The sequence below is a fragment of the Enterococcus sulfureus ATCC 49903 genome (genome assembly GCF_000407605.1).
GTDB lineage: Bacteria > Bacillota > Bacilli > Lactobacillales > Enterococcaceae > Enterococcus_G > Enterococcus_G sulfureus.
The window spans coordinates 403701-461371 of sequence record NZ_ASWO01000001.1; the positions used below are offsets into that span (position 1 = coordinate 403701).

Sequence of the window (57671 nt, forward strand, 5' to 3'; positions counted from 1 at the left end):
TGTTAGTGAAAATGCTGAAAATTATATGGTAATTGTAAAAAACTCAAGAAGAGTTAAAAAGTCCTTTGAAGATCAGAAAAAAAAAACTAGAGAAGATAATTATTTGGTCAATTTAGCTGATATAAATACGGATATCTTGAAAAATACTAATAAAAATTATATTACACAACCAGAACAAATTCAGCTTGAATTAAGTGATCCAGAAGAAGTGAAAGCTGTTTTAGAAGGAACTCAACTTAATGTTTCTCAAGCATACTCTCGCTTTTATATTGTCACTTATGAAATTGATGATGAAACAAAATTTGTTGAATCAATTAAACTAACTATGCCAAATCGTCAAACGATGAATTTAGAATTAATTGAAGATTTAAGTTACCTTATTCAAGAAAGTGAATATGAGGTTACAACTGAGGATGTTGAACCGATTATGAGTGAAAAAATCTCAGACCAAACCATCTTCTCAACTGATAAAAATGCCTTTGGTTACTCGGTTCCAGAAGAAGAAGAAAAAAAAGAATCAGGTAATTAATTTTTACAAATAATCAAGGATGTGATAAATATGTTTTTCGGAGAGAAATTGCAAAGTGTCAGAGAATTAAACAGTCTCTCCAGAAAAGAACTTGCTGACAAATTAAATGTGAGTGAACAAGCAATCTGGCAGTATGAAAATCAGTATACTGTGCCTAAATTTGAAATCGCTAATGAGTTAAAAAAGATTTTTAATGTAAAGGCTCAGTTTTTCTATTCAGAACCATTTATAACTAACATTTCTAAAGTTGAAAGCATTGCTTATCGTACTGAGGATCGGGACGCTAGAAAAAAGACTAAGATGGAAACTTCTTTTATTGACTTTACAAGTTATTTTCTAAATAAATTTGAAAGTAAATTGAATTTACCAAACACAAATATTGCTCAATTAAGAGATGAATCAATTAAACTCTATAACCAAAGGGCTGATTCAGATAATCAAGTTCTACATCTAGAAATGATTGCTGAAAATGCCAGAAAAAAATTGGATGTAGTGACCAATTCAGATCTTTTATATCGGCTTGAGCTATCTGGAATCTATATTCTAGAAAAAAATATGGGTTCTAGTATAGATGCTTATAGTACTTGGACGAATCAAGAGAAACCTTTCATTATCTTAGGAAATAAAAAGAAGTCTGCAGTTCGTAGAAATTTTGATTTGGCACATGAATTAGGTCATTTGCTTCTCCATTATAAAATGGATATGGACAGCTTAACTAAAGATGAACATAAAAAAATTGAAAAAGAAGCGAACGATTTTGCTTCATTTTTTCTACTTCCAAAAGAACAATTTTTAGAGGATTTTTCAACCATTTTAAAAAAATCTAATCCTGATTCCTATATAGATTTAAAAATGAAATATATGGTTTCAATTGGTGCACTTGAATACCGAGCATATAAACTAGGATTACTAACATTTGAAGAAAACAGATACTTCTATGCAAAATTAAATCAAAAAAACTATAAAAAAAACGAGCCATTTGATGAAGATATCGCAGTAATTCGTCCCGGAAAAATTCGTTCTCTCTTAGATTTAATTTTTAGAAACAATTTATTTTCTCTGAATAGTATCTTAAATGATTACTATCTTAACCGTTCATTTTTAGAATCTCTTTTAGGTCTGGAAAATGGATTTTTAGAAAAATATTTAGAAGAATCTACAATAGAATATTTTAATACCTCAAATGTTATACCTTTATTTACTAAAGGTAGTTAATTTTAATACCGAAGACGTTTCTTATACAGGGACGTCTTTTTTATTTTACAATGAATACTAATCTAAAAAGAGCTGAACAAAAAAACTTGTCCCCATCAATCTGAAGTCCAACTCTTACCTCTAAAAATTAAGATAGCTCAAGGAGGAAAGGAATGACTGTTTATACACCAAAAGAATTAGCTATTTTCTTGGAGTCTTGTAAAAAACATGACAATATGAAAATCGAAACTTATTTTCGTGTTTTAGCCTATACTGGTGCAAGAAAATCTGAAATACTTGCCTTAGAATGGAATGATATTAATTTTGATAGTAACAAATTAACTATCAGTAAAACATTGGCAGAAGTTGAGTATGATCCAAAATCTAAAAAAACTGAAATAACCAGTCAAAGCGCCAAAACAAATGCCGGTAAAAGAAATAGGAAGTAAAACAACAATTCGGGTTTAATATTTTAATTTTTAAAACAACCAATAAACATCAACTTGTCTTCACCAATAGAGAAAATAAATTTTGTCGCCCATGTCAAGCTAATGACTAGTACGACATGATTGCAACTAAATACAAATTAAAACGAATTACACTTAATGAATTTAGAAAGACACATGCCTCTCTTTTTAAAATGACGGGTATGAATTTAGAGGATATTATGTATAGAGTTGGTCATAAAGATTCTAAGATAACTCGTCAAGTTTATAACTACTTCTATCCTGAACGTGAGGAACGCAGTACAGATCAATTCGTACAATTCATTGAAAAAGATAGGTATTTGTTTTAATCGCCGTTGTAGTTAGTTTGCTTTTCAAAAAAAGAAGCACTAGAAACATTGATAAATCAACGTTTCTAGTGCTGAAGTCGGCGTTATCCCACACTACCTTCCATTTCATAGCTGATCAAACGGTTTAGTTCGACTGCGTATTCCATTGGAAGTTCTTTAGTAAATGGTTCCACAAATCCCATAACGATCATTTCGGTCGCTTCTAATTCAGATAGACCACGACTCATCAAGTAGTACAATTGTTCTTCTGAGATCTTCGATACTTTCGCTTCATGTTCTAAGGACACTTGGCTGTTGTGGATTTCATTGAACGGGATGGTATCTGATTTGGATAGATCATCCATGATGATCGTATCGCATTCGATATGTGAGATCGAGCCGGCACTTTTCTTGCCAAACGTTACTTGACCACGATAGTTCACTTCACCGCCGTCTTTGGCGATCGATTTTGATACGATCGAACTTGACGTATTTGGTGCGTTATGGATCATTTTGGCTCCGGTATCTTGGATCTGTTTTGCGCCAGCAAACGCGATCGATAACATCGTACCACGTGCGCCTTCACCTTCAAGATAGACACTTGGGTATTTCATCGTCGTTTTCGCACCTAAGTTGCCATCGATCCATTCAACCGTTGCGCCTTGTTCAGCACGCGCACGTTTGGTTACCAAGTTGTAGACATTATCTGACCAGTTTTGGATGGTCGTGTAACGACAATACGCATCTTTTAACGTAAAGATCTCGACGATCGCCGCATGTAGACTGTTCGTTGAATATGTTGGTGCCGTACATCCTTCGACATAATGCACACTTGCACCTTCATCGACGACGATCAAGGTCCGTTCAAATTGTCCCGTATTTTCAGCATTGATCCTGAAATACGTTTGTAACGGTACATCGACACGCACGCCTTTTGGTACGTAGATGAACGTTCCACCTGACCATACAGCTGAGTTTAGAGCGGCTAATTTATTGTCAGTTGGTGGGACTAGTTTAGAAAAATATTGTTTGAAGATCTCTGGGTATTCTTTTAAAGCCGAATCCGTATCGGTAAAGATGATCCCTAATTTTTCAAACTCTTCTTTCATATTGTGGTAGACCACTTCTGATTCATATTGCGCTGAAGCTCCAGCTAAGTACGCGCGTTCTGCTTCGGGGATCCCGATACGTTCAAAGGTCTCTTTGATTTTTTCTGGTACATCGTCCCAATCACGAGCCGGTTTATCGCTAGCTTTTTGGTAGTATTTGATGGCATTAAAATCAATATCCGATAGATCTGGTCCCCAGTTTTGCATTGGCATTTTGTGGAATGCTTCTAGTGAACGTAAACGAAAATCTAACATCCATTCTGGTTCTTCTTTTACACGTGAGATCTCACGGACGATCTCTTCTGTCAGACCTTCTCCGGTCGTAAAGACAGGTTTGACATCATCGTGGAATCCGTATTTATATTCTTCTAATTCAGGTACGCCCATTTGATTCACTCCTCTGTAATGTTATGGATATAGCCACTTTCACCGATCCCAGTTTCTGGATCTTGAAGGGCTTTTTCAAGTGCTTTCCAAGCCAACGTCGCGCATTTGATCCGAGCAGGGAATTTTGCGACCCCACCGAGCATCGCCGCATCGCCTAATCCATCTAGGTCCTCCACGTCTTTTCCTTGGACAAGTTTTGAAAAATCGGTTGCCAAGTGTTGCACTTCATCTAAGTCTTTGCCTAAAACAGCATCGGTCATCATCGACGCACTGGCCGTACTGATCGAACAGCCATTACCTGAAAAGGCAATATTCTTGATGCGGTCGTCTTCTAATTCTAACTCTAGATGGATGACATCGCCACACGTCGGATTATTCATCTCGATCTGATGGTCTTTAGTATCGAGTGTGCCATGATGATGGGGATGACTAGAATGGTCTAAAATCACTTGACGGTATAAATTATCTAATTTAGAAAGCGCCATGTTGGAAAAACTCCTTTGTTGCCTGGATGGCTGTTAAGAAGACATCGCATTCTTCTTTGGTATTGTAAAAATAAAAACTAGCACGAGCAGTCGATGAGACCGCTAAACGTTTCATCAACGGTTGCGCACAGTGGTGTCCAGCGCGTACCGCAACGCCTTCCATATCAAGAGCAGTCGCGATATCGTGTGGATGGATCCCATCGATCGTAAAGCTGATCACACCCGTGTGTTTAGACACGTCATGTGGGCCATAGATCGTCACGCCGTCGATCGCCGCAAGTTTGGGTAAGACATACTCGACTAGACTTGCTTCATAGTTATGGATCGTATCGAGTCCGATCGCTTGTAAGTACTCGATCGCTGCCGCTAGTCCAATGGCTCCTGCCATATTTGGCGTACCGGCTTCGAATTTCCAAGGCAGTTCTTTCCAAGTACTGTCTTGTAATTCAACAAAATCGATCATCTCGCCACCAAATTCGACTGGTTCCATTTGTTCGAGTAAAGCCCGTTTGCCATATAAGACACCGATTCCCGTTGGACCACATAGTTTATGGCTACTAAAGGCAAAGAAATCGACATCGAGTGCTTGGACATCGACGGTCATATGAGGTGTCGATTGTGCGCCATCGACTACGATCACCGCTTGATGTTCGTGTGCCCATTTTGCCAACTGGTTGATTGGATTGATTACACCCAGTACATTTGAGGCATGAGTGATCGAAACGATCGCCGTTTTAGCATTGATCTTTTCTTTAGCATCTGCTAGATCGAGTTCGCCGTTTTCTGTGATCTCGATATAGCGTAGTATCGCCTTTTTACGTTTGGCCAATTGTTGCCAAGGGATGATATTGGAATGATGTTCCATATAAGAGATCAAGATCTCATCGCCTTCATTCACAAATGCCCCGTAGCTTTGCGCGACCCAGTTTAAACTTGTTGTCGTTCCTCTGGTAAATAAGATCTCCGCTGTGTCTTTGGCATTGATAAAGCCACGTAATGTCTCGCGCGCCTCTTCATACGCTTTTGTTGCCCGTTCGGCTAAGGTATGCACGCCACGATGGACATTGGCATTATCATAATGATAATACCGATCCATCGCATCGAGTACCGCTTGAGGTTTTTGAGTCGTCGCCGCATTGTCCAAATATACCAATGCTTCATCATTGACGGTTTGATCTAGGATCTTAAAGTCCTTACGAATCTCATTGGCATCGAACATACTATAACTTCCCTTCGATAACGTCCACTAATTCTTTTTGGACTGCTTTGATTGGGATCGCCGTTAAGACTGAACCTAAGAAACCACGGATCACTAAACGTTCTGCTTCAGCTTTGGGAATCCCACGACTTAATAAATAATACATTTCATCAGGATCCACGCGACCAACACTGGCTGCATGTCCTGCAGTGACTTCATTCTCATCGATCAATAAGATCGGATTTGCATCGCCACGGGCTTGGTCAGAAAGCATCAAGACACGACTTTCTTGTTGCGCATCAGCACCTTTTGCCCCTTTTAAGATATGACCGATCCCATTGAATGTTAATGTACCTTTTTCACGGATCACGCCATGTTGTAAAATGTGTCCGATCGAATGTTTCGCTTTATTCGTCACGCGCGTATCGATCGCTTGGACTTGGCGTCCAGCACTGATCGCGACTGCTTTGACTTCCGCGTGTGAACCTTCACCGACTAGATCAGAATCAAAGTCTGCGATCACATTGCCATCGTTTAAGACCCCGATCGCCCAATCGATCGACGCATCACGCATCAAATAACCACGACGGTTCATATAGGTCGACACTTGTTCGCCTAATTGATCGATAGCCGAGAATTTGATTTTTGCGCCTGCTTTTGCGATGACTTCAACAATGATATTCGCTGATGCTTTGACCGCGTCTTCTCCAGTCGTCATAAAGCGTTCTAGGTAGCTAAACTCACTATTTTCTTCTCCAACGATCAACACATGTTTAAAGAAATGCGCTGGATTGTTGGCTTGTTGATAAAATAAAGCTTCTAGTGGTTGTTCGATGACGACATTTTTTGGGACATAAACAAATAGTCCACTTGTTAAAAAGGCGATATGCGCTGCGGTTAATTTATCTTCATCTAGTTTTACGGCTTTGGTCATCAAGTACTCTTTGACAAGTTCTGGATGCTCACTTGCTGCTGTAAAGAGATCGGTAAAGATCACGCCTTGATCGATCAAGTCTTGTGGCAATTGTTCAAAAACTGTCACTTCATCTTGTTGGACAAGTAAAGGATGATCAGCTAACGCATCAAATGAAGGGACGTTGGCTTCGACTTGGCTTTCACCTTGTAAAGTCGCTTCATTGATCTCAAATAACGGCCAACGTTCAAAACGAACGCGCTCGATTTTTGGTAAAGCTAGCGTGTCGACAATCGCTAGCGCTTGTTTACGTAAGTCAGTTAAACATGCAGGTTCTTCACGTAATGCAGCATAAGTCATGACGGCATCAAGATGTGCTTGTAAGTCTTTTTTCATCTGCAATCTCCTCCTTACGCTTCTTCTTCTTTATAGTCGATTCCTAATTCTTTACTGATTCCCGCATACCCTTCAGCTTCTAAGCGACGGGCAAGATCCGCGTCTCCAGTCATGACGACACGACCTTCCATCATGATATGCACAACGTCTGGTGTGATGTAGTTTAATAAGCGTTGGTAATGGGTAATGATCAATGAACCAAAGTTTTCCCCACGCATTTCATTGATTCCACGCGCGACAACTTTTAAGGCATCGATATCTAGTCCTGAATCGATCTCATCTAAAATAGCAAATGTTGGTTCTAACATCAACAATTGTAAGATCTCATTACGTTTCTTCTCTCCACCTGAGAAGCCTTCATTCAAATAGCGTTCTGCCATTTCTTCAGGCATATTCAATAGATCCATTTTTTGATCTAATTTTTTAATAAATTGCATCACAGAGATCTTATCGTCTTCATCACGTTTGGCATTGATCGCTGCACGCATAAATTCAGCATTCGTGATCCCTGGAATCTCACTTGGGTATTGCATCGCTAAGAATAAACCTAAGCGTGCACGTTCATCTACTTCAAGCTCTAATATATTTTCGCCATCGAATAAAATTTCACCTTGTGTCACTTCATAGTTTGGATTACCCATGATCGCAGCTGACAAAGTCGATTTACCGGTCCCGTTTGGTCCCATGATGGCATGGATCTCTCCTGTATTGATAGTTAAATTGACCCCTTTTAGGATCTCTTTATCTTCGATTGAAACATGTAGATCTTTGATTTCTAAAACTGACATGTAATTCCCTCCAATGGCTTTTATATTCTCTCTCATTGTAGACTAATTGAGAATGAACTTCAATCGCAACTCTCTAAAAGTTCTGAAAATTTTCTGATTTGTAGCTAAAAAAAACGTTAAATGGCTTTTTTATACCATTTAACGAATCATACTCATTTAATAATCATTCTTAAGAAATCAAACTGTTTTGATAAAAACCTGCTTACACGTCGAACAAGTCACTTTGATTTTGCCTTTGCCTTTTGGTGCCCGTAATTTTTGATGGCAATGAGGACATTCAAAATACAGTTGTGTGACTGCTGTTTTTGTTTGTTTCCGCTTGAATAATTTAGCATCTAACTGTTGGAATTTTAGATGGACCTTTTTATTTTCATTTAAACGCAAATGGATCCGTTTTGAAAAAAATCGATAGAATACATAAACAAAAAGCACGATAACGATCCACCGTAAAAAACTCAACGCAGGAAAAGCACTCACTAGCCATAAGACAAAGGCTATGACGACCACTACTCGATTCAAAAAATCAAAGCGACCATAACGACCACGCATCAAGTTTTGATAAGCTTGAATAAATTTCATTGATTGGCTCCTTTTTCATTCGATTCTGTTTATTTTAGCATAGTTTTCTGCTTGGAAAAATAAAAATCTAGTTTTTTAACTTGACAAGACAAGGAGAAAACGATTAAATTGAACACGTTGTTGAAAAAAGAATAAAGCGAGGAATTACATGAAAGCAAAATGGGGATTAGCATTACTTGCACTAACGACTTTGGGTGTCTTGAGCGCATGTTCAAGCCAAAACGATTCATCTTCTTCATCAGATAAGAATTGGGATGCGATCGAAAAAAACAAAACACTGACCGTCGCCACTTCAGGAACTCTTTATCCAGCATCCTACCACAACGACAACAACGAATTAGTAGGATATGATATCGATGTGATCAAAGAAGTAGCCAAACGGATGGATCTAAAGCCAGAATTTAAGGAATACAATGTCGACGGAACACTTGCCGCGGTTCAAAACGGATCAGCAGATCTAATCGCAAACGATATGGGTGTCAACAAAGAACGTGAAAAGCAATTCACCTTGAGCACACCAATCAAATATTCATTCGGTAGCATGATCGTAAGAAAAAGCGATGATTCCGGTATTAAAGATTTTGACGATCTAAAAGGAAAAAAAGCTGCTGGTGAAGCCACCACAAATTATATGAAAATCGCAGAACAAATGGGCGCCACACTTGTCAACTATGACAACGCCACAAACGATCAATATTTAACAGATGTAGCAAATGGTAGAACCGACGTGATCTTAAATGATTACTATCTACAAAAAATGGCCATCGCCGCGATGCCAGACGTACCAGTAAAAATCTTACCTGGTGTATACTTCAACTTAGACTCTTCGGGGTTCCTCATGAAAAAAGAAAGTACAACATTGATCCAACATATCAATGATACTTTAGCCGAAATGAAAAAAGACGGCACACTCCAAAAAATCTCAAACAACTATTACAATGCAGATATTACTGAAAAACCAACTGAAACGATCACAAAAACCTTTGAAGTGAACGACTAATGCGGGCGACTCTTTATGTACCCACGATCGACTTTAAACTAATTTTTGAGACATTACCTTATGTATTAAAAGGAATTCCCTACACTTTAGGAATTGCTCTCGTTAGTTTTTTGATCGGAAATCTCATCGCGATCATCTTGACGATCTTACTTGAACGGGCAATTGCACCGATTCGCTATCTGATCCGTTTTTATGTATCGTTTCTACGCGGGATCCCGATGATCGTATTGTTGTTTTTATTTTATTTTGGTTTACCGATTCAGTTGAGCGCGATCGAAGCGAGCTGTTTGAGTTTTTCTCTTTCAAGTAGTGCCTTTTTAACTGAGATCTATCGTGGCGCTTTAGCAGGCGTGGACGTTGGCCAACGAGATGCTGGATATTCTTTAGGATTTACGTATAGTCAGCTCATGCGAAAAGTTGTTTTTCCACAAGCCTTTGTCACTGCCGTTCCAGCACTTGGGAACGTGGCGATGGATGTGTTAAAAGGAACGTCTTTGACCGCAATGATTTCTGTGCCGGATATTTTCCAACTAGCCAAAATCGTTGGTGGTCGTAAATTTGATTTCTTTAGCATGTACATTCTAGTCGGTGTTTTATACTGGTTGATGTGTTTATTGATCGGTGCGATCCAAAAACGTGCAGAAGCACGCTTATTAAAAAATATGGGGATCTCAGCAGAAGATCAACGATAAAAAAAAGCCTTTCAGTTTTGAGACTGAAAGGCTTTTTCATACTTATTTTTTATCGTCTGCTTGAGGTGCAGCTTCTTCTTTTTTCTCTTCAGGTTTTTCTAATAACACTTTGCGTGATAAGTTGACCCGACCTTGACGATCGATCTCAGTTACTTTTACTTCAACTTCATCACCAAGTTTTAAGACATCTTCAACATTGTTCACACGTTCATGCGCAATTTGTGAGATGTGAAGTAACCCATCTTTTCCTTTGATCAAGTTTACGAACGCACCGAATTTTTCAACACGAACGACTTTACCCATGTAGATTTCACCGACTTTAACTTCTTTCGTTAATTCTTCGATGATTTCGATTGCACGTTTGATCATTGCCGCATCTGCTGAAGCGATTGATACATTACCATCTTGATCGATATCGATCTTCACGCCAGTTTCTTCGATGATCTTATTGATCGTATCGCCACCTTTACCGATGACATCTTTGATTTTAGATGGTTCGATTTGGATCATTTCGATCTTCGGTGCGTACTCACTTAGTTCTTCACGAGGTTCTGCAAGCGTTGATGTTAATTCTTCTAAAATTTCCATACGTGCTTGCTTGGCTTGATCTAAAGCTTCACGTAAGATTTGTTCTGTGATCCCTTGGATTTTAATATCCATTTGTAGTGCTGTAATTCCATCTTTGGTTCCAGCAACTTTAAAGTCCATATCGCCTAAGTGATCTTCTAGACCTTGGATATCAGTTAAAATCGTATAGTTTTCACCATCTGATACAAGACCCATGGCAATACCCGCTACAGGGGCTTTGATCGGCACACCCGCATCCATAAGTGCTAATGTTCCAGCACAGATACTTGCTTGTGAAGAAGAACCATTTGATTCTAATACTTCGGCAACTAAACGGATCGTGTAAGGAAATTGTGCTTCATCAGGGATCACTTGTGCTAAGGCACGTTCACCTAATGCACCATGTCCGATTTCACGACGACCTGGTGAACCGGCACGACCAGTAGAACCTACAGAAAATTGAGGGAAGTTATAATGGTGGATAAATCGTTTAGACTCTTCCACTCCTAGACCATCAATGATTTGGTGTTCTCCTAAAGGCGCTAATGTACATGTAGACAACGCTTGAGTTTGTCCACGAGTAAATAGACCTGAACCATGAACACGTGGCAATAATTTAACCTCTGAAGCCAATGAACGGATCTCGTCTAATTTACGACCATCTGGACGGATTTTGTCGATCGTGATCAATTCACGAACCACATCTTTTTCAAGATCTTCTGCGATTTGTTTGATCTCTTTGATCATACGTGCTGCTTCTTCAGCTTCTAATGCTTCTGCTTTCTCAGCATAGATTTCTTTAACTGTTTCTTTCACACGTTCGATTTCTTCTTCACGTGCTAATTTTTCTTCTGTCATAACGGCAGTTTTCATTGTTCCATAGTACGCGTCGTATACTTCTTTCGAAAGATCTGCGTCCACTTGTAAAAGTGTAACGTCCATTTTTTCTTTCCCAACAGCTGCTACGACTTCTTCTTGGAACGCTACGATTTCTTTGATCGCTTCATGTCCAAATAATAAAGCATGTAACATATCGGTTTCTGAAACTTCTTTCGCTCCAGATTCTACCATGTTGATCGCTTTACTTGTTCCAGCAACCGTTAATTGGATGTCTGATTGTTCATTTTGTTCTACCGTTGGATTTAACACGTATTCACCATTGACACGACCTACATCAACACCTGCGATTGGGCCATCAAATGGAATATCTGAGATCGCTAAAGCCAATGAAGAACCTAACATTGCCGCCATCGATGGTGAACAATCTTGTTCTACGCTCATCACGATATTCGTTACTTGAACTTCATTACGGAACCCTTCCGCAAACATCGGACGGATCGGACGGTCGATCAAGCGCGCTGTTAGTGTTGCATCTGTACTTGGACGACCTTCGCGTTTGATAAACCCGCCAGGGATTTTCCCTACTGCATACATTTTTTCTTCATAATTGATCGTCAATGGGAAGAAATCTGTATCTTTTGCTTGTTTCGAAGCTACAGCTGCACTCAAAACTACCGTATCGCCGTAACGTACTAATACCGCTCCGTTGGCTTGTTTGGCTAGTTGATTGACTTCAACTGATAAAGGGCGTCCGCCCCAAGTTGTACTAAATACTTGCTTTGTCATAACTTCTCCTTTTCTGCTACCCGTTGCGTCTGCTACTAAACAAATGAAAACATAAAACTTATTTTTTTGCTTTCATTTGGTTAGTAGTGCGCGTTTCACACGGTCATAGCGGGGGGTTTTTATCAAAAAAAAGTGAGATTCGCTTGAACCTCACTTTTTTCATTCGTTTGATTAACGACGTAATCCTAAAGATTGGATCAATTCACGGTAGCGTGCTACGTCATTGTTACGTAGGTAAGCTAATAAGTTACGACGGTGACCAACTTTTTTCATTAGTCCACGTTGTGAATGGTGATCTTTTTTGTGTTCACGGATATGTCCGTTTAATGTGTTGATTTCTTCAGTCAATACAGCGATTTGTACTTCTGGAGAACCAGTATCTCCTTCGTGACGTGCGTATTGAGCGATGATTTCGTTTTTGCGTTCTTTTGAAATTGCCATTTGTAATTCCACCTCTTCATAATATTTCCCAGCGACTGAGTAAAACGTTGGTGATTCGTCAAACCAAGACGTGGGTCGTGTTTTCACACATTACTACTTTACTTGATTCTATTAAAAAATGCAAGTTTGATTATTCGATTTTTTGTTCCTCAATGTGCTCGTCTTCATAAAGATTCGAAACTGTTTTATACCATTCAAAAACGTGAGTAATCACAACTTTTGCTGCTGCATAGACAGGAATCCCTAAGATGACTCCAGCTAATCCAAATAATTTACCTGACGTTAATAAAACAAATAAGATCGTAACAGGATGAATCGATAATTGACTTCCTAAAACTAATGGGGAGATCAACCGCCCTTCGATCGTTTGCTCGATAACAAAGACGACTAGAACTTTTACTAATAAAACCGGTCCACCTACGATCCCTAAAAATACAGCAGGAACCATTGCTAAAAATGAACCTAAATACGGGATCAAATTCAATGCACCAGCTACGATTCCTAGTGTAATCGCATAATCTAAGCCAATGATCGAAAACAAGATCATAAAGATCACAGCGACCAAGAACGCGACAGTAAGTTGGCCTCTAATATAAGAAGAGACTTGATCGTTCATTTCTTTTAATACGACCAATGTTGGTTGACGAAATTTTGTTGGTAAAAATTTAACCAAATACGTCGGCAATTTCTTCCCATCTTTTAATAGATAAAATAAGATAAACGGCATCGTGATAATGGCCACGGTGATCGTAGCCACAGCACCAAAGAAATTCCCAATATTTTGGAACGTACTTTTCGAGACATTTTTTGCGACGTCTGTCACAGAAGAAAGTAGTTTTTCACTAGATGAGGCAATTTGCTCTTGGAATTGTTTGAAGATCGGATCAGAAAATAATTCATCGACACCTTTTTCAGCGGTCTTCATGTAAGATGGAAAATTATCCACAAAACTGACCGTTTGATCACGAATCTCCGGAATGATCACCACGACGCCCCATACGATCAATCCAATGACGACGACAAATAGTAAAATAATACTATAGAGTCGTTTGACTCCCTTTTTTTCTAAGAAATTAACAGCTGGATTCATTAAATAATATAAAATCCCTGATAATACGATCGGTAACCCCACTACCGATAAAAACTGTCCAATAGGCTCAAATAAATACGCCACTTTAGTAAAGACGAATAAAATCAAAAGTAACAATAAGACAACGAGTAGTGCTGTAACGACTTGATTATTTAAAAACCACTTCCAAAACCACGAAGTCGTTCGCTGTGTTGTCGATTTTGGTTGCTTGTCCAACCGAATTCCCCCTTTGCGACTATTTGGTCTATTATAGCATATTCTTGATTTGGGAACGCTTTTTTAGCGACTGCTCTTCTCATATGGTACAATAGCGTTATCTTTGATTACAGGAGGCATACGAATGATTGAAAAATTTTTATTAGGCACGTACACAAAACGTGAAAGTGAAGGAATCTATGAGATTGCTTTAGATACAGACAAAAAAGAATTGACTGATTTAACTCTTTTAACAAAAGAAAGTGGCCCAACTTACTTGGCAAAAAGTGTTGCAGGTAATGTGTATACGGTGACTTCTATCGATGGTAAAGGCGGCGTCACCGCTTATGATCCTTCATTTAATCAATTGAATTCTGTTACAGCTGAAGGTGCATCTCCTTGTTACGTAGCTATCGATGAGCCTCGTCAACTTGTTTACGGTGCGAACTATCATAAAGGTGAGATCACCGTTTATAAAATCAATGAAGATGGTTCATTAACGTTAACGGATTCTGTAGTCCATACTGAAGAAGTCGGCCCTCATGAAAACCAAGACCATGCGCATGCGCATTATTCTGATTTGACACCTGATCAACGCCTAGTCGCGTGTGATCTAGGAACAGATCGCGTGTATACGTACGATGTGTCAACTGAAGGAAAATTGACGTTAGTTTCTACGTATAAAGCTGAACCAGGAACTGGCCCTCGCCATATCACATTCCATCCAACTAAACCAATTGCTTACTTATTTGGTGAATTAGACAGTACTGTAACCGTTCTTTCATATGATGAAACAACGGGTGCATTTGCGCAACAACAAAAATTATCTACATTACCAGAAGACTATACAGCATTTAACGGTGGCGCTGCTATCCGTGTATCAAAAGATGGCCGTTTCGTTTACGCATCAAACCGTGGGCATAATTCGATTGCTGTATTTGAAGTAGCGGAAAATGGTCAACTTACACTTGTCCAACGTATCGCTACAGAAGGGGATATCCCACGTGACTTTAACTTTAATCAATCAGAAGATTTTCTTATTTGTGCACATCAAAACTCAGATAACCTAACATTATTTAGTCGTGATGCAGATACAGGTAAATTAACACTAGAACAAAAAGACGTCTTTGCACCAGAATGTGTCTGTGTTGCACTTGCGTAAAGGAGGCTTTCTATGTTTGGAAAAACACCCAAAGAATTGATCGTAAAAGACTTTTCAAATATTTATAATAAATCACATGCTGTTAGTGAATTGGTTACGACAAGACGCTTCAACGAACAATTGGCGCTTTTAACCACCGCTGAAATCTATGCGATCGCAGAAAAAGCATATGTTCGTTGTGACGTCTTTCCCGAATTGCAAACACAAGAAATCTCTGATTTTGTGAATGCATTTGATACCTTTTATTTTGAACTAAAGCAAGTGCTATTTCACGACAACGATGATTTCGCTTCATTGAAAAATCGCGTTCGTCAAATGCGAGAAGCTTTTGAAATCGTAAACGATTCTTTTAATTTATTATAGGAAGTGTGTTAGATGACAAAAGAAGACGTGTTAACTCGGCTACAAAAAGAACTTTCACTGCCTCGATTGACCATCAAACTAGAAGATAAGCACTATTCTGAAGATGAATACCAACAAGTGAAAGCACAACTTTTAAGCTACTTTGAAGACTATGTCCGAAATATCGAAAATTAAAAAGCGTGTGACAGAATTCTGTCACACGCTTTTTTGGTATAAAAAAAACCACTAGGATGGTTAGACCTAGCGGAAAAAAGGAGTATTTACCCATTGGGATGAGTAAATATAATAAAAAGGTTATTGTTGGTTATAGACCTATTATACGCGGATTTTATCGTGTTACTTGAAAATCCGCTAATAGTTTCATTAAATTATTCTCGTTTTTTAGTATTAACGCATCAACATTTGCGTCATTTTTTGGATGCTGACCGCGATTTCATCAGTTGCTTCATCTTGTTTTGCTTCCGCTGCATTAAAGGCTTCGATATCTACTTTAGGCTGTAAACTCAGTACCATCTCTTCACAACCTGCCACATAAGCCATATACGAGCGTTCAAATTTTTTATGGATTCCTAAGATACGTGCTGGTGGACGTAAAGTACTGATTTTTTCTAGCATCAATTTGTATTTGTCTGTTCCACTTTGAAATTCTGCTACGATCTCAGCTAAACGATTTTCTGGAATTTCTGATGTTTTGTCTTCGTCGATAGCCAAACGGATTTCTTCAAAAGAGGGATTCAATGTACTTCCAATTTTTTCAGTATCGTTTACGATCGTGTTGACCATTGAAATATAGTAACCTAAATCTGGTTTTTTCATAGTATTCGTTCCTTCCATCTTGTTTCTATAGTTTAGTTTACCGTGTTTTATAACACTGTGCAAATGAAAAAAGATGCAACGAATCAAACGTCACATCTTTTTTGTGATTAAGCTTCTTTTTTACGTAATACTAATTTAGCGATTTCCATCAAGACGATCGCACCAATGGCTAAAGCAACCGACGTAAAGAATTCTGGTAATCCGAATGTTGTAGGAATTGAGAAGATTCCACGAACACCTGGTAATAAAGTGAAGGCGTATAGCGCACCACAGAATGTGATCGCATATAACACAGCTTTATTACTAAAGAATCCTGCACCAATCGCCGTTTGAATATTTGAACGTGCTGGGAAAATTTGCAATGTACGTGCTAAGATCAACGTTGAAAATGACATCGCGACACCAAGTTCCATTGATTGTTGCATCCCAATAAATTGAGCGATAATTACAGCTACTCCAATTAAAATCCCACGGTATGTTACCGAAGTCAACGTAGCACCAGAGAAGATTCCTTCTTTTGGATCACGTGGTTTACGATCCATAATATTCGGCTCTGCTTTTTCCATTCCTAAGGCAATCGCAGGCACAGAATCATTTACTAAGTTGATGAACAACAATTGTAAAGCAGTAAACGGATTGTTCCAATCCATGATCAAAGCAAAAATGATCGCGATGATCGCCCCTAAGTTTCCAGCAAATAAATAGGCAACCGATTTTTTAATGTTGTCAAAGACTTTACGTCCTACGCCGATCGCACGTACGATTGAAGCAAAGTTATCATCTGTTAAGACCATCGCTGCAGCATCTTTAGCAACTTCAGTCCCTGTTCCCATCGCAATTCCGATATCTGCTTGTTTTAACGCAGGTGCATCATTGACACCATCACCAGTCATCGCAGAGATATTGCCTTTATTCTGCCATGCACGTACGATACGAATTTTATTTTCCGGAGAAACACGGGCATAAACCGATACTTTTTCAAGAGTTGCGTTTAATTCTTCTTCAGATAAGGCATCGAGTTCTGCACCCGTCAACGCTTGATCGCCCTCTTCATAAAGACCGATTTCTTTTGCGATCGCGCGAGCAGTCGTTTTATGGTCACCTGTGATCATAATCGGTTTAATTCCGGCACTTTTGGCTTGTTTGATTGCGTCGAATACTTCTTCACGTGGTGGATCGATCATCGCAAGTAACCCTAAGAATGTAAACTCTTTTTCATCATCAAGCGTGACTTGATCAGTATCGATTGGTTTATACGCAAAGGCAAGTACACGCAACGCTTTATTTGAGAACTCTTCATTTTTGGCTTTCAATCGTTCGATTGCCGCATCGTCCATTGAGCGAACATCAGTATTTTCTAGATAATGTGTGCTCAGTGAGAAAATAATATCTGGAGCCCCTTTAGTCAATAAGACTTTTTGGCCGTCGATTTCATGGACCGTCGACATCAACTTACGATCAGAATCAAAAGGTAATTCGGCTAATCTCGGATAAGTTTGACGCATCGATTCTGAAGATTGACTCAATTCATTTGCAAAATCAACGAGTGCGATTTCAGTTGGATCGCCAATTTTCTTTCCATCTTCATTAACAGAAGCATCATTCGCCAGTACCGCTGCTTGTAATAAGCGTTCTTCATCTTTTGCCAAAGTTTGATCATCAAAGGCGATATCTTGACCTAATAAGTAAGAATCTACGACTGTCATTTTATTTTGAGTCAATGTTCCGGTTTTATCAGTACAGATAATACTCGTTGACCCCAATGTTTCAACCGCAGATAACTTTCGAATGATCGCATGTTCTTTTGCCATTTGTTTTGTTCCCATTGACAAGACGATTGTCACGATCGATTGTAACGCTTCAGGAATGGCTGCTACCGCTACTGCTACCGCAAACATAAAGGCATTGATCACGCTTGGCCAAACGTCACTTGGTCCTTCGATAAAAATACGTGCTAGTTGGATCCCAAAGATAATCACCGATAATGCTAAGATCGCTAACCCTAATTTTTGAGAGAATTTATCTAAGTTTCGTTGCAATGGTGTAGCTGAAGTCGTGGCATTATTTAGTAGATCAGCAACTTTTCCGATTTCAGTCGTTGTTCCTGTATTGGTTACTAAAAATTTTCCGCGACCATAGACGACTAAGGTGCCACTAAAGACCATATTGACACGATCTCCGACTTGAGCAGTTTGATGCAAGGTCGTTACTTCTTTTTCAGCTGGAACAGATTCACCGGTTAACATCCCTTCATCGACTTTCAAGCTTCCAGCTTCTAGTAAACGTCCATCCGCTGGTACAAAATCTCCTGCATCCAGTAAGACGATATCCCCGACTGCGACTTCACGAGCCGGAATCGTTGTCGCTTCATTGTTTCGTAAGACCTTAGCTGAAGGAGAAGATAGTTTTTTCAAAGCATCTAGTGAATTTTCAGCTTTTTTCGTTTGTACAACACTTACTACCGAGTTTAACAGCAATACGGCAAAAATAACTAAGGATTCAATAGTCGATCCCATCACCATTTGAACGATCGCGACGATCAATAAGACGATAACCATCGCATCTTTAAACGTCTCTAAAAACAATTTCCAAATCGGTGTTTGTTCTTTTGCCTTTAATTCGTTATATCCATCTTTTTCTAACTTCTCTTTGGCTTGTTGACTGCTTAGACCGGTCTCACTAGTTTGGAAGTCTGTGAGTAAGCTGTCTACTTCTTCTTGATAATACGGTTTGTTTTCCAATGTTGACCCCTCCATTTGTTTGACTGCTGACGAAAATAAGAAAAGACCTAAGATAATCACTCGATTGGTACAATCAAATAATTATCTTAGGTCTTACCGTTTAAAATAATACCAGAAAACTGATCACTCAGTTAACTTACTGTTGATATTATCGCGACTTTCGCCACCAGTTACTCCCCTAAGAGTATTTATATTCTGTAATAAGAATAGCAAATATAAAAATAAAATGCAATTAGAACGATCAAAAAAGCTGAGCAAATTTGCTCAGCTTTTTATTAGGCAATAATAGATCCGTTTGGCATTCCTTTAGGTGCTTCTACCACCTGAAGTTTTCCATTTGGATCTTCTGCTGATAAAATCATCCCTTGACTGATCAAGCCACGGATTTTACGTGGTTTCAAGTTTGCTACGATCACGACTTTTTTACCGATCAACGTACTTGGTGACTCATAATATTCGGCAATTCCAGAAAGGATCTGGCGATCTTGTGAATCACCAGCGGCTAAACGAAATTGTAATAATTTGTCTGCACCTTTGACTTTTTGACAGTCGATGACTTCTGCCACTTTTAATTCGACTTTATCAAAATCATCATACGCGATTTGTTTGTCTTTCACAGAAGCAAATTCGGTTTCTGCTGGATCCCATTTTACTGAATCATCAGCACTTTGCGTTCCTTCTGCCATTTTTTCTTTAATATATGCGACTTCTTCTTCCATATCTAAACGTGGGAAGATCGGTGTTCCTTTTTCAACCACTTTGATCTCTGTTGGGAACTCACCAAAATGCAAACTCGTTAAGTCTCCTTTGATTTCTTTTAACCCTAACTGTTCAAAGATTTTCGCTGGAGTTTCTGTCATGATTGGTTGCAACAATAGCGCAACTAATCGTAATGATTCTGCTAAGTGGATCATCACGCTATCAAGTTCTGCTTGCTTGTCTTCTTCTTTGGCTAAGACCCATGGCTGTGTTTCATCGATATATTTATTCGCGCGAGAAACTAAAGTCCAGACCTCAGCTAAAGCCGTAGAAAATTCCATTTTATCCATTGCTTCACGGTAACGACCGATCACATTAGCTGCAGTCGTAGACAACTCGCTATCAAAAGGAGTGACTTTTGATTTGTATTCTGGCACTTGTCCCTCACAATATTTGTTGATCATCGCGATCGTACGGTTCAACAAGTTACCTAGATCATTGGCTAGATCGTAATTCACACGTGAGACAAAATCTTCTGGTGTAAAGACGCCATCGCTACCAAAAGGTACTGAACGCAATAAATAATAACGTAATGCATCTAAACCATAACGTTCTACCAACATTTCTGGATAAACCACGTTACCTTTTGATTTTGACATTTTTCCATCTTTCATCAATAACCAGCCATGACCAAAAATTTGTTTTGGTAGTGGTAGATCTAATGCCATCAACATGATCGGCCAGTAGATCGTATGGAAACGTACGATTTCTTTTCCAACCATATGAACATTTGCTGGCCAATATTTTTGGAATAATTCATCGTTGTCTGTTCCGTACCCTAACGCAGAAATATAATTAGCTAACGCATCGATCCACACATAAACTACGTGTTTTGGATCATTTTTGACAGGAATCCCCCATGAAAATGTCGTCCGTGATACAGCTAGATCTTCAAGTCCTGGCTTAATGAAATTATTGATCATTTCATTTTTACGTGATTCTGGACGAATAAATTCAGGATGTTCTTCGTAATAAGCAAGCAAGCGATCAGCATATTTGCTCATCTTGAAGAAATAAGACTCTTCTTTTACAAGTTCTACTTCATGTCCACTTGGCGCTTTCCCGCCCGTCACATTGCCTTCATCATCACGATATACTTCAGCTAATTGTGTTTCGGTAAAAAATTCTTCATCCGAGACCGAATACCAACCTTCGTATTCACCAAGATAAATATCTCCTTGATCTAAAAGTTGTTGAAAAATCTTTTGCACAGTCGCTTTATGATAATCATCTGTCGTGCGAATAAATTTATCATAACTAATATCTAATGTCTTCCATAATTTTTGAACATCTGCTGCCATTTTGTCCACATATTCTTGTGGTTGAACACCTAGTTCAGCCGCTTTTGTTTCAATTTTTTGCCCGTGTTCATCGACACCTGTTAAATAAAACACATCAAATCCCATTAATCGTTTATATCGTGCAACTGCATCGCACGCAATTGTTGTATATGAGTTTCCGATATGTAATTTCCCACTTGGATAATAAATCGGCGTTGTAATATAAAAAGTTTCCTTTTCAGCCATGCGTGAGCTTCCTCCTCTGTACTTCGAAAGTATTCTTGGATAGTATACCATATTTTAAAATTATCGTAGCCAAATTTCTCTGGATTTTCTCATTTTATCCTTGCATTTTTTTGTGTATGAGTATTTTTTTGCTATAATAACAAAAAAAGAGAAGGGGCAACAAAATGCGTAAAAAACAGTCGCTTTATGTCTTAACGTTTAGTATACTCACGGCGTTTCATATTATTTTTGCTAATTTTTATTTACGAATCTACGGTTACATGAATGCACATGACCATCTGACCGCATTTCTTAGTGCCTCTGTTATCGTCCGAGGATTACTTTTGATTGCGATTTCTGTCGCTGGTTTTACGTGTATCCGGGTAAATCGTCGTTTACTACCTGTTTATCTAGGATTATTTTTGATCAATCTCATTTTATTTTTCTTTATTTAACTAGATCTTTAATTTGAAAGGAGTATCGTATGCCATTTGCTGATCGTAAAGAGGAAAAAGAATATTATGAACACGAAGCTAGCCAAGCTGAATTTTTAGAATGGTATAAGCAACAAGAAAAACCAAAATATATTACACCTTCACTAACTGTCGATATGGTATTGATGTGCTATAGTCGTCAAGATGACCAATTAAAAGTCTTGCTGATCAAACGCAAAGGACATCCCTATAAAGATTCTTGGGCCTTACCAGGTGGTTTTGTCAATCCTAATGAATCGACTGGTGAAAGTGTTTTGCGGGAAACAAAAGAAGAGACGGGTGTATCGATCTCAATGCAAAATATTGAGCAGCTGCATACATTTAGTACGCCTGATCGCGATCCTCGTGGTTGGGTCGTGACGGTCAGTTATCTTGCGTTTATTGGTGAAGAACCCTTGACTGCTGGTGATGATGCACAAGATGTACGTTGGTTTTCACTAGAACGACAAGACAAAACCATCGTTTTGACCAATGAAGATATTTCGATCAAGCTCGACTTTACTACTGGGGAGTCTTACGGAGCAGATCAACTTGCCTTTGACCATAGTGAGATCATTTTACGAGCCTTCAAGCGAATCTTAAATAAGATGGATCACGAACCACAAGTACTGCAAGTATTAGGAGATGATTTTACGATCACCGAAGCTAGAAAAGTATTCGCTAAATTTTTAGGAGTCGATTATCGTTCTATCGATCATTCGAATTTAAAAAAATCACTTTTACATTTTTTACATGAAACTGGCGAAAAACCAGTGGGAATCGGTCGTCCTTCTAAAACTTACCGACTAGATTCAGATTCTTTTGGTGAAAATCGTTTTTAACGATAAAAACACACTCCAATGACTTGGAGTGTGTTTTTTGGTTTTTCATAATTAGTGAGCTGTTGTTCCTAGAAACAAAAAGTACTAGCTTTTTTCTATACCCTAGGCGATCCCTGGCGCCCCTATCCAGTTCTTATAGTCATTTAGAAAATTGTGTACGCCCTAAGTGCTCAAGTGTTTCGCTCTTTTCTTCTTGATCACTTGCTATGTCGATCAAACGCAATTCTTTTCCATACCATTTACCCTTGTAGCGTAATTTTTGCATAAATACATGCCAGTCAGTTTCAGTAAATGAACAATTCTTTTCAAAATTAGGTTCCTTCTCAAGGAAGACATAATCGTATTGTTCGATCAACTTTAACGTTAATTTATCAATATAATCATTCTTTTGATACGCTCGAGTGAGATAAAGCTTATCTACTCGCCGCTTTTGTTTTTGATAATTTTTGGCACAATCCCGATGCACTTTACGTTTTTTCACTATTTTCGCTCGTAACTCCAACTTTTGCCGTGCGCGAGCTAAACGTTCTTCAACCGTGCTTTTCGTTAATTCAGGTAAGTGCTCTCTCCCACAAGAAACACTGACCAAATGTTTGGGACAATACGCAACGCCTACGACTTTCTTGGTTTTTGGTAAAGCCGTAATCTCTTCTAAACAAAGCAAGGATACATAATATTCTTCACTGTTTTTAGCTGAGATCGTTGCGGATTTGATTTGTCCTTTTACTTCACGATGTTGATGCACGTCGATCAACGTCTTAAGCTTAGGCACTTTTAGCTTTCCTTCTTCAAAATAGATCGTATGTTTTTGATTATTTGTCGTATAGGACTGCCAAGTTTTTTTCTTACTTTTTAAATTTGGATAGCCTGCACGCCCTTTGAAAAAATTCAAAAAGGCGCGGTCTAAATTACGTTGAGCATTTGCTAATGCCAGACTATCGGTTTTTTTTAAAAAGGGGTACGTAGCTTTTAATGAGGCTGGCGTTAATTTTAGACTCTCAGCAGAGTAGTGTTCTTCTTTTCGCGCCATCAGTAAATGATTATACACAAATCGTACACAGCCAAATGTTTGCGTAAAAAATTCTTGTTGCTCTTTATTTGGATAAATACGAAACCTATAACCTTTTAAGACATTCATTCGCTAGCCCCCTTTGCAAGATTAGGCTTTTTTCGCAGCCGCCTTTTTCGCAGCTAATTTTTCTTGATACATCGCCACTTCGTCATCGGCAGCATAAACAAAATGACCTTCTGCAATTTCTTGCATACGACGTGGTTTATTTGGATCTAATGTATTCGCATACTTGATCCGTTTGCGTTTACGTTCGATCTCTGGATCTGGCAACGGGATCGCTGAAAGTAAACTTTCTGTATAAGGATGCACACCATAGTTGTAGACCTCATCGCTGCTTCCAACTTCTAATAATTTCCCTAGATGCATCACGCCGATACGATCGCTAATATGTTTCACCATCGACAAATCATGAGCAATAAACAAATATGTTAAATTATGTTCTGCTTGTAAGTCTTGTAATAAGTTCACGACTTGGGCTTGGATCGATACATCTAGTGCTGAGATTGGCTCATCACAAATGATAAATTTAGGATCCACAGCTAATGCACGTGCAATTCCGATCCGTTGACGTTGTCCACCTGAAAATTCATGTGGGTAACGCGTTCCATGAGATGGATTTAACCCAACGGTACGCAATAGGTCATCGACACGTTGATTGCGTTCTTGTGTATTCTGTGCTAAACCATTCACATCGATTCCTTCCGCAATAATGTCGCGGACTTTCATACGTGGATTCAATGATGCATAAGGATCTTGGAAGATCATTTGCACTTCACGACGGAATTTTGCTAGATCTTTTTTGCCTTTGATTTTCATCACGTCATCGCCATTAAATAAAATCTGACCATCCGTTGGTTCATTCAAACGAATCACACTACGCCCCGTAGTTGATTTCCCACTACCTGATTCTCCTACAAGCCCAAAGGTTTCACCTTCATAAATGTGAAAGGTAATATCGTCGACGGCTTTTACTTCGTCTTTACGGCCAACATTAAAGTATTGTTTTAGGCCTTGTACATCTAATAAAACTTTTTTCACTTACCTTTCCTCCTCTTAGTCTTCGAATGCATTTTCGCGGAATTTTTTCCAACGAATTTGGATTTCTTCTGGTGGTGTTACTTTTGGCGCTTGTGGTGCCAATAACCAAGTTGCTGCTTTATGCGTTGGCGATACATCAAAAAATGGCGGTTGTTGTTCCGCATCGATTTGCATCGCAAACTCATTACGAGGATAGAAAGCATCTCCTACTGGTGGTTGCAACAAATCAGGTGGCGAACCAGGAATCGCATATAGACGTTCTCCATTATTTTCAAGCGTTGGCATCGAACCAAGTAAGCCCCATGTGTATGGATGTTGTGGATTATAGAAAATCTCACGTGCTGTCCCGATTTCAATGATCTTTCCAGCGTACATCACAGCGACGCGATCGGCAACGTTGGCTACCACCCCAAGGTCATGGGTAATAAAGATAATCGATGAATTGATTTTCTTTTGAATATCTTTTAATAATTCTAAGATTTGGGCTTGGATCGTTACATCAAGAGCAGTTGTTGGCTCATCTGCAATCAAGACTTGTGGATAACAAATCAAAGCGACCGCAATCACGATCCGTTGACGTTGTCCACCTGAAAATTGATGGGGGTAATTCTTCAAACGTTTTTCAGCATTTGGGATTCCTACTAAATTCAATAACTCTAAAGCTTGAGCCATCGCATCTTTTTTCGATACTTTTGTATGTTTGATCAATGATTCTGCAACTTGTTTTCCAATTGGCATCGTTGGATCAAGTGATGTCATTGGATCTTGGAAAATCATCGCGATTTCTTTTCCACGCATTTTTTGTAATTCTTTTTCGCTTTTCATCACGATGTCTGAACCGTTGAATAAAATCTGACCATTCTCGATATTCGCGTTTCCAGCTAAAAGTCCCATGATACTACGTGTCGTTACAGATTTCCCACTACCTGACTCTCCTACGATCGCTAGCGTTTCTCCTTCATGAAGATCAAAGCTCACATTACGGATCGCTTGGACTTTTCCTGCATACGTATCAAAAGAAATTTCTAAGTCTTTTACTTCTAATATTTTTTTCATGCTATCACTCTTTCATCTTCGGATCAAACGCATCACGTAAGCCATCAGCTAATAAGTTAAAGCCAATCATGATTACTGAAAGCGTTACGGCCGGAATCCATAATTGATATGGTAAGAATAGGAATGTTTTGTATCCATCACTAAGTAACGTTCCCAATGAAGCTGCTGGTGGACGTAAGCCCAATCCAATAAAGCTTAAGAAGGCTTCAAAGAAGATCGCAGATGGAATACTAAACATCATTTGGATAATAATGACACTCGAGATATTCGGTAAAATATGTTTAAAGGCAATTTTTGATTTTGTTTCCCCTAAAGTAGTCGCAGCCAAGACGAATTCTTGATCTTTTAACTTCATGGTCTGCGCCCTGACAATCCGGGCCATTGGGATCCAGTTCGTTACTGCCATTGCTGCAATGATTGATGGAATACCTGGTTCCAATACCACCAACATCAAGATCATCACAACTAAGTTTGGAATCCCTGATAGAATTTCTAAAATACGTTGCATAATATTATCGACACGGCCACCGAACAATCCTGAGATCAACCCATACGTGACCCCAAAAATGATATCCAAACTTGCCGCAATAAAAGCAATCAATAATGAAATACGTGTTCCCATAAATAAACGACTTAATAAATCACGACCTAAACTATCTGTTCCAAGGTAGAAATACGTGTCTTTAGGTACGCCGGCTTGCTCGTATTTATTGACTAATTTCCCACCAACTTCACTGTACCCATTTAGGCCATTGATGTTGATACCTGGGATTTTCGGAGGTAAGTTTGTATATTTTACATTTTGTGCTGTTGGATCGTGCGGTGAAGCAACGATCGTAACCACAGAAACTAAAATAATGATCGATAAGAAAATAATTGAAAAGACAGCCGCTTTATTTTTTTTCAAACGACGCCAAGAGTCTTGCATAAATGTCAAAGAAGGCATTGCGATCTCTTCGCGTTTATCGCTAGTTTCTTTTTTTAATGGTTCAAAAGCTGAAGCTGGGATTGCTTCGATTTCTTTTGGTGATAAGTGATTTGAGTTTTCCATTACCCACGACTCCCTTCTGATACACGAATACGTGGATCAACGATACCATATAAAATATCTACGATTAAGATGACAAAAATTAACATTGCAGAATATAAAATCGTCACAGCCATAATGGTTGGATAGTCATTTGTTGTGATCGATTTTACGAATTGTTCTCCAATACCCGGAATCGCAAAAATATTTTCAACAACAAGTGATCCAGTCATCAAGCCGACTGCTAAAGGTCCTAATAACGTTAATAATGGGATCAAACTGTTACGCAATCCATGACGGAAGACGATTTCCCAGCGACTCAATCCTTTTGCACGAGCTAATTCAACATAATCGCTGTGTAGCACTTCAACCATTTCCGTTCGAATAAATCGAGCAGAATCGGCTAACGGTGACATCGCAAGTGCGATCGTTGGTAAGATCGTATAAGCAAATGAATCCCATTTTGCGATCGGTAAGATGTGTAATTTCATCGCAAAAACATATTGTAACAATACAGCAAAAACAAAGTTAGGAATTGAACGTCCTAAGATGGCCACTAAAGTAGCGGTTGTATCGATCCACGTATTTTGGCGCATCGCAGAGATCGATCCTAATAAGATCCCACCAAGTGTTCCAACAATGATGGCTTGTAAGCCTAATTGTAATGACGGTCCGATTCGTGAACTTAATAAGTTCGCTACTGGTTGATTTTTAAACTGGAAGGATACCCCAAAATCAAAATGCAGTAAGTTGGATAGATAGATACCATATTGGACGATAACTGGTTTATCCAGTCCCATTTGTTTATTTAATAAGGCAATTTGTTCTGCACTTAATTTTTCGGCATTGGTATAAGGTGTTCCTGGCAATAATTTCATTAAGAAATACGTGATTGTAGCAATGATCCATAGCGTAATCAACATAAAGAAGACACGTTTTAGGATATATTTAAAAAAACTATTCACTTCTTGTTCCTCCTAAGTGTTTTGACTTATAAACAATAATTTTGTAAAGTTATTTTATTATTTATGTATAGAAAGGAGTCTCACATGCATCTTAGAAAGAGTACATGGGTTATCAGTCTCAGCTGTCTTCTTGTCAGTATTATTTGGTTAGTATTCAAACACCAACTTACCTTTACATCTTTATCTGACGTCCTTTTTTTATTTACCCTTTTCTTTTTGATCATCGGTTCTTTATTGTGGGTATTTGCATCTGGTTCATTTGATTTTTTCCAATACTCCATGAAAAAAGCTTTTAAAAAAGCCGATGATGAGTATCTAAAATTATCAGCTATTGGAAAATCAAGTTACCGTTTTTGGTTAGAACCTGCAGTCATTTTACTATGTTTGAGCTTGATTTTTTTGGCTTGCTCCACTTTATAAAAATGAGGATGAGCTAGAGAAGAAATCTTCTCTAGCTTTTCACTCATTTCAGATTTATTCGCTAACAGTGACCCATTTGTAATCGTATTGCGCACCAGAACTATGCATTACAACATCTTTAAATTTAGGATTACGTAAATGCGCTTGTGCTTTTTGGAACACTGGCGTAACGCCTTGTTGTTCCATGATCACTTTTTCCGCTCCTAATAGATCTTGCCAACGTTTCTCTGGATCCGTAACGTCTGTCGTACTAGACGCTTCTACCAATTGATCATATTCTGGATTGCTCCATTGACCTCGATTATATGAATTTCCCGTTACGAATAGATCAGTAAAGCTACTAGCATCGGCGTAATCTGCTCCCCAGCCTCCCATTACAACATCAAAGTCTCCAGCACTAGAACGATCCAAACGCACCGAAAATGGTACCGGTGTTACGGTCACTTTCACACCATCTAATTGTTCTTGGACAGCATTTTGAATGTATTCCACAACTTTTTTCGTTGAATCATCATCTGAAGCAATAATATCGAAGGTTAATGAATCGATTCCCAATTCTTTTTTCGCTTTTTCCCAATGTTCTTTCGCTTTTGCTGGATCATAAGAAACTAATGTCCCAGAAGCTTTAGTGAAATCTGTTCCATCTGGTCCAAACGTTAAATTCTTAGGCACCAATCCAGTCGAAGCAATCGATCCATCACCGAGTACATTTTTGATCAACGCCTCACGGTCTAATGAGTACGAGATCGCTTGGCGAAGATCCGCATTACGAAACGGTGAATCTTCTTTTCTTTGATTGTATTCTAGATAAGATGTACGTCCATCTTCATCTGAAACAAACGCTTCATCGTTTGCCATTTGTTGTGCGAGTTCACCAGATAAGATCACATCGTCAGCTTGATTGTCTTTAAATAGATTCAAAGCAGTTGACGATTCTTTCACTACACTGACATTGATTTTATCTAAATCAACATTCTTTTTATCCCAATACTCAGGATTTTTTGTATAGCTCCAAGTCGTATCCGTTCCAGGACCATCAAAATCTGTTAAGGTAAATGGTCCATTGTAGACTGATTTATCACTTGCAGTAGCATACTTAGCACCATTTTCTTCCACCACTTTTTGATTTTGCGGGAAGAATGATGGGAATGCTAGAAGATATTGGAAATAAGGTGTTGCTTTCGCTAGCTTGATCTCTAACGTATGATCATCCACCGCTTTGATCCCTAATTGATCGACCGCTTTTTTACCGGCTACGATATCCGAAGCATTTTCAACCGATTCAAATAGATAGGCATATTCTGAAGCTGTTTTCGGATCCACTGTACGTTGCCAACCATAAACGTAGTCAGCAGCCGTTACTGGATCACCATTTGACCATTTGGCATTGTCTCTTAATTTCACTGTATACGTTAATCCATCGTCACTAACTGTCGCAAGTTCGCTAGCTCCAGCTGGTTGCGGTTTATTTTCCGCGTCCAAACGATAGATCCCTTCATACACATTGTTTAATGCTGTAAAACTGATGGTATCTGTAGCCACCGATAGATCGGCTGATGGCATTTCTTGCTGAACCGCGATATTAAACACTTTTTCAGTCTTCTTATCGGCATCTGCACTATTTCCTGTCGAACAGCCCGCTAAAACAACTCCACATAGTACTAACCAACCAATTGTACTTTTTCTCATATAAACCCGCCCCTTTTTTTCCGCTATCTTTCAAACCAGCTCTTAAGAACAAGAGATGCCGATCTAGTAAGTAACCAACTGACTAGACCGACAAATCTAAAAGAGTATGATTATTTTTCGATATATGTCCATTTGTAATCGTATTTCGCACCAGCACTATGGTGAACGATTCCTTTAACTTCAGGATTCACTAAGTGTGCTTCAGCTTTTTGATACAATGGCACGACACCTTGTTGATCCATAATGATTTTTTCGCCGGCTAATAGATCATCCCAACGTTTTTCTGGATCGTTTGCATCAGTTGTAGCAGCAGCTTCAATCGCTTTATCGTATGAAGTATCACTCCATTGACCACGGTTATAAGAGTTACCTGTTACAAATAGATCTAAGAAGCTACTTGCATCTAGGTAGTCAGCTCCCCATCCGCCCATTACAACATCAAAGTCACCGGCACTTGAACGGTCTAGACGTACAGAGAATGGTACTGGACTAAGCGTTACACTTACGCCATCTAAAGATTCTTGGATCGCACTTTGTAAGTATTCTGTGATTTTTTTAGATGAGTCTGTATCTGAAGATAAGATATCAAATTTCAATGAATCGATATTCAATTCTTTCTTCGCTTTTTCCCAATGTTCTTTGGCTTTTGCTTGATCATAAGCTACTTGATCGCCAGCAGCTTTAGCAAAGTCTTCATCGCCTTTAGGACTTGTCATCAAATCTTTTGGTACTAAACCAGTAGATGCGATTGAACCATCACCTAAGATTGAATCCACTAAAGCTTTACGGTCGATTGAGTAAGAGATCGCTTTACGTAAGTTTTCGTTACGGAAAGGTGAATCTTCTTTACGTTGGTTCATTTCTAAATAACTTGTAGTTGCTTCAGGTTCAGTGACATAAGCAGGGTCGTTAGCCATTTGTTGTGCTAATTCTCCACTTAATACGATATCATCTGCTTTACCATCTTTAAATAAGTTCAAAGCAGTTGATGATTCTTTCACTACACTAACATCGATTTTTGATAATTTCACATTATCTTTATCCCAGTAATCGTCATTTTTTGTGTAGCTCCAAGCAGTATCGGTACCAGGTCCATCAAAGTCAGTTAATGTAAATGGTCCATTATAAACTGATTTGTCGCTCTTTTGTGCGTAATCTTTACCCATTTCTTCAACCACTTTTTGATTTTGTGGGAAGAATGTTGGGAAAGCTAATAAGTAATCAAAGTAAGGTGTTGCTTTTTCTAAAGTGATTTCTAATTCAGTGTCACTTACCGCTTTGATTCCTAATTGATCTGCGGCCATTTCACCCTTTGTGATTGCAGCTGCATTTTTTACTGGTTCAAATAAATAAGCGTACTCAGAAGCTGTTTCTGGTTTCACCGTACGTTGCCAGCTATAAACATAATCTTTAGCCGTTACAGGATCACCATTTGACCATTTTGCGTCTTCACGTAATTTGATTTTATACGTTAATCCATCTTCACTGACTTCTGCCATTTCAGCAGCTCCAGCAGGTTGTGGTTTATTGTCTTTATCTAAACGATAAACTCCTTCATACACGTTGTTCAATGCACTAAAACTGATTGTATCTGTTGCAAGTGAGATATCTGCACTTGGCATCTCTTGTTGAACGACCAAGTTAAATACTTCTTTTTTAGAATCATCTGAAGCACTACCTGAATCAGATGACGATCCGCCAGTTGTACAGCCAGCTAATGCTAAACCACAAACAGCGACAAACCCATAAGCTAATGATTTTTTCATACGCTACATTTCTCCTCTATCTTTTCTGATTTTTCAGAATACTTGCTATTATCTGAATTAAGTTAGATTTTAATTAGTAATTATTAAAAAAGCAAGTGTAAAATCGAAAATTATGAAAAAAAAATTCATAATTCACCAAATTTATGACAAAATTAGGTGAAATCATGAATTTTCTATCGTTTATTTAGATATTTTTCGTTATACTTCCACTTTTTTTCCATTCGCAACGCGACGACGACGTTCTTTAGCGATTTGTTTACTTCGCAATTGTCCACAAGCTGCGTCGATATCCGTCCCATGTTCTTTTCGAATCACACAATTGATCCCCGCTTTTTTTAACGTATCATAAAATGCAAGCACGGCTTGCTTACTACTACGAGAATATTGATCATGTTCACTCACAGGATTATAAGGAATCAAATTGACATAAGTTAATTTACGTTTATTTCTTAGTAACGCTGCCAGTTCTTTGGCGTGTTCGACCTGATCATTAACTCCACTTAACATGATATATTCAAATGTGATCCGTCGATTCGTTGCAGCTAGATAGTCATCGACTGCATCCATCAATTTTTCTAATGGGAATGTGTTGTTGATTTTCATGATCGCACTGCGTACCTCGTTGTTTGGCGCATGCAAAGAGATCGCTAAATTGATTTGTAACGGTTCTTTCGCAAAAGCTTTGATTTGCGGGACTAAACCACTTGTTGACACCGTGATATGACGGGCACCAATCGCCAATCCTTTCGCATCATTGACAACTGTTAAAAACTTAATCAAATTACGATAGTTATCAAAAGGTTCACCGATTCCCATTACCACGATATGAGATACCCGCTCTCCATCATTTCGTTCATCAAAATAGTGTTGGACCATCATGATCTGCGCTACGATTTCGCCTGCAGTTAGATCGCGTTGTTTCTTTAAAATCCCACTCGCACAAAATGTACAGCCGATATTACAGCCAACTTGCGTCGTCACACAAACAGACAACCCATATTCTTGACGCATCAAAACAGTTTCTATCATGTGCTTGTCAGGTAATTGAAATAAATATTTTACCGTACCATCCGCAGATTCTTGCACGACCACTTGATTTAATGGATTAATACAATATGTTTCAGTTAATTTTGTGATAAATGCTTTGGATAAATTACTCATTTGTTCAAATGAAGTCACACGTTTGATATAAAGCCATTCCCAAATTTGATTCGCGCGATAAGCTTTTTCTCCTTGACTGGTCACCCATTCAGTTAGTTCTGGTTTTGTCATGCCATAAATTGATGGTTGCACACTAGACGCCTCTTTCTTTGTTTTTTCTTCAATATAAGTGAAAATTTGATCAAACTCAAGTCTGAAAAGTAAAATTTAACAAAAAAAAAGAACGGATAGATTATCCGTTCTTTACTCTTCACGTCGCGGTGGAAAGTCTGCGGGTGGTTCGAATAGCTGTTCATTCGGCGTTGGGATCTCTAGCGTTTCCAGTAATACCTTTCGTGGTTTACTTCCTTCAGATGGCCCTACGATCCCATGTGCTTCTAATTCATCAACCAAGCGTGCTGCTCGGTTGTATCCAATACGAAAGCGTCTTTGCAATAGCGATACACTGGCTGTTTGCATCTCTACCACTAATTCTTTCGCTTGATCGAATAACTCATCTTGTGGCTCACTAGATGTCCCAGTCTCTGCTTCTTCATCTGATACCATCATTTTTTCTTCGTAATTTGCTCCTTGTTGAGCTGTAACAAATTCAACGATTGCTTCTACATCTTGATCGGAAATGAACGCTCCTTGAACACGAATCGGTTTGTTTTCACCCATTGGCAAATATAACATATCCCCACGTCCTAGTAACTTCTCAGCTCCATTGGAATCAATGATCGTTCTAGAGTCAGTTCCGCTTGAAACAGCAAAAGCGATTCGTGAGGGAACGTTTGCTTTAATGATTCCTGTAATGACATCGACACTTGGTCGTTGTGTCGCTAAGATCATATGGATCCCAGCAGCTCGAGCCATTTGCGCTAAGCGAATGATCGCATCTTCGACTTCGTTACTCGCCACCATCATCAAATCAGCTAATTCATCGACGATCACGACAATAAATGGTAAGATCGGTTGCTTGTCTTCTGTTTGTAGATTGTGCGCTTCGATCATTTCATTATATCCAGTAATATTGCGGACACCTGTTGCGGCAAATTTTTCGTAACGTTCTTCCATTTCTTTAACGACCTTTTGTAAAGCTTGTGCTGCTTTTCTAGGGTTCGTCACAACGGGTGTCAATAAATGCGGAATCCCATTGTACATATTTAATTCCACCATTTTGGGATCAACCATCATCAGTTTCACTTGATGCGGTTTCGCTTGCATCAAAATACTGGTAATGATTCCATTGATTGCAACGGATTTCCCACTTCCGGTCGATCCAGCAACAAGTAAATGCGGCATTTTGGTAAGATCAGCAGTTTGCACTTTCCCTGAAATATCACGACCAAGCGGTACCTCAAGTAGTTTATCTTCATGCGCTGGTTGTGCTTCAACCACTTCTCTAAACGACACCATACTAACTGCTTCATTTGGTACTTCAATCCCAATTAAGGATTTACCCGGAATCGGCGCTTCCATCCGGACATCTTTGGCAGCTAAGGCAAGTGCGATGTCATCTGTCAAACTCACGATTTTACTTACTTTGACTCCCACAGCTGGTTGGATCTCAAATTTTGTGACAGATGGCCCTAAACTGGCTTTGACCACTTTGGCATCTACACCAAAACTTTTGAATGTCTGCTCTAAAACCCCAATATTTTGTTCGATTTTTTTATATTCCCCACTTTGATCTGTCGGTTTCGCTGGCGCGAGTAGATCTGTCGGTGGCAATTCATAGCTTTCATCTTCTAGATTTTGAGCATCTTTAAATTCCACGCCATCGTCTGTTTCTGAAACAGGATCTACTGGAGTTTGCGCAACGGCAGGTGGTGTTTCAAATAACGACGCTTGTTGAAATCCATTAATTGGAACAAAAGTAGGTTGTTCCAATTGAACTGGGTCTTCTGCTAACTCTTCTTGTGCAATGACTTCTTGTGCAGCTGCGGATAAAGTGGATTTCTCACTTTGTTTAGCAGGTTTGACATTTGCCTTCACATTTTGCTTTTCTGCTTCCATCTCGGCAATGATCTCGGCTTTTTTCATCGCTAACTCTTGTTCTTTTGCTTGACGTTTCGCTTGTTTTTTTGCTTCTTTTTGCTGTCTGGTCTGCGGATCGACTGCGACCATTTTGGAGAACAATTCTTTTAAATGATGCAATTTTTCCAACAGTTCTTCTGTTGACCATTGACTGATCAGATAGATCCCAAACAAAGCTAAGAATAAACTAATCACATAACTTCCAACTTGCGAAAGTAAAAAATATGTTCCTTGGTATAAAATCGCGCCAAACATTCCACCACCAACATTTTGCGACAGTTGATTTGTTTTCAGATCGATCAACAACGTTTCCCAAGTCGTATGTAAAATATTCGGCTTACCCGATTGTAGCGAACCAAAAAGACGAGCTTGTAAAAATAAAACTAATGCACTATACAAGACAAGACTTCCTGTGAGTCGTCGCGTCCAAATCAAATGAGCTTGAGTGTTTTTCACAGCCAAGAACCCACCGTAAAGCATCAACACAATACTCAATACCGGATAGCTATTTCCTCCGATCAAACGCAGAATATTTGCTAAAAAAGTTCCTAAAAATCCGAGTTTGACTAAACTGATCAAACCAAACACTAAAAATAAGACACCTGATAAAATCAATACTAATTTTTCTTTTTGCGCTTGCTGTTGCGCTTGTTGTTTTTTAGTAGGTTGCTTCTTTTTTGTGGTCGAGCGTTTTTTCGCTGCCATTTTCCATCCCTCTTTTCATTCAGACCCATTATACCTAAAAAGCTGACTGAACAAAAGGGACCTTTGCTGAAACCTTTTTAGCAACTCTCTATATTTTTTTCTCATCATTTTTTCATAATGATTTTATTTTGTAGTATACTGAAAATGTACGAAATTAAAAGGAGTGGTTTAGCAAATGACAAGAAAAGTTGGCATCATTGGATTAGGAAATGTTGGGGCCGCAGTTGCCCATCATTTTGTCAGTACAGGAAGTATCGACGAGCTCGTTTTAATCGATACTCGTCAAGAAAAAGTAGCGGCAGATGCGTTAGACTTTGAAGATGCAATGGCAAATCTGCCTTTTCATACAACGATTACGATCAATGACTATGCAGCCTTAGAAAATGCAGATCTAATTATTTCTGCTTTAGGAAACATTGCATTACAAGACAATCAAAATGATGATCGCTTTGCTGAATTACCTTATTCAAAAAAAGAAGTCGAGCAAGTAGCCAAACAAATCAAAGCAAGTGGGTTTGCTGGTATTTTGATCGTCATTACCAACCCGGTCGACGCCATTACTGAACTGTATCAAAAACGAACCGGTTTGCCTCAAGAAAGAGTGATCGGTACAGGAACCTTACTTGATTCAGCTCGAATGAAACGAGCCGTCGCTAAAGCATTAGCCCTTGATCCGCGCTCTGTGATTGGATTTAATCTTGGAGAACATGGCAATTCACAATTTACCGCTTGGTCTACTGTAAGAATCGGTGGTCAGACCTTAATTGATTACTTAGCCGAGCAAGGACGGCAATTAGATTTAGATGCGCTTGATCACGAGGCAAAAGTTGGCGGTCATACTGTATTTCACGGAAAAAAATATACCAACTATGGTGTCGCTACGGCTGCTGTAATGTTGGCCATGACTGTCTTAAATGATGCACATACGATTTTACCCGTTTCACACTATATGAAAAACTATGACACCTATCTATCTTATCCTGCTGTAGTAGGTAAAAATGGTATCGTTGCTTCTTTATCGTTAGATTTGACAAACGAAGAACTGGAAAAATTAGCTCAATCTGCAGCGTTTATCCGTCAACATACTTCTAAATTCTAAAAAACAGCTCGTCTATATTAAGACGGGCTGTTTTGTTTTTTTTGTCTGATTTGTTCGATCTTATATTTAATAGAAGAAAAGTAAATCAATATACCTAAAATAAATGGCACGATCAGTAAAAAGATTCCTGCAAATATATAGTCAGTAGGTGTTAGATAACTATCATGACGCCACATGGCACTCGTACAAACTAGATACACGATACTTGTAATAGAACCTAAACTAAAATAAAGATGGCGATAATTTGGAACAGTCAAAAAGCTTCCCTCATTTTCCATCGAAATCGATCGAAATACAACGTAACTAATCGCTAAAAAGACGACACATAACGCGAAGTTGATTAGGATCGCTAATGGTGTACTACTTGTTTTACCTGGATAAAATAAAAGCCAATTGTCCAACAAAATAGCGTGATTTGCAGAAGAAAATAAACCAATCAAATTCGAATAAAAACTATTTAGCGTAGCATTTAATGTAAATAAGAATAAAGCTAAAAATAAAGTGGCGCTCAAGGCATTTCCTAATGATACCCCCAAAAAGATCCCTAAACATAACGCGACTACTAAGGTAATAAAATGAGAACATCCAGATAAGGCTATCTCCATAATTTCTGCATTAAAATAAGGTTGTGGAATCATAGTATACACGATCGTTGTATATCCGAATATCCCAATCACTAGACTTAGCAGTATAGGAAGTACGATATGTCCTAATTTTTCTAGATAAAGTCGTTTTCTTGAAAAAGGCAACGAGAACAAAAAGCGATTAAATTGACTTTTTTGATCTAAAAAGAATGCTAAAAATCCAATGATGATCATGACAAGTGGCATCATATATAACAACATATTTTGTGTAAACGGGGTCACATAAGCATAGGAAATATCCTCTCCAGTAGTAAAATAGGTCAACGACTGCTTGACGTACTCTTGTTTCGTCAATGTATGTGTTAAATTTCCGTCATTATCGTATTGTTGTCCCATTTCTGGGGTATATGAAAAATCAGCAGAATATAAATAAGTTTGTTGGTTATGCCATGAACGTTGCGCAGAATATCCACTAAATAAATATACTCCTACAATCAGCACTCCAATCCATATCATAAAGCGTCGGTAACGTAACCGATATACTTGACTCATCATCCTCGTACTCCTTTCTGATTTTCACCTAGTTTCGCGATAAATAGATCCTCTAAACTTAATGGCAATTCTTCAATCAATAAAGGTTCCAATGCTTGAAGTTCAGCAAAAACCTCTGGAGTATAATGATCTAATAATACCACGACCACTCGACCTTGAATCGATAAAATCGTAGTGTGTTGTTTAATATAATCTGGGATCGTTTTTTGTTTAAATACTAATTGTAATTTACGTGCTTGTTCCTTTGTTTTTTCAAGTTCATACCCTAAAGAGAGTGCAGCACCTTTCAAAAAGAATACCCGATCTACTAGATGGTCTAGCTCACTTAAATCATGAGAAGCAATTAATGCCGTATTCCCTGTTTCTTCAATGTATCCTACTAATAAGGCTATGACTTCTTTTCTTACGATGATATCTAAACCATCAAAAGGTTCATCTAATAGTAAGTAAGAGGCTTTTGAAGAAATAGCCAAAATCATTTTAAATAATCCTTGCATTCCTTTTGAGATCGATTTAAACCGCATTGTACGTTGTAAATGATGTGTACTCATCAATTCTTGGTACATAATATGATCAAATTGAGGATAGACATAAGAATAAAAGCGGTACAGTTGATCTAAAGTATAACTAGCAAAAAAATTGGCTTTTTCGTCAATATAAAAAATTTCTTCTTTAAACATCGGTGAGGTCAAAATATTGCTGCCCTCGATTATGATCTCACCCTTTTCAGGGATATATTGTCCAGCTAAAGTTCTTAGTAATGTTGTTTTTCCAGTCCCATTACGTCCGACTAATCCGACGATTTCACCTTTTGGTAAAGAAAACGAAATATCATCTAAAATGAGCTGCTGATGAATGATTTTTGTGAGTTTTTGTACGTCCATAGTTATTCGCCTCCTACCTCTTTGTTGATCGTATCCAACCACTCGTGTAATTCTGAATCACTTACCTTTAATTGACGAGCATTGATGACGACTTCTTTAAATTGTTGCTTGGTTTGTAAGATCCTCATCTCATCTCTAGGTAAAGCTTTTTGATCTTTTATATAAGTTCCTTTTCCTTTGATCGTGACAACGACTTGTTCTTGTTCCAATAATTTATACGTTTTGCTTACGGTATTTGGATTCATTAACAATTGTTTTGCCATCTCCCGAACAGAAGGCAATCGATCACCGACTTGCAAAATCCCTAATACAATATCTTGCTTGATACTTAGTGCAAGTTGCTCATAATAAGGTTTGCTGCTTGTTTTATCGATTTGAACCATCTCAACCCCCACTTTCGTTTACGTGTACTATGATACATAGTACACGTAGGTTCGTCAAGCGAAAATAAAAAAGTAGACGAGTAAGTGATGCTCTCTTACTCGTCTACTTTTATTTACTTAATCGTTTACAGCGTCGGCGCCAAACCATTTAGTCACGATTTTTTCATATTCGCCATTTTCTTTTAATGTTTTGATTCCTTTATTGATTTTATCTGCTAAGGCTTGATCATCTTTGCGTACACCTACTGCAAATTCTTCTTGCGCGTAAGGTGTTTTAATTAGATTGTACTCATCCAGTTTTCCAGCTTTTTTCAAGTAATATTCTGCATATACTTTATCCACTAGTAACCCATCAATACGTCCATTTTCTAAATCTAAAAATCCTTCGCTAAAGCTGCCATAAAGTGTAGCATCTTGGTCTTTGACTTCGTCTTTTAATACTTTGGGTTGATCGTTGAATACACTATAACCCGATGATCCTTCTTGAGCCCCTAAAATTTTCCCTTTCATTTGCTCGATCGAATCGATCTTACTGCTTTTTTTCGTAACTAATACTTGGATATTTTTCATATACGTATCACTAAACGTTACTTTTTCTTTACGCTCATCGTTGACTGTATATCCATTCCAGATCATATCGATCGTGCCATTGGCTAATTCCGTTTCTTTTAATGACCAATCGATGGGTTGGAAGTCAACTTTTGTATCCGTCAACTTAAATACTGCATTGGCTAAATCTACATCAAACCCGACGATCTTTCCTGCATCATCTTTAAATCCCATTGGTACAAATGTATCGTCTAAGCCCACTTTAACAGTATCTTTATCGGCACCGCTCTCTACTTTTTTAGCTCCACATGCAGCTAGTGTAACTAAACCCAATGCAATAATTCCTAAACTCAACCATTTCTTCATTATGAATTCCTCCTTATTTTGGCACTACTTTTAAAATATTATCCGCAATATGTTCAGCAAAAACTAAATCATGTGTGACCACAATTTGCGTGATTCCTTGTGTTTTTAAATTTAAAATCAATTGTTCGACTTGTTGACGCAATTCAGGATCAAGCGCGCTCGTTGGCTCGTCATACGCTAGTACTTCTGGATCCATCGCCATTGCACGTGCAATCGCTAATCGTTGTTTTTGTCCACCAGAAAGTTGGAATGGATATTGATCAAGTAAACTTTCAATACCTAATTGTTCGGCTAGATGCTGAGCTTTTTGATTGTACACCTCTGCAGTTTCTTTCAATACCATCTTAGGAGCTAGTGTAATATTATCTCGAACACTTAAATGTGGAAATAGTTGGAAATCTTGAAAGACAACACCTACGACTTGTTCCTGGTTTTTCGTATTAGCTGGATCGAATGCTTGACCATTTAATAAAAACGTTCCGCTATCTGCTGTTTCTAGTCCAGCTAGCGTACGTAATAAGGTGGTTTTCCCACCTCCAGAAGGTCCTACAATCGCTAAAATACTGCCATCTGGAATTTCCAGATTTAAGTTATCGATTACCTTTTTATCCCCGAAGGATTTATTGATTGCTTTTAATTCTAACATTTCGGCTTCCTCCTAACGGTAATAATCCAAACGTTTTTCTAATTGTTTCAATAATACGGTAAAAATTCCTGTCAATGCTAAATAAATAATTGCTACACCCACTAATGGTAACAGTGTTGCATCGCGTTCCATTGCGATTTTCCCGATACGCATGATATCAGAAAGTCCTAAAATATAAATCAATGAAGTATCTTTGATCAAACTGATCACTTCATTTCCAACTGAAGGCAGCGTGATCTTTGCAACTTGAGGAATAATGATTTTTTGGATCGTTTGTGCTGGGCTTAAGCGCAAGACTTGAGCTGCTTCATATTGACCTTTTGGAATCGACTGGATCCCACCACGAAAAATCTCTGCAAAGTAGGCCGCATAGTTTAAAATAAAAGCAAAAATCGCAGCATCGAAACGGTCGAACACGATCCCGACTAAAGGTAAGCCATAAAATACAAAAATCAATTGCAATAACAATGGTGTTCCGCGCATAAGCCATACATATAATTGGATCAAATAACGTAATGGCTTAAGTCGACTGGCTAAAATAAAGGCTAAGATAACACCTAATGGGATCGAGCCTACTAAAGTTAACGCAAATAATTTCAATGTAACGCCAATTCCACTAAATAATTGGGGAAAAAGAGATAAAAAATAAGTCATGTTGTGTTCCTCCTTGAATATGTTGATAATAAAAAAACCTCTGACACACTGTCAAAGGACGTCTTCACGTGGTTCCACCTTCATTTGTACTCATCTTACGACAACTACCTTATGAGCCATTGGTTACTCGTTGGCAAAAAAAAAGCCTTTAGTCGCTAGGACTAAAGGACGTAATGACGTGGTTCCACCTTTTTTTGTTTTGATCTTACAATCAAAACCTCAACGAGTCATCTATCAATGACTACAGCTATAACGGGCTTCCCGGAGCTTCCTACTACTTTCAAAAGCTCGACTCCAAGATGTGTTTCGATTTAGATTGACTGTTCTTTTTCACCATCCAAGAACTCTCTATAAATCAATACTCTATCTACTTTTCTTTTCGATGTCTTTGTTTAAGTTGTTTTCACTTTACCGAGATTTCATGAAAATGTCAACTCTTTTTTCTTTATTTTTTTAGAATTTTGCGTTGTATTTTGTTTCAATTGGCTTAGAATAAAATTAGTTCGTACATTTATTTAGGAGGAAGCTCATATGCTCGATTTAAATCTTCAACTAATTTATCCCAATGCGACTACTCATCCATTTCCTAGTTATGAGGTATCTTATCTATCGGTCCCGATTGCACAAGGTTACCTTTGGATCGACAAAACCATTCTTTCTCCTACCGAGATTCAATTACTGCAACAATTAAGTAGCTTTCCACAAGAACAACAGCTGTCGAGCTGGGGAAATTACTTATTAAAGGATCATATGTTGTCACTAGAAGAAGGAGCCTATCGTATCATCCAAGTCTCCTTTCAACAAAAGCGCTCCGTTCAGATCACAAAATGGCAACAAGCAGTATATGAATTCTTCCAAGGTTTAGTAGACTGTTTTTTCCTTACCGATCATTATGCTATTTTAGTTGAAAAACAGCAGTCGACTTCTTTACAACAAATCGAATTGGAAAGTTTATTTCTCGCTTTAGACGGTGATTTTGATACGTATTCAAAAATCTTTATCGGCTGCTTTTATCCCGCATCTAGTCCATTTTATTCTATCTTTCAAGAAGAAGAACACGCATTTATGTACAGTTTGGTTCAGAATCTACCATTTACTTGTATGACGTTACCTAAAATCAGTCTTGCCTTTTATCTTGATCCTACCACGACTAGTCGTGATTGTTTAACTGCACTTGCTGCCACTTGGATTCCAGATGACGCAACAAAAACCTTACTTACGACATTGTGGCAACAACAAGGAAATTTGAGCGCCACTGCAAAAAAATTGTTTATGCATCGAAACACGATCCAATATCAAGTCGAAAAATTTCAAGCAATCACACAATTAAATTTAAAAGAAATGGATGATTTATTTTTCACTCAATTATTAGTGAATCAATTATGATAACGCTTTATCCAACATGCACAATCTCAACTCTCTTTTTCGTGCATGTTTACCATATCGAAATAAAACCGCTTACATTATACTGAGCTTATCAGTTAAGAGAAAGAGGGATTTTACATGGTAGAAATGGCCTTAAAACACGTATATAAAAAATATGATAATGCAGAAAATTATTCGGTAACGGATTTTAATTTAGATATCGCTGATCGTGAATTTATCGTTTTTGTTGGACCTTCAGGTTGTGGAAAATCAACTACATTACGTATGATCGCTGGATTAGAAGATATTTCTGAAGGTGAACTATGGATCGGAGATAAAGTCATGAACGATGTTGCACCAAAAGATCGTGATATCGCAATGGTATTCCAAAACTACGCTTTATATCCACATATGACAGTGTATGATAACATGGCATTTGGCTTAAAATTACGTAAGTATGACAAAGCTGAAATCAAAACTCGTGTAGAAAATGCTGCCGATATTTTAGGATTAACTGAATATCTAGATCGTAAACCAGCTGCTCTTTCTGGTGGACAACGTCAGCGTGTTGCATTGGGGCGTGCGATCGTACGTGATGCGAAAGTCTTCTTGATGGATGAACCGTTATCAAACTTAGATGCAAAATTACGTGTTGCGATGCGTGCAGAGATTGCAAAATTACATCGCCGCTTGTCTACAACAACAATCTATGTAACCCATGACCAAACAGAAGCCATGACTATGGCTGATCGTATCGTCATTATGAAAGATGGCTTTATCCAACAAATCGGCTCACCTAAAGAAGTATACGATACACCTAAAAACGTCTTTGTAGCTGGATTTATTGGTTCACCCGCTATGAACTTCTTCAATGTTACGCTAAATAACGGTGTGATCTCTGACGGAGCAGGTTTAAGTTTACGTATTCCAGAAGGAAGAAATAAAGTCCTTGTTGAAAAAGGATACGAAGGCAAGCAACTGATTTTTGGTATCCGTCCAGAAGATATCAATAGTGAAGAAATCGTATTGCAAACCTCTCCTGAAACAACTGTAAAATCTGAAGTCGTTGTATCTGAATTACTTGGTGCTGAAAGTATGCTTTATACTAAAGTTGGTCAAACTGAATTTGTTTCCAAAGTCGATGCACGTGATTTCCATCGTCCAGGAGAAATGATCGATTTAGCATTTAATATCAGCAAAGCACATTTCTTTGATAAAGAATCAGAAGAAGTCATTACCCTTTAATTTCGTTAGTTCTTGTAAATTTATTTACAATGACTTATATAGATTTCCTTATTTGTCCCCCTAAAAAAGACACTCGTCGACCTACGAGTGTCTTTTCTTTTTGTTAAACTTTATCTTACAATTTTGCTAATTTGATAGGATTATAGATTTTGTTGTGCTACACTACGAGCAATTAAGGAGGACAACAATCAATGAATATTATTCCAACAAAACGTAGCTATCGCTATCATTTATTTTTCTTATGCACACTTTTTGTTCTTTACACACTGCATTTGACAAGTCAAGAAACACTATTTATTCAAGCTTCATGGATGATTCCTTTGCTATTTATTTCCCTATTCTTTAGCTTGTATCATTTGCGTCGCCCTTCTTTTCATACATTACGCTTATTTTTTTTAACTAGTATTTTTAGTTTTGTCGCTTTACTTCACGAACCTTTTGCCTATCCTGTTGAGAGCTTGATTTTGATTGCATTTGCGATGATTAGTTTATGGTTACACGCAAACATATTTGATTCAAAAAAGATCGTCTAATTTTCTTAGAACGATCTTTTTTATTACCCAAAATATCGCAATAACGCAATTGAAATCATGCCGACGAATACCACGACGAATAAATTTTTGCTAATAATCGCACTGAGTACTGTAGGAAACGAAGCGATCATATATTCTACATTAGGTTTTGGTAAATGTCCGATTCTTGGTGTGAACAAACTACTAAACCAAAGAGCCGCCATAATCACGATCGGGACAAACTGTAAAAATTCTAATACCTTTAACGGTAGATTCATTTTTTTCAGCAAAACAAAAGGTAAAACTCTGGAACTGACCGTTGCGATACTACATGCCAATACAACTGCTACTAAATAGTTAAAAGAAAACATGTTTAATCACCATCCCTATACCACATCCGATTAACGTAACGAGTAACACTAACCAAGTACTCGGAATGATCATCATCCCAGTATAGACGAGCACTCCTGTGATGCCAATCATGATCGCTTGTAACGCAAAAGCTAAACTTTTATCTGCAATCAATTGAAAATATAATAGTCCAATGAACATCGACACGATCGCAAAATCAATCCCCATCGTCCTGGGATCACCGATAAATTGAGCTGCTAAAGCACCTAGAGCAGTGGCTAAGCTCCAAGTAACATAAGAAATGAGATTTGCACCGTTCAACCAAGTAAAGGATAATTTTTTTTCAGTGTAATTCAGTTTATTCATGCCCAAAGCAAAACTTTCATCTGTCAAAAAAGTTCCTAATAAAATATTTTTTAGCATACTCTCATGTTTGACGTAAGGTGCAATCGTCAGACTCATGAGTAACATCCTGGCATTGACTAAAAACGTCGCGAGCATAATAGATAAAACCGGACTTTTAGTTAACAACATGCTAATAATTATAAATTGGGCTGATCCTGCATAGACGAAAATAGACAAACAGAGCAATAAACCAAAAGATAATCCGGCACCTTTGCCTACAATGCCAAATGCCATCCCGATCCCTAGATAGCCAAATACAGTAGGCCATGTTTCTTTGATTGCCGCAGACAACGTTAATGAACGACTCATTTCTTCTCTCCTTTTTCTATCTATTTTAATGTGTATACTGTATAATATACTATATAAAACAAAAATTCAATATAATGAACTCAATAAAAGGAGCAACTATGGATATTACACAACAAATTGGACAAAATTTACGCCAATTACGATCGTCACAACAGCTCACGCTAGACGATGTTGCAAAAAAAACCGGGATCAGTAAAGGAATGCTTTCGCAAATCGAAAAAGGAACTACAAATCCTACAATCAATACGATTTGGAAAATCAGTGAAGGCCTACATATTCCTTACACCGCATTGATTGGTCCCCCAACGCTTCCGACTTGCGAAGTCATCTCTAAGAAAGAAGCGATCTTTCAAGAAGATGAAGCGAAAAAATATCGTATCTTTAATTATTATCAGCAAGATGCGACGCGAAATTTTGAATTTTTTGAAATGGAGCTTGATCCAGGCCATCATTATGATTCAATCGGACATTATGCGTCGTCTGAATATGTATTTGTGATAGAAGGTGTTTTAACCCTCACGATTGGTGAACAAACACTCACTGTAGGCAAAGAAGACGCAACACATTTTGTTGCCACACAAGTGCATCGTTATGAAAATCTTGGAGATGTGCTCGTCAAAGCGATCGTCATCAATCTTTATTCACAAAAAAAATAAGACCTTGGAGCGTTACACCCAAGGTCTTATTTTTTATTCTTGATTTAGCGCAGCTTTTAGCGCTGCTGCTAATGGACTTTCTTCTGGTTCATCCGCTTGGCTATATTTTTTTACCAGACGACGTTCTTCGTGCTTTGTCATTTTTTTCTTTTTCGCTTGTTTATCTAGCATTTTTTCTGTTGTCCCATCAAATTTACAACGGAAAAAAGCACCATTTTTGCCGTCAATGATCTCCATCTTACGATGACATTGCGGACAGCGATGATTCGACACTTTAGGATCTTTGCGGCGACGATAACTGCAAGAATCACCTGTACACACATAAATTTTGCCATCTCGTGTATTTTTTTCACGCAATAGCGATCCACAATCGGGACATTTTTTTTGTGTTAATGAAAAATCTTGATAGGTCGCTTGGCTTTGTTTGATTTCTTTAACTAATTGCGTTGTTTCTACTTCTATTTCGTTCATGAATTGCGTTAAGGAATACTTTTTCGTTGCAATCGCTTCTAATTGTTCTTCCCATTTTTTCGTTAAGTCAGGGGTAACCAGTGAAGGGTTCACTAATTCTAATAGCTGTTTTCCTTTTTTTGACACAGCTAAGGCATTTGTCGTACGTTCCATCAATTCCGACTTAATCAGTTTTTCAATGATTTCTGCACGTGTAGCAGGTGTTCCCAAATGGAATTTTTCCATTTGGCCTAATAGAGTCCCTTCGTTCAACGGCTTAGGTGGTGTCGTTAGTCCTTTTTTCAAGCTAAAATCAGGCTTGACCGACATCTTATCTACAAATTCTACTAATGGCTCTGTATGTTTACTTTCCTTAAATCCTGATTCTAAAATCTCTTGTTGACGGAAAATAAATTCGGCTTTGCCAAAGTGGACTGTAATCGTTTGTTGACGTGTCACATGTGGAGGTAAAAACAACCCAATAAAACGAGTTACGATCATTTGATAAATTTTCGATTCATCATTACTCAATTTTTCATAACGTGCACGTTGTTCTGTTGGCAATAAACCATGATGATCTGAAACTTTCGCATCATTAAATACAGACATTTGCTGTATATTAGCATGTGTTTTGGCTAATGATTTTGCTTGAGCTGAAAAATCAGCAACGGCTTGTAATCGTTCGTCCATGGTAGCTTTCATATCTTGAGTTAAATACTTACTATCTGTTCTTGGATAGCTGACGATTTTATGAAATTCATATAAGCTTTGAACAATACTCAACGTTTTCTTTGCTGAAAAACCATAGCGAGCATTGGCTTCTTGCTGTAACTCTGTCAGATCATAAAGTAGCGGAGCATATTCTTTTTTTGTTTTTTCTTTTATGCTTGTGGCCTGTCCATTTTCTTTGCTGAGTGTCTGAATCTGTGCAAGTGCTTGGGTTTTATCCGTTAAAGCATATGGATTTTTTTGAACAAGCGTTGCTTTTTGTTGACCTACAGCTAGTTCGATTTGGTAATAGCTTTGTGCTACAAAGCGTTCGATTTGTTTTTCACGACTACGAACTAACGCTAGCGTTGGGGTCTGTACACGTCCAGCACTCAGATTGTCTTCATATTTCACCGTTAAAGCACGTGTGACATTTAATCCGACTAGCCAGTCTGCCTTCGCCCGCGCAAGTGCTGAATCATACAATGCGTCATATTCTTTTGCTGATTTCAATTGAGAAAATCCTGTTTTGATCGCTTTATCTGTTTGAGAAGAAATCCATAATCGTTTGACCGGTTTATCAAAGCGAATCCATTCTAAGATCCAACGAGCAACCAGCTCTCCCTCACGACCAGCATCGGTTGCGATCACGAATTCTGATACGTCTTTACGACTAGCCAGTTGTTTAATTGCTTTTAATTGATGACCAGTTTTGGGCAAAGGTTTGATGCCGATTTTTTTGGGAATCATAGGAAGTGTTTCCATTTTCCATGACTGCCAGTCATTGTTTAGATCTTCTGGCATTTTTAGACCCAACAAATGACCAAGTGCCCACGTAACGATGACATTTGGTCCTTCATAATATGATTTATGTTTTTCTTTTGCGCCTAAAACCTTAGAAAGATCTTTGGCAACGCTTGGCTTTTCCGCTAGAATTAGTTGCTTCATAAAATTCCCTTCCACTTTCGACCGTTACTGGTTGATATTCTTGTAATAATGCGATACCCAGATATTGTTGCAAATCATCATCACACTCTTCACACCAGCGCTCATCCCCTTCATTCCAAAAGGCACATAGATAATTTGGTCGGGCATTGATGTTACTATATTCTTCTTGAAGCTTTTGCCATTGTTCTTTGTAATATGTTTGAGCAGCCTCTAATGTATCAAAAGAATATTCACTTTTAATATCTTGACGCCAATCTTCAAAAAACCACCAAGGTTCATTGTCTCCATACATCACTACTACTTGATACATATTTCACCCCTCACTTCACGCGAACTTTAACTTATAATTTCTTTTTGTTCATGAACGTTTCTATTCCATACTAGAGCGTTTTGAAAGAACTTTCAAGAAGTGTGCTTGTGAACTTGCCTTCATTACCTGATAAATCTAAACATTTTTGCGTGAATTTTCTTTTAAATATAGCATATTTGGATAAAATTGCGTACAACCTTACAAAAATGTTCGTGAAAAAACACTGCATCGAATTCGATGCAGTGTACTGATTAAATATATTGTAATTGGGTTTGTGCTTGATACGCTTGATCGATAAGGCCTCCACCAAGACACTCCATGCCATCGTAAAATACGACCGCTTGACCAGGTGTAATCGCACGAACAGGTTCATCAAACACAACTTCAGCTTGACCCTCTTCTTTTAGATGCACTGTAACTGGAACATCTTGTTGACGGTAACGAAACTTCGCTGTACAACGGAATTCCTTAGGTTTTTCTTCATCTGTTGTAAAGTGGATCTCACTTGCTTCCAATCGATCCGCATACAATGCTTCATGATGGAAACCTTGTCCAACATATAAAGTATTTGTTGTTAAATCTTTGCCAACAACAAACCATGGTTCTTGTGTTTTACCACCGCCACCAATACCTAAACCTTGACGTTGGCCGATCGTATAATACATCAGTCCGTCATGTTGTCCTTTGATTTCACCATCGAGTGTGACCATATTGCCTTTTTTTGCTGGTAAATAATTACTTAAGAATTGTTTGAAATTCTTTTCACCAATAAAGCAGACACCCGTTGAATCTTTTTTCTTCGCTGTCGCAAGATTTGCACGTTCTGCAATTTCACGTACTTCTTTTTTCTCCATCCCCCCTAAAGGAAACATGGTTTTAGCTAATTGCGCTTGTGACAATTGACTTAAAAAGTAAGTTTGATCTTTATTGTTGTCCACGCCACGAAGCATATGTGTCGTGCCATCTTCATCGCGAGTCACTTGTGCGTAATGTCCAGTTGCGACATAATCTGCTCCAAGATCTAGCGCGTAATCTAAAAATGCTTTAAACTTAATTTCTTTATTACACATTACGTCAGGATTTGGTGTTCGTCCTGCTCGATATTCTGCTAAAAAGTATTCAAATACACGATCCCAATACTCTTTTTCAAAATTGACAGAGTAATAAGGAATCCCGATTTGTGCTGCTACTTTGGCTACATCTTTATAATCTTCTGTCGCGGTACAAACCCCATTTTCATCGGTATCGTCCCAATTTTTCATAAAGATCCCAATGACGTCATATCCTTGTTCTTTTAATAATAGCGCTGTAACAGAAGAGTCGACACCGCCACTCATTCCTACAACGACACGTGTGTTGCTGTTGTCTTTCATATGTTCACCATCATTTCATTCGTATTGCTGAATTTTACGATTTGAAGGTCGCAACTTTTCAGTCGTTGTCATTATACATGAGATTTCTAAAAATTTCATGGAATCTTGACGATATTGACAAAATCCTAATAAAAAAAGAGCCAATCTCATGAACGAGACAGCTCTAGTTTCGTTTACACTTTTTCGAATAATCCGCGATCGATAAATCCATCCATTAAGAAGAAATACTTTTCACGCAACATTTCATGATTTGGATCTTTAAATAAATCAACTGCTTTTAATCCATTTGCGGTCGTCACAGACATTTTAAATGAAGATACTTCTTTGTCGACAGTAATTTTTAATTGAAACCCTTCTTTACTCGCCGGTGTTGCTTGAAGGGGTCTGATCAATTGGAAATTCCCACTTTTTGTTTCTGTAAATCCGTTGTCACGCAATGTATAACGTTTTGCTGTAGGTGCCAAACGGTAACGGACAGTTGAGCCTAAGATCGTTGCTTCTTTTGCAAAAGCCATCTTTTTTCACCTCATTCATTTTTCTTTTATTATAAAGATAAATTAGAAACTTGACTAGTCTTTGTCAAAGCGGTTCTTATTTTTTTAAACGTAAAATCGTGTTGATCAAGATTTGACTAAAGCGTTCCACTTCACTTTGCGTATTTTCTAGTCCAAAACTCATGCGAATCGCAGAAGAAATATAAGGATCACCTTTGCCATACATCGCTTCTAAAACGTGTGAAGGATGAACCGTTCCAGCTGTACAAGCCGATCCGGTCGAAATTGCAAAACCTGCTAAATCAAGATGCATCAATAATAAATCATTGGCCACTCCAGGAAAAGATAAATTGACAACATGACTCAAACGATTCATTGAACCATTTACATGATAGCAAATAGCTGCTTGATCTAATTGAGCTAACAGATACTTTGTAAATCCTGCATATTGGTCTTGTCTTTCCTCAAATGAATACTCTCTCATTATCTTTACTGCTTCAGCCATTCCTAAAATACTAATTAAATTTTCCGTACCCGCACGTCGTTTCGCTTCTTGTTCACCACCATGAAACAAAGGCGGCAAGACGATCGTTTGTTTTTGATATAAAAAACCGACCCCTTTTGGTCCATTGATTTTATGAGCTGAAATCGATAATAGGTCGATCCCTAATGCTGTTACATCGATGGGATATTTTCCATAAGCTTGGACAGCATCCGTATGAAAATAAGCTTGATGTTCACGTAATACGTCGCCAATTTCCTTGATTGGATAGAGATTGCCTGTTTCATTATTAGCAAACATAACTGATACTAAAATCGTATCTTCGCGCAATGCTTGCTGTACTTGTTGCGCAGTAAGTTCACCTTCCGTATTTACCGGAAGATACGTTACATCAAAGCCTTCTTCTTGCAAGTGATGCATCGCTTCTAAAACGGCAGGATGTTCTACTTGCGTCGTGATCAAGTGTTTGCCTAAATGTTGCCTAGCACGAGCTGTCTGTAAAATAGCCGTGTTGTCTCCTTCAGTTCCACCACTGGTAAAGATAATCTCATTAGGTGTCGCGTGAATACTTGCAGCGATTACTTGACGCGCTTCTTCTAATTTTTCATGCGCTTGGCGTCCATACTGATGGATACTTGAGGGATTTCCAAACGTTGTTTTCATATACTCTGTCATCACACCGATCACATTAGGATGCATCGGTGTCGTGGCAGCGTGGTCAAAATATGTCATCATGTCACCTTCTCTTATTAATCTGTTTCATTATAACAAACCTTGGACAAAAAAATAGTAAAAGCACTTGGATCGATCACCAGGCTTTTACTATTTGGATTATTTTTCTAAACGAAACAACGGGCTCATCGGCGTATTCTCATGGATGCGTTTCATCGCTTCTCCAATTAATTCTGAACACGTAATATACGTCGCTTGTTTTGGATGTCTTGTGTCTTCTGTTAAACAAGAATCGGTCACACAAATATCTTCAATCGGAGCATTTTCCAACACTTCTTTTGCGTCCGCATTAAATAAAGCATGAGAAGCACACGCATGAACTTCTTTTGCACCAGCTTCTTTCAACAAACGAGCCGCTTTCGCAAAGGTATGTCCTGTATTTAAAATGTCATCGACCATAATACATGTTTTACCTTCCACGTCACCGATAACATAGCCATCATCTTGCGCATCATCATCTTGATCTACAATCGCTAATGTCGTGCCCAGATACTCTGCCAATCCACGTGAACGTTGAACACCACTGTTTTTAGGAGATACTACAACATACTCATCTCCTTGCATACCACGATCTAAATAATAGCGAGCAAATAAAGGAGTTGTAAATAGATTATCTACTGGAATATCAAAAAATCCCTGCACTTGAACGGTATGTAAATCTAACGTCAATACACGTGTCGCACCAGCTTCAACTAATAAATTCGCAATCAATTTTGCTGTAATAGGTTCGTGAGGTCTAGAAGTTCGGTCTTGTCTTGCATATGCATAATAAGGCAAAATAACATTGATCGTTTTTGCACTCGCACGTTTCATCGCATCGATCATGATCAACAGCGCCATATAATAATCATTAACTGGTGTATTTGTTGATTGGATCAAATATGTATCGATTCCGCGAACACTTTCTTCGATATTAATGGCAATTTCACCATCACTAAATGTTTTGATTGCACTTTTTCCTAATTGACATCCAAAAACATCTGCTATTTTTTGAGCTAAAGGGACATTCCCGTCCAAACTAAAAATTTTTAACGCTTCTTCCGTATGATTCTCGTTCATAGTTTCCTCCGATATGCATGATTTCTTCTATTCTATCATATTTTGGCTACTTTTTCTCAACTGGTTTATGGTCTTTTCTACCTTAAGGAAATGAAACCGTCCCCATGATCCATTTAGCTGGAATTTCTTTGCGGTAATTTCCCCAATTATCGTGGACCTTTAAAAAATATTTCCCCGTATCATCCACGCGATACGCGTAAGCCACGACCCAATGATTGCCATAAGTGCTCCCTAATAAGCGATTGATGCCTACGATCACTGGCTTTTGTTGATCAAGGCGTTTGATCACCCGCGTAAGCCCGCCGATTGGGGTTGATCGTGCCCATAATTTTTGATGGTGATACTGGCAAAACAATGAAATACCAGAACTCACTTGATAGGTTACCGTTGAATTGCCTAATGGTTGAATAAACAAGCGCAAATAGGCAACTAAGTTTTCACCTTCTCCAAAGGGTTGTCTTATATATGCCGGAAGTTGGAGCTCTTGGCGATAATCTTGGTAGTAAGCGATCAATACCGCTGCTGCATAGCTACCGCATAACTTCCCTTTTGTATTTGTCCAATTGCGATACGCGTAAAATCTTGATTCTTCAATTCCATGCCATGTCGACATGAGCACCACTCCTTTTCTACGACCATACTTTACTTGTCTAAACAATAAGAGTATATCATAATAAGTATATACCAAAGGAGGAACTGACATGACAAGACGTGCACAAGATGATTTTTATGATTATGTAAATGGCGAATGGCTTGAAACCGCAACGATTCCAGAAGACAAACCTTCTACCGGTGGCTTTCAAGATCTCGTAACCACGATCGAAGAAAACTTAATGACTCAATTTGAAGAATGGGCTAAAAATAAAGAAACGATTCCCAATCCACATATAAAAAAAGCAGTCGATTATTATGAGCTAGCAAACGATCAAACACGACGCGACACGCGTGGTACTGAACCATTAAAAGAGTATTTACAAGTCATTACAACAATTGACTCTTTTGAAACATTGAACGAGCAATTATATGACTTAAGTCTAGCCAATATTACTTTACCATTTGATTTTGATGTGATGGCGGATATGAAACAAACTACTCAACATGCACTATATCTTTCACCCGCTTCTTTGATTTTACCGGATAAAACCTACTATGAAGAAGACAATGAACAAGCCATGGTCATGTTGCAAGAGTTCTTTGAAATGAGTGTTGCGTTGATGCAACACTTAGGTCACACGCGTGCACAATCAGAAGCAATCGTAGAACAAGCGATGGCATTTGATAAAGCCTTAGTTCCATTTGTACAAAGCGCAGAAGAACGAGCAGACTATAGTTTGATGTACAATCCACGTTCAATCGAGGTTATCAAACATTACAGTGAACGGTTTGATTTAAAACAACTTGCAGAACGTTTGGTCGACACTAACTTAGATACTGTGATCGTCACTGAACCGACTTATTTTGAAAATTTTGCGGCCTTCACAGAAAGTGATCATCTGCCGTTACTGCGTAGTTGGATGTATTTGATGACAGCATTACGCTATACCGAATATTTAAGTGATGAGATTCGCATTTTAGGTGGCCGTTACCAACGCTTTTTATCTGGGATCAAAGAAGCTAAATCGTTCGAAAAATCGGCTTATCAACTGGCTTTTTCACAATTTTCAGCAGCAGTCGGTGATGTCTACGCTAAAACATATTTTGGACCTGAAGCAAAGGCAGACGTTGAACATATGGTCGCGACAATGATCGATGTATATAAAAAACGTTTAGAAAACAATACTTGGCTAAGTGATACCACCCGACAATTAGCGATTAAAAAATTAGATCATATTGGTGTTCATGTTGGTTATCCAGAAACATTACCTAAACTTTATGATCGCTTGATCGTTACGTCAAAATCGGAAGGTGGAGAATTTTTTGAGAATGTCTTAACCTTATCTAAAATTCGTACTCTTGCTCATTTTGAAAAATATCAAGAACCGGTCGATCGAAGTGAATGGGGAATGTCTCCAGCGACTGTTAATGCGTATTATAGTGGTTTGATGAATATCATCGTCTTTCCTGCTGCGATTTTACAAGCACCGTTCTATAGTTTAGAACAATCAAGCAGTGCAAATTATGGTGGGATCGGCGCTGTGATCGCTCATGAGATCTCTCATGCCTTTGATAATAATGGAGCAAAATTTGATGAAAATGGAAACTTAAGCAATTGGTGGACTGAAGAAGACTTGACGCAATTTAAAACCTTAGCAAAACAAATGATCGAAGAATTCGATGGCTTACCGTTTGCAGAAGGTAAAGTAAATGGAACATTGACGGTTTCGGAAAATATTGCAGATGCTGGAGGGTTAAGCTGTGCTTTAGAAGCAGCAAAACGGGAAACTGACGTTAATTTAGAAGACTTTTTTGTGAACTGGGCAAAAATTTGGCGTACGAAAGCCACACTTGCTTACCAACAATTGTTACTAAATGTTGACGTCCATGGTCCAGCAAAACTGCGTGCCAATATCCAAGTTCAAAATTTAGATGACTTTTATGAAGTCTTTGAGGTAACAGAAAATGATCCAATGTATCGTGCACCTGAGAAACGTGTACATATTTGGTAAAAAAATCTCCTGCTAATAAGCAGGAGATTTTTTTACTGTCGGATATAAGCTAAAACCATTTCAGCTGAACGGCGACCCGCTTCAATAATAAACTCATCAAAACTTTGTGTCGCTTCTTCTTCGGCTGTATCACTCATTGCGCGAATGATAATAAAAGGAACCTTGAATTGGCGAGCTGTTTGCGCAATTGCTGCGCCTTCCATTTCGCAAGCTAATGCTTGTGGGAAATGAGACAAGATTTCTTGCACTTTTTCAGAACTATTTACAAACGTGTCTCCAGTTACGATCAATCCAGTTTTTGTATTCAACTCTGCCTCTTTAGCTGCCTGTTCAAACGCTTGGATCAATTCTTGGCTTGCCTCATAATATAGCGGCATCCCTGCTGGCAATTGCCCATATTCATAGCCAAACCCTGTCACGTCAACATCGTGATAAGCCACTTGATCAGATAAGACCACATCACCCACTGCTAAACCTTGTCCGATTCCTCCAGCAGATCCAGTATTGATGATCACGTCCACGTCATACTTTTGAATCAATAAACTTGTTGTGATCGAAGCCAATACTTTTCCAATTCCTGATTCGACTACAATGACTTCTTGGTCGTCAATTATTCCTTGATAAAATTTTGCTCCAGCTTGTTCCCAAGTCGTTTTGTCGGTTAAAGCTGCTTGCAAAATCTCTACTTCTTGCGCCATTGCGCCGATAATTCCAATTTTCATAAATTCCTCCAACTTATAAATAAATGATCGCTAAAATAACCAAAACCAAAAGTACCGCTACGATTCCGATAGATTTCATCAAAAATGTATTCATTTCACGCGATCGTTGATTCGATTTAGAACGTGAAACACTTTTTTCTTCTTTCTTTTGATAAGGTTTACGATAGAAATGTCCTGCCTTTTTTTGTCCAGAATTTTCTTTCATTTGCTGAACGGGTTTTGATTGTTCAGTAGTTTTTACCGCACGCTCACTCTTCATACCTTGCGTACGTTTTTGTCGTCTGAGTTCTGAACGTGTCACTAAAGGACGTTTACTCATGAAGCTTCCGTTCCACCTTTCGTCAATTGTAACTCCCAATAGGTTACAGCATATAATGTTTTTGCATCACAAATCAAACCAGATTTAATCGCTTCTTTTACTTGCGCAAGTGTCAGTTCCTCACATTGTAAAAATTCATCTTCATCTTGATCTAGCGGACGGTCTGCTTTTTTTAATTGCTTCGCTTCATAGATCGTTAGAAATTCATCAGAAAATCCAGGTGTCGAATACATGCCAACGATTTCATTCCACGTCTCCGCTTGATAATCTGTCTCTTCTTCTAATTCACGTTTTGCTGTATGTAAAGGTGCATGCTCCTCACCTGGATCGATTTTTCCAGCTGGGATCTCTAATGTATCACGCTCTAGTGGTTTACGAAACTGACGAACTAATACGATTTTTTGCTGATCTGTTACGGCTAAAACAGCCACAGCACCATGATGCAAAACAAGTTCACGTGTTGCGCTTCGTCCATCAGGCAGTGTCACGTCATCTACAAACACATCAATAATTTTACCTTTAAAAATTTCAGTTCGCTTAGTTGTTTTTTCTTCAAATTTTGAGGGTTCCATACGTTCTCCTTTCCAGATTCACTTGACTTTAATAAAGTGTACCATAAAAAAATTAGGATTTTGCTAAATTCTTTAAATCCATCGAAAGACCGATACTTTTTCAGATAGTAACATGCTAAAATAATAATATCGACAAGACAGTCAATGCTTTTTTCAGGAGGAAAGAATATGAACAAAAAAAATGGAACAATTATCGGATTCGTTTTACTCGCATTGTTTATTTGGCTTAGTGCGGGGTTAGAGGATACAGTGACCGTTGTTCTTTTGATTGCTCTAGTTTGGTGTTGTATTCGATTTTTCGGACGAAAGTCATCGAAAAAGAAAAAAGCCAAGACGATTCAGCATATTTCAAAAGAAAAAGAGCAACATTACAAAGATAGCGGGATGTCTCCTAGTGAGATTGCCTTATTCCGTGACACGATGAGCCAAACTAAAGAATTGATTGATCATTTGCAAACAAATATCAATCAAAACGCAAAATTAAAATCGATTGATTTGCGTTATGATACTGTTAGAGCATCAAAAGCTTTATTCAAAGATCTTGTGAAGCGTCCAAAACGTCTACATCTTGCCAATCATTTTTTATACACTCACTTACCTAATTTAGTAGAGTTGACAGATAAATATCTCGAAATCAATGTTCACGAGATCAAATCTAAAGAGACCTATGATAAAATGGAAGAAAGTATTTTAGTGATCGATCAAATGGCAGCTTTGATCGCCCAAGATTATCAAAATTTTGTTGCCGAAGATTTTGAAGATATTGATGTTGA

Annotated in this window: 56 protein-coding genes, 1 pseudogene and 1 other annotated feature (2 of these 58 cut by a window edge); of the genes and pseudogenes, 18 read left to right on the top strand and 39 right to left on the bottom strand. The window is 38.2% G+C overall.

Annotated elements, in window-relative coordinates; all coding sequences use genetic code 11:
* From I573_RS01840 to I573_RS01850, 3 genes and pseudogenes are all read left to right on the top strand, one after another.
* Positions 1 to 529: the 3' portion of a spr1630 family ClpXP-sensitive toxin gene (locus tag I573_RS01840; RefSeq protein WP_016184867.1), read on the top strand. 239 nt of this gene lie to the left of the window's left edge; the window shows 529 of its 768 coding nt (coding positions 240-768); the start codon falls outside the window, past its left edge; it ends in the stop codon at positions 527 to 529.
* 30 nt (positions 530 to 559) lie between these two features.
* A complete protein-coding gene (locus tag I573_RS01845; RefSeq protein WP_016184868.1) occupies positions 560 to 1744 on the top strand; it encodes a spr1629 family repressor/antitoxin in 1185 nt (394 codons plus the stop codon).
* 152 nt (positions 1745 to 1896) lie between these two features.
* Positions 1897 to 2519: pseudogene (locus I573_RS01850) on the top strand (site-specific integrase); the annotation flags it as partial.
* An 83-nt stretch (positions 2520 to 2602) separates the two neighbouring features.
* On the opposite strand, the gene sufB reads toward I573_RS01850, so the two are convergent.
* From sufB to I573_RS01880, 6 genes are all read right to left on the bottom strand, one after another.
* Positions 2603 to 3994: a Fe-S cluster assembly protein SufB gene (sufB, locus tag I573_RS01855; RefSeq protein ID WP_016184870.1), complete on the bottom strand. Its 1392-nt coding sequence runs from the start codon at positions 3992 to 3994 to the stop codon at positions 2603 to 2605.
* 5 nt (positions 3995 to 3999) lie between these two features.
* Positions 4000 to 4479, bottom strand: coding sequence for a Fe-S cluster assembly sulfur transfer protein SufU (gene sufU / locus I573_RS01860; protein ID WP_016184871.1), 480 nt, complete (start codon positions 4477 to 4479; stop codon positions 4000 to 4002).
* Positions 4466 to 5698 (bottom strand): cysteine desulfurase, encoded by a 1233-nt coding sequence (locus tag I573_RS01865; protein ID WP_016184872.1) that lies wholly within the window; start codon positions 5696 to 5698, stop codon positions 4466 to 4468. The genes sufU and I573_RS01865 overlap by 14 nt, the downstream gene beginning before the upstream one ends.
* A 1-nt stretch (position 5699) precedes the next feature.
* Positions 5700 to 6986 carry a Fe-S cluster assembly protein SufD gene (gene sufD, locus I573_RS01870; protein WP_016184873.1) on the bottom strand — a complete coding sequence of 429 codons (1287 nt, stop codon included), beginning with the start codon at positions 6984 to 6986 and terminating at the stop codon, positions 5700 to 5702.
* 14 nt (positions 6987 to 7000) lie between these two features.
* Positions 7001 to 7774 (bottom strand): Fe-S cluster assembly ATPase SufC, encoded by a 774-nt coding sequence (gene sufC / locus I573_RS01875; RefSeq protein WP_016184874.1) that lies wholly within the window; start codon positions 7772 to 7774, stop codon positions 7001 to 7003.
* A 177-nt stretch (positions 7775 to 7951) separates the two neighbouring features.
* Complete coding sequence (locus I573_RS01880; RefSeq protein ID WP_016184875.1) at positions 7952 to 8353, bottom strand: zinc ribbon domain-containing protein; 402 nt, start codon at positions 8351 to 8353, stop codon at positions 7952 to 7954.
* Between the two features lie 148 nt (positions 8354 to 8501).
* Here I573_RS01880 and I573_RS01885 point away from each other — a divergent pair, with 148 nt between their 5' ends.
* Complete coding sequence (locus I573_RS01885; RefSeq protein ID WP_016184876.1) at positions 8502 to 9353, top strand: transporter substrate-binding domain-containing protein; 852 nt, start codon at positions 8502 to 8504, stop codon at positions 9351 to 9353.
* Complete coding sequence (locus I573_RS01890; RefSeq protein ID WP_016184877.1) at positions 9353 to 10045, top strand: amino acid ABC transporter permease; 693 nt, start codon at positions 9353 to 9355, stop codon at positions 10043 to 10045. The genes I573_RS01885 and I573_RS01890 overlap by 1 nt, the downstream gene beginning before the upstream one ends.
* A 42-nt stretch (positions 10046 to 10087) precedes the next feature.
* Here the strand turns inward: I573_RS01890 and pnp are convergent, their stop codons facing one another.
* The 3 genes from pnp to I573_RS01905 all read right to left on the bottom strand — a co-directional run bounded on the left by pnp (position 10088) and on the right by I573_RS01905 (position 13985).
* Positions 10088 to 12238 (bottom strand): polyribonucleotide nucleotidyltransferase, encoded by a 2151-nt coding sequence (pnp, locus tag I573_RS01895; RefSeq protein ID WP_016184878.1) that lies wholly within the window; start codon positions 12236 to 12238, stop codon positions 10088 to 10090.
* Positions 12239 to 12409: 171 nt separating this feature from the next.
* Entirely contained in the window at positions 12410 to 12679 is a 270-nt protein-coding gene (gene rpsO, locus I573_RS01900) for a 30S ribosomal protein S15 (RefSeq protein ID WP_016184879.1), read from the bottom strand.
* Between the two features lie 130 nt (positions 12680 to 12809).
* Positions 12810 to 13985 (bottom strand): AI-2E family transporter, encoded by a 1176-nt coding sequence (locus I573_RS01905; protein WP_016184880.1) that lies wholly within the window; start codon positions 13983 to 13985, stop codon positions 12810 to 12812.
* Between the two features lie 124 nt (positions 13986 to 14109).
* Between I573_RS01905 and I573_RS01910 the strand changes: the two genes are divergently transcribed.
* The 3 genes from I573_RS01910 to I573_RS11485 are packed head-to-tail and all read left to right on the top strand — an operon-like array spanning position 14110 to position 15663.
* A complete protein-coding gene (locus I573_RS01910) occupies positions 14110 to 15126 on the top strand; it encodes a lactonase family protein (protein WP_016184881.1) in 1017 nt (338 codons plus the stop codon).
* A 12-nt stretch (positions 15127 to 15138) separates the two neighbouring features.
* On the top strand, positions 15139 to 15489 hold the full coding sequence (locus I573_RS01915; protein WP_016184882.1) for a hypothetical protein: 351 nt from the start codon (positions 15139 to 15141) through the stop codon (positions 15487 to 15489).
* Positions 15490 to 15501: 12 nt separating this feature from the next.
* Entirely contained in the window at positions 15502 to 15663 is a 162-nt protein-coding gene (locus tag I573_RS11485; RefSeq protein WP_016184883.1) for a hypothetical protein, read from the top strand.
* A 213-nt stretch (positions 15664 to 15876) separates the two neighbouring features.
* Here the strand turns inward: I573_RS11485 and I573_RS01920 are convergent, their stop codons facing one another.
* From I573_RS01920 to metG, 3 genes are all read right to left on the bottom strand, one after another.
* Complete coding sequence (locus I573_RS01920) at positions 15877 to 16305, bottom strand: hypothetical protein (RefSeq protein WP_016184884.1); 429 nt, start codon at positions 16303 to 16305, stop codon at positions 15877 to 15879.
* A 107-nt stretch (positions 16306 to 16412) separates the two neighbouring features.
* A complete protein-coding gene (locus I573_RS01925; protein ID WP_035020373.1) occupies positions 16413 to 19061 on the bottom strand; it encodes a cation-translocating P-type ATPase in 2649 nt (882 codons plus the stop codon).
* A 260-nt stretch (positions 19062 to 19321) separates the two neighbouring features.
* Entirely contained in the window at positions 19322 to 21331 is a 2010-nt protein-coding gene (metG, locus tag I573_RS01930) for a methionine--tRNA ligase (RefSeq protein ID WP_016184886.1), read from the bottom strand.
* A gap of 164 nt (positions 21332 to 21495) precedes the next feature.
* On the opposite strand from metG, the gene I573_RS01935 reads away from it, so the two are divergent.
* Together I573_RS01935 and I573_RS01940 are read left to right on the top strand one after the other, a co-directional pair.
* Complete coding sequence (locus tag I573_RS01935) at positions 21496 to 21765, top strand: hypothetical protein (protein WP_016184887.1); 270 nt, start codon at positions 21496 to 21498, stop codon at positions 21763 to 21765.
* Between the two features lie 29 nt (positions 21766 to 21794).
* On the top strand, positions 21795 to 22625 hold the full coding sequence (locus tag I573_RS01940; protein ID WP_016184888.1) for an NUDIX domain-containing protein: 831 nt from the start codon (positions 21795 to 21797) through the stop codon (positions 22623 to 22625).
* 139 nt (positions 22626 to 22764) lie between these two features.
* Here I573_RS01940 and I573_RS01945 read toward each other — a convergent pair whose 3' ends face one another.
* From I573_RS01945 to opp3b, 5 genes are read right to left on the bottom strand one after another with little or no spacing between them, the layout of a single operon-like run.
* Positions 22765 to 23763: an RNA-guided endonuclease TnpB family protein gene (locus tag I573_RS01945; RefSeq protein ID WP_016184889.1), complete on the bottom strand. Its 999-nt coding sequence runs from the start codon at positions 23761 to 23763 to the stop codon at positions 22765 to 22767.
* Positions 23764 to 23784: 21 nt separating this feature from the next.
* Positions 23785 to 24735 carry an ABC transporter ATP-binding protein gene (locus tag I573_RS01950; RefSeq protein ID WP_016184890.1) on the bottom strand — a complete coding sequence of 317 codons (951 nt, stop codon included), beginning with the start codon at positions 24733 to 24735 and terminating at the stop codon, positions 23785 to 23787.
* A 15-nt stretch (positions 24736 to 24750) separates the two neighbouring features.
* Complete coding sequence (locus I573_RS01955) at positions 24751 to 25791, bottom strand: ABC transporter ATP-binding protein (RefSeq protein ID WP_016184891.1); 1041 nt, start codon at positions 25789 to 25791, stop codon at positions 24751 to 24753.
* Between the two features lie 4 nt (positions 25792 to 25795).
* Positions 25796 to 26842 (bottom strand): oligopeptide ABC transporter permease, encoded by a 1047-nt coding sequence (opp3C, locus tag I573_RS01960; RefSeq protein ID WP_016184892.1) that lies wholly within the window; start codon positions 26840 to 26842, stop codon positions 25796 to 25798.
* Positions 26842 to 27783 (bottom strand): oligopeptide ABC transporter permease, encoded by a 942-nt coding sequence (gene opp3b, locus I573_RS01965; protein WP_016184893.1) that lies wholly within the window; start codon positions 27781 to 27783, stop codon positions 26842 to 26844. Before opp3b ends, opp3C begins: the two co-directional genes overlap by 1 nt.
* An 84-nt stretch (positions 27784 to 27867) precedes the next feature.
* On the opposite strand from opp3b, the gene I573_RS01970 reads away from it, so the two are divergent.
* Complete coding sequence (locus I573_RS01970) at positions 27868 to 28203, top strand: DUF3899 domain-containing protein (protein ID WP_016184894.1); 336 nt, start codon at positions 27868 to 27870, stop codon at positions 28201 to 28203.
* Between the two features lie 54 nt (positions 28204 to 28257).
* On the opposite strand, the gene I573_RS01975 is transcribed toward I573_RS01970, so the two are convergent.
* The 4 genes from I573_RS01975 to I573_RS01990 all read right to left on the bottom strand — a co-directional run bounded on the left by I573_RS01975 (position 28258) and on the right by I573_RS01990 (position 35543).
* Positions 28258 to 29892, bottom strand: coding sequence for a peptide ABC transporter substrate-binding protein (locus I573_RS01975; RefSeq protein ID WP_016184895.1), 1635 nt, complete (start codon positions 29890 to 29892; stop codon positions 28258 to 28260).
* Positions 29893 to 30002: 110 nt separating this feature from the next.
* Positions 30003 to 31658, bottom strand: a complete 1656-nt coding sequence (locus tag I573_RS01980) for a peptide ABC transporter substrate-binding protein (RefSeq protein WP_016184896.1) — start codon at positions 31656 to 31658, stop codon at positions 30003 to 30005.
* Positions 31659 to 31856: 198 nt separating this feature from the next.
* Positions 31857 to 32951 (bottom strand): dual-specificity RNA methyltransferase RlmN, encoded by a 1095-nt coding sequence (rlmN, locus tag I573_RS01985; RefSeq protein ID WP_016184897.1) that lies wholly within the window; start codon positions 32949 to 32951, stop codon positions 31857 to 31859.
* Positions 32952 to 33062: 111 nt separating this feature from the next.
* Positions 33063 to 35543, bottom strand: coding sequence for a DNA translocase FtsK (locus I573_RS01990; RefSeq protein WP_016184898.1), 2481 nt, complete (start codon positions 35541 to 35543; stop codon positions 33063 to 33065).
* A 175-nt stretch (positions 35544 to 35718) separates the two neighbouring features.
* On the opposite strand from I573_RS01990, the gene I573_RS01995 reads away from it, so the two are divergent.
* Complete coding sequence (locus I573_RS01995; protein WP_016184899.1) at positions 35719 to 36642, top strand: L-lactate dehydrogenase; 924 nt, start codon at positions 35719 to 35721, stop codon at positions 36640 to 36642.
* 17 nt (positions 36643 to 36659) lie between these two features.
* Here the strand turns inward: I573_RS01995 and I573_RS02000 are convergent, their stop codons facing one another.
* The 6 genes from I573_RS02000 to I573_RS02025 form a co-directional block, all read right to left on the bottom strand.
* Positions 36660 to 37781: an ABC-2 transporter permease gene (locus tag I573_RS02000; RefSeq protein WP_245555055.1), complete on the bottom strand. Its 1122-nt coding sequence runs from the start codon at positions 37779 to 37781 to the stop codon at positions 36660 to 36662.
* Positions 37778 to 38662, bottom strand: a complete 885-nt coding sequence (locus tag I573_RS02005) for an ABC transporter ATP-binding protein (RefSeq protein ID WP_016184901.1) — start codon at positions 38660 to 38662, stop codon at positions 37778 to 37780. Before I573_RS02005 ends, I573_RS02000 begins: the two co-directional genes overlap by 4 nt.
* Before the next feature lie 2 nt (positions 38663 to 38664).
* Positions 38665 to 39045, bottom strand: coding sequence for a GntR family transcriptional regulator (locus I573_RS02010; RefSeq protein WP_016184902.1), 381 nt, complete (start codon positions 39043 to 39045; stop codon positions 38665 to 38667).
* Between the two features lie 117 nt (positions 39046 to 39162).
* Positions 39163 to 39960: an amino acid ABC transporter substrate-binding protein gene (locus I573_RS02015; protein WP_016184903.1), complete on the bottom strand. Its 798-nt coding sequence runs from the start codon at positions 39958 to 39960 to the stop codon at positions 39163 to 39165.
* Between the two features lie 13 nt (positions 39961 to 39973).
* The gene (locus tag I573_RS02020; RefSeq protein ID WP_016184904.1) at positions 39974 to 40606 is read right to left on the bottom strand and encodes an amino acid ABC transporter ATP-binding protein; all 633 of its coding nucleotides are present in this window, start codon (positions 40604 to 40606) and stop codon (positions 39974 to 39976) included.
* 12 nt (positions 40607 to 40618) lie between these two features.
* Positions 40619 to 41260, bottom strand: coding sequence for an amino acid ABC transporter permease (locus tag I573_RS02025; protein ID WP_016184905.1), 642 nt, complete (start codon positions 41258 to 41260; stop codon positions 40619 to 40621).
* A gap of 161 nt (positions 41261 to 41421) precedes the next feature.
* Positions 41422 to 41652 (bottom strand) — a binding site (T-box leader).
* Between the two features lie 139 nt (positions 41653 to 41791).
* Here I573_RS02025 and I573_RS02030 point away from each other — a divergent pair.
* The 3 genes from I573_RS02030 to I573_RS02040 all read left to right on the top strand — a co-directional run bounded on the left by I573_RS02030 (position 41792) and on the right by I573_RS02040 (position 44403).
* Positions 41792 to 42646 (top strand): helix-turn-helix domain-containing protein, encoded by an 855-nt coding sequence (locus I573_RS02030; RefSeq protein WP_016184906.1) that lies wholly within the window; start codon positions 41792 to 41794, stop codon positions 42644 to 42646.
* A 117-nt stretch (positions 42647 to 42763) separates the two neighbouring features.
* A complete protein-coding gene (locus I573_RS02035) occupies positions 42764 to 43870 on the top strand; it encodes an ABC transporter ATP-binding protein (protein WP_016184907.1) in 1107 nt (368 codons plus the stop codon).
* A gap of 191 nt (positions 43871 to 44061) precedes the next feature.
* Entirely contained in the window at positions 44062 to 44403 is a 342-nt protein-coding gene (locus I573_RS02040) for a hypothetical protein (RefSeq protein WP_016184908.1), read from the top strand.
* 23 nt (positions 44404 to 44426) lie between these two features.
* On the opposite strand, the gene I573_RS02045 is transcribed toward I573_RS02040, so the two are convergent.
* Both I573_RS02045 and I573_RS02050 read right to left on the bottom strand, forming a co-directional pair.
* Positions 44427 to 44753 carry an AzlD domain-containing protein gene (locus tag I573_RS02045; protein ID WP_016184909.1) on the bottom strand — a complete coding sequence of 109 codons (327 nt, stop codon included), beginning with the start codon at positions 44751 to 44753 and terminating at the stop codon, positions 44427 to 44429.
* Positions 44740 to 45447 carry an AzlC family ABC transporter permease gene (locus I573_RS02050; protein ID WP_016184910.1) on the bottom strand — a complete coding sequence of 236 codons (708 nt, stop codon included), beginning with the start codon at positions 45445 to 45447 and terminating at the stop codon, positions 44740 to 44742. Before I573_RS02050 ends, I573_RS02045 begins: the two co-directional genes overlap by 14 nt.
* Before the next feature lie 98 nt (positions 45448 to 45545).
* Here I573_RS02050 and I573_RS02055 point away from each other — a divergent pair, with 98 nt between their 5' ends.
* Positions 45546 to 46103 (top strand): helix-turn-helix domain-containing protein, encoded by a 558-nt coding sequence (locus I573_RS02055; protein ID WP_016184911.1) that lies wholly within the window; start codon positions 45546 to 45548, stop codon positions 46101 to 46103.
* 33 nt (positions 46104 to 46136) lie between these two features.
* Here I573_RS02055 and I573_RS02060 read toward each other — a convergent pair whose 3' ends face one another.
* The 7 genes from I573_RS02060 to I573_RS02090 form a co-directional block, all read right to left on the bottom strand.
* The gene (locus I573_RS02060; RefSeq protein ID WP_016184912.1) at positions 46137 to 48209 is read right to left on the bottom strand and encodes a DNA topoisomerase 3; all 2073 of its coding nucleotides are present in this window, start codon (positions 48207 to 48209) and stop codon (positions 46137 to 46139) included.
* A complete protein-coding gene (locus I573_RS02065) occupies positions 48157 to 48519 on the bottom strand; it encodes a DUF1033 family protein (protein ID WP_016184913.1) in 363 nt (120 codons plus the stop codon). The genes I573_RS02060 and I573_RS02065 overlap by 53 nt, the downstream gene beginning before the upstream one ends.
* Positions 48520 to 48770: 251 nt before the next feature.
* Positions 48771 to 49892, bottom strand: coding sequence for a tRNA 2-thiouridine(34) synthase MnmA (gene mnmA, locus I573_RS02070; RefSeq protein WP_016184914.1), 1122 nt, complete (start codon positions 49890 to 49892; stop codon positions 48771 to 48773).
* Positions 49893 to 50065: 173 nt separating this feature from the next.
* On the bottom strand, positions 50066 to 50407 hold the full coding sequence (locus tag I573_RS02075; protein WP_016184915.1) for a DUF1831 domain-containing protein: 342 nt from the start codon (positions 50405 to 50407) through the stop codon (positions 50066 to 50068).
* 76 nt (positions 50408 to 50483) lie between these two features.
* Positions 50484 to 51620 (bottom strand): cysteine desulfurase family protein, encoded by a 1137-nt coding sequence (locus I573_RS02080; RefSeq protein ID WP_016184916.1) that lies wholly within the window; start codon positions 51618 to 51620, stop codon positions 50484 to 50486.
* Between the two features lie 99 nt (positions 51621 to 51719).
* Complete coding sequence (locus I573_RS02085) at positions 51720 to 52679, bottom strand: ribose-phosphate diphosphokinase (RefSeq protein WP_016184917.1); 960 nt, start codon at positions 52677 to 52679, stop codon at positions 51720 to 51722.
* An 82-nt stretch (positions 52680 to 52761) separates the two neighbouring features.
* On the bottom strand, positions 52762 to 53292 hold the full coding sequence (locus tag I573_RS02090; RefSeq protein WP_016184918.1) for a hypothetical protein: 531 nt from the start codon (positions 53290 to 53292) through the stop codon (positions 52762 to 52764).
* An 88-nt stretch (positions 53293 to 53380) separates the two neighbouring features.
* On the opposite strand from I573_RS02090, the gene I573_RS02095 reads away from it, so the two are divergent.
* Entirely contained in the window at positions 53381 to 55285 is a 1905-nt protein-coding gene (locus I573_RS02095; protein WP_016184919.1) for a M13 family metallopeptidase, read from the top strand.
* Between the two features lie 32 nt (positions 55286 to 55317).
* Here I573_RS02095 and I573_RS02100 read toward each other — a convergent pair whose 3' ends face one another.
* The 3 genes from I573_RS02100 to I573_RS02110 are packed head-to-tail and all read right to left on the bottom strand — an operon-like array spanning position 55318 to position 56898.
* Positions 55318 to 56007, bottom strand: a complete 690-nt coding sequence (locus I573_RS02100; RefSeq protein ID WP_016184920.1) for a 5'-methylthioadenosine/adenosylhomocysteine nucleosidase — start codon at positions 56005 to 56007, stop codon at positions 55318 to 55320.
* Positions 56008 to 56020: 13 nt separating this feature from the next.
* Positions 56021 to 56326, bottom strand: coding sequence for a cell wall synthase accessory phosphoprotein MacP (gene macP / locus I573_RS02105; RefSeq protein ID WP_016184921.1), 306 nt, complete (start codon positions 56324 to 56326; stop codon positions 56021 to 56023).
* Positions 56323 to 56898 (bottom strand): NUDIX hydrolase, encoded by a 576-nt coding sequence (locus I573_RS02110; protein ID WP_016184922.1) that lies wholly within the window; start codon positions 56896 to 56898, stop codon positions 56323 to 56325. The genes macP and I573_RS02110 overlap by 4 nt, the downstream gene beginning before the upstream one ends.
* Before the next feature lie 168 nt (positions 56899 to 57066).
* Here I573_RS02110 and I573_RS02115 point away from each other — a divergent pair, with 168 nt between their 5' ends.
* A protein-coding gene (locus I573_RS02115; protein ID WP_016184923.1) for a 5-bromo-4-chloroindolyl phosphate hydrolysis family protein crosses the window boundary here: on the top strand, positions 57067 to 57671 show its 5' portion. It continues 40 nt past the right edge of the window; only the first 605 of its 645 coding nucleotides appear in the window; the start codon lies at positions 57067 to 57069; its stop codon lies beyond the right edge, outside the window.

Bases quoted from the DNA above. Each gene is read 5' to 3' on its own strand.
- sufD (WP_016184873.1), bottom strand. From the start codon at position 6,986: ATGAAAAAAGACTTACAAGCACATCTTGATGCCGTCATGACTTATGCT.
- I573_RS01885 (WP_016184876.1), top strand. From the start codon at position 8,502: ATGAAAGCAAAATGGGGATTAGCATTACTTGCACTAACGACTTTGGGT.
- I573_RS11485 (WP_016184883.1), top strand. From the start codon at position 15,502: ATGACAAAAGAAGACGTGTTAACTCGGCTACAAAAAGAACTTTCACTG.
- I573_RS02100 (WP_016184920.1), bottom strand. From the start codon at position 56,007: ATGAAAATTGGAATTATCGGCGCAATGGCGCAAGAAGTAGAGATTTTG.
- mnmA (WP_016184914.1), bottom strand. From the start codon at position 49,892: ATGAAAGACAACAGCAACACACGTGTCGTTGTAGGAATGAGTGGCGGT.
- I573_RS02090 (WP_016184918.1), bottom strand. From the start codon at position 53,292: ATGTCGACATGGCATGGAATTGAAGAATCAAGATTTTACGCGTATCGC.
- I573_RS02110 (WP_016184922.1), bottom strand. From the start codon at position 56,898: ATGGAACCCTCAAAATTTGAAGAAAAAACAACTAAGCGAACTGAAATT.
- I573_RS01955 (WP_016184891.1), bottom strand. From the start codon at position 25,791: ATGAAAAAAATATTAGAAGTAAAAGACTTAGAAATTTCTTTTGATACG.
- I573_RS02030 (WP_016184906.1), top strand. From the start codon at position 41,792: ATGCTCGATTTAAATCTTCAACTAATTTATCCCAATGCGACTACTCAT.
- I573_RS01845 (WP_016184868.1), top strand. From the start codon at position 560: ATGTTTTTCGGAGAGAAATTGCAAAGTGTCAGAGAATTAAACAGTCTC.
- sufU (WP_016184871.1), bottom strand. From the start codon at position 4,479: ATGGCGCTTTCTAAATTAGATAATTTATACCGTCAAGTGATTTTAGAC.
- I573_RS02060 (WP_016184912.1), bottom strand. From the start codon at position 48,209: ATGAAGCAACTAATTCTAGCGGAAAAGCCAAGCGTTGCCAAAGATCTT.
- I573_RS02050 (WP_016184910.1), bottom strand. From the start codon at position 45,447: ATGAGTCGTTCATTAACGTTGTCTGCGGCAATCAAAGAAACATGGCCT.
- I573_RS01880 (WP_016184875.1), bottom strand. From the start codon at position 8,353: ATGAAATTTATTCAAGCTTATCAAAACTTGATGCGTGGTCGTTATGGT.
- I573_RS01910 (WP_016184881.1), top strand. From the start codon at position 14,110: ATGATTGAAAAATTTTTATTAGGCACGTACACAAAACGTGAAAGTGAA.
- I573_RS01995 (WP_016184899.1), top strand. From the start codon at position 35,719: ATGACAAGAAAAGTTGGCATCATTGGATTAGGAAATGTTGGGGCCGCA.
- rpsO (WP_016184879.1), bottom strand. From the start codon at position 12,679: ATGGCAATTTCAAAAGAACGCAAAAACGAAATCATCGCTCAATACGCA.
- metG (WP_016184886.1), bottom strand. From the start codon at position 21,331: ATGGCTGAAAAGGAAACTTTTTATATTACAACGCCGATTTATTATCCA.
- I573_RS01990 (WP_016184898.1), bottom strand. From the start codon at position 35,543: ATGGCAGCGAAAAAACGCTCGACCACAAAAAAGAAGCAACCTACTAAA.
- I573_RS01915 (WP_016184882.1), top strand. From the start codon at position 15,139: ATGTTTGGAAAAACACCCAAAGAATTGATCGTAAAAGACTTTTCAAAT.
- I573_RS01925 (WP_035020373.1), bottom strand. From the start codon at position 19,061: ATGGAGGGGTCAACATTGGAAAACAAACCGTATTATCAAGAAGAAGTA.
- I573_RS01890 (WP_016184877.1), top strand. From the start codon at position 9,353: ATGCGGGCGACTCTTTATGTACCCACGATCGACTTTAAACTAATTTTT.
- I573_RS02015 (WP_016184903.1), bottom strand. From the start codon at position 39,960: ATGAAGAAATGGTTGAGTTTAGGAATTATTGCATTGGGTTTAGTTACA.
- opp3C (WP_016184892.1), bottom strand. From the start codon at position 26,842: ATGGAAAACTCAAATCACTTATCACCAAAAGAAATCGAAGCAATCCCA.
- I573_RS02055 (WP_016184911.1), top strand. From the start codon at position 45,546: ATGGATATTACACAACAAATTGGACAAAATTTACGCCAATTACGATCG.
- I573_RS02075 (WP_016184915.1), bottom strand. From the start codon at position 50,407: ATGGCTTTTGCAAAAGAAGCAACGATCTTAGGCTCAACTGTCCGTTAC.
- sufB (WP_016184870.1), bottom strand. From the start codon at position 3,994: ATGGGCGTACCTGAATTAGAAGAATATAAATACGGATTCCACGATGAT.
- I573_RS02045 (WP_016184909.1), bottom strand. From the start codon at position 44,753: ATGTTTTCTTTTAACTATTTAGTAGCAGTTGTATTGGCATGTAGTATC.
- I573_RS01935 (WP_016184887.1), top strand. From the start codon at position 21,496: ATGCGTAAAAAACAGTCGCTTTATGTCTTAACGTTTAGTATACTCACG.
- I573_RS02035 (WP_016184907.1), top strand. From the start codon at position 42,764: ATGGTAGAAATGGCCTTAAAACACGTATATAAAAAATATGATAATGCA.
- I573_RS02095 (WP_016184919.1), top strand. From the start codon at position 53,381: ATGACAAGACGTGCACAAGATGATTTTTATGATTATGTAAATGGCGAA.
- sufC (WP_016184874.1), bottom strand. From the start codon at position 7,774: ATGTCAGTTTTAGAAATCAAAGATCTACATGTTTCAATCGAAGATAAA.
- I573_RS02005 (WP_016184901.1), bottom strand. From the start codon at position 38,662: ATGGACGTACAAAAACTCACAAAAATCATTCATCAGCAGCTCATTTTA.
- I573_RS01865 (WP_016184872.1), bottom strand. From the start codon at position 5,698: ATGTTCGATGCCAATGAGATTCGTAAGGACTTTAAGATCCTAGATCAA.
- I573_RS01980 (WP_016184896.1), bottom strand. From the start codon at position 31,658: ATGAAAAAATCATTAGCTTATGGGTTTGTCGCTGTTTGTGGTTTAGCA.
- I573_RS01945 (WP_016184889.1), bottom strand. From the start codon at position 23,763: ATGAATGTCTTAAAAGGTTATAGGTTTCGTATTTATCCAAATAAAGAG.
- I573_RS02025 (WP_016184905.1), bottom strand. From the start codon at position 41,260: ATGACTTATTTTTTATCTCTTTTTCCCCAATTATTTAGTGGAATTGGC.
- I573_RS02000 (WP_245555055.1), bottom strand. From the start codon at position 37,781: ATGATGAGTCAAGTATATCGGTTACGTTACCGACGCTTTATGATATGG.
- I573_RS02065 (WP_016184913.1), bottom strand. From the start codon at position 48,519: ATGTATCAAGTAGTAGTGATGTATGGAGACAATGAACCTTGGTGGTTT.
- I573_RS02080 (WP_016184916.1), bottom strand. From the start codon at position 51,620: ATGACATATTTTGACCACGCTGCCACGACACCGATGCATCCTAATGTG.
- I573_RS02010 (WP_016184902.1), bottom strand. From the start codon at position 39,045: ATGGTTCAAATCGATAAAACAAGCAGCAAACCTTATTATGAGCAACTT.
- pnp (WP_016184878.1), bottom strand. From the start codon at position 12,238: ATGACAAAGCAAGTATTTAGTACAACTTGGGGCGGACGCCCTTTATCA.
- macP (WP_016184921.1), bottom strand. From the start codon at position 56,326: ATGAGTAAACGTCCTTTAGTGACACGTTCAGAACTCAGACGACAAAAA.
- I573_RS01970 (WP_016184894.1), top strand. From the start codon at position 27,868: ATGCATCTTAGAAAGAGTACATGGGTTATCAGTCTCAGCTGTCTTCTT.
- I573_RS02085 (WP_016184917.1), bottom strand. From the start codon at position 52,679: ATGAACGAGAATCATACGGAAGAAGCGTTAAAAATTTTTAGTTTGGAC.
- I573_RS02020 (WP_016184904.1), bottom strand. From the start codon at position 40,606: ATGTTAGAATTAAAAGCAATCAATAAATCCTTCGGGGATAAAAAGGTA.
- I573_RS02040 (WP_016184908.1), top strand. From the start codon at position 44,062: ATGAATATTATTCCAACAAAACGTAGCTATCGCTATCATTTATTTTTC.
- I573_RS01940 (WP_016184888.1), top strand. From the start codon at position 21,795: ATGCCATTTGCTGATCGTAAAGAGGAAAAAGAATATTATGAACACGAA.
- I573_RS01975 (WP_016184895.1), bottom strand. From the start codon at position 29,892: ATGAGAAAAAGTACAATTGGTTGGTTAGTACTATGTGGAGTTGTTTTA.
- I573_RS01920 (WP_016184884.1), bottom strand. From the start codon at position 16,305: ATGAAAAAACCAGATTTAGGTTACTATATTTCAATGGTCAACACGATC.